This is a genomic window from Neobacillus sp. Soil_C_43, from assembly GCF_057656715.1.
Genome location: NZ_JBDGJV010000013.1, coordinates 88,508 through 146,178 on the forward strand (window position 1 = coordinate 88,508; position 57,671 = coordinate 146,178).

Here is a 57,671-nt window from a genome sequence, read left to right on the forward strand (position 1 = left end):
ATGTTTTTTTTAAAAGACTTTAATTCAGTTGTCCCAAAAGTCAAAAGGAGTTGCATCACTGCAACTCCTTTGTTGTATTAAAGCACCCGTTTGTTGTATTAAAGCACCCGTTTGTTTAAGTGCGTTTCTTCACAATATCACGGAAAAGAGGGTTTGATTATTTTAATTTATTATTAACTAAATTCTCCCAGTCCTCAAATGACAACTTCTCCGTAATATGTTTTAATTCATTTGGAACGTCAACATAGCACATCAATTCTAAACTATTTCCATCTGGGTCATTAAAATATACCGATGCATTTCCTTGATTTGGTCTTATAAATGGTTCTATTGATGTTCTTCTTCCAAATGGTACAGGTTCAACTTGGATGGATTCAAGCCATTTTAAAGACTCTTTTAAATCCTGATATGTGACTCTAAATGCAATATGCCTTAAAGAAGGATGGTATGGAGTTTGGTATTCCTTTCCTTCCCACAATCCCAACCAGCTTTTTCCTTCTTCTATCCAAAAGAATGCACTGTCTTCATTACGCCAGGCTAATTTCAAACCTAATTTTCGGTAAAATTCAATTGAAACTTCTAAATTTTTCACAGGTAAATGTGCTTCATAAAGCCCCTTTATCATTTCTCCCATCCCCTATATATACAAATTATGTACTTTAACATTTTATATTTAAAAAATATCTTCTTCAACAATCCTGCCCTTTAGTTCAATAAAATGGCCACCGTAATGACAGACGGATCTTAAAGGAACGCACCCGTTACTTTAAGTACATTTCTTCACAAAGTTAGCTCAAATAACTGTCGTTTGAATGCGTAATATGGTCGTACTGCGCAGTATAGGGGTTGTTGTGTTTTATCTTTCTTCTTCAACATTAGCACCCGATTATGGAATAGCGTTCATTCTTGTAATTAGATAATAATGTTAAAAAATAATGAAAAGCAATTAGTTGAAATGTAATTAATGAAATTAATCTCACTTCTGTTCTACAAATACCAAGCATCAAATTTATTTTTTACATCTAGGATAGGCTGATCTATTATGCTTGTAATTTGTTTCCTATCAATTAATTGGGAAAAACATGAACGGTATAGAAGTTTCCAATTCACTCTTTTTCTCATACCTAGAATATATGGTTCATTTACTAATTTAACTTGTCTAAACCAGAAACTAAGTTCTTCTAATGTAAGAAAGTTATTTTCCACAAGATTTGTGATGACCCTTGATAATCGCTCGTCTTCTTCATATTGAAAAACATCCTCTGCAATATTCATTACTTTAGTTATTGCTAATAAAATAGAGTTTGTATACTCCCTTGAAAAATTAGGGTGTTTTACTAAAGCATTTAATACATCTGCTACGTGAGCTGCTGCATGTATCCAACCGCTATTTTCGTCATATCCTCTTAAATCTTTTTCCTCTGAACAATAGTCTAAAGTACGTTCTAATAAGTCTTTCCATTCCTGAACAGTTAGAAATCTGTTATCTTTATCTACTAGTAGCAATAGGGTAATACCTAAACTAGAAAAACTTCTCATGTAGACACTTTCGGTATGCTTTTCTCCAATTCTGTAAAACCACATTCTATCCGAATTAATCAACCAAAAGAGTTCTTGTAATTGCTGGTGATTTAAAATTTTTTTCTTATAAACCCATTCTGCTAATAATGTGTACCCTAGGTCATCTCGAAGCACTGGATCAGAACTTCCTAAACATTTACAAACTTCTTTAATAAAATTAAATGCATCAATTTGATTAGGTACTTCAAAATTACTTTTTGATATCTCTTTCAATCGGGTTAATAAGCTTTCTTTTGTCATTTGTTCTATCATTGTCTTCCTCCATTTTTTAATGTAAAAAAGTTGTGTAATCCTATATTTCAGTCAATTTATTTATGAAAGTATAGACGAAGAAATTTAGTATAAGTTTCTTTTTGTATACTAAACTTTATTTTCTTTTACAATTTCCACTGGCTTTGCAATTATTTTATATGAGTTGTGTCTTAAATTAAATTTCATATAATCATTATAAGGTGAAGACTCCTTGCTGCGCAGTATAGGTCTACTACGCAGTAAAGAATAACGAGTTTCTTATTCCACATTACTGCTCCGTTAGTTCAAGAAGAAAAGCCGCCGAAAATGGCAGCCAGTTCTTCCGCAAAAGCACCCCGTTTGGTTAAGTGTAGTTCTTCACTATCTTCTATTTAACAAAACAAAACGGGACTGATGCTGGCACATTTTATTTTAAATAGTGTAACTTATAGAATTTTTTTACCGAAATTTATAGAAAATTGGCTATACTTACATTAGAGGTAAAGAAGTATGAAAAAAAATATCCCTCATGAACAAAGGAGACTAAAAATGAGAAAACTTGTTCTATTTCTGCACGCATCGCTTGACGGTTTTGTAGAAGGTCCGAATGGTGAAATGGACATTGGCTGGGTTTCATACGATGCTGACTTGGAGAAACACGCGAAAGAAATTCTGAGTACTACCGACACCGTCATATGGGGACGTGAGACTTATCAGATGATGCACAGTTACTGGACATCTGTGCCTTCTGACCCCTCAGCTTCGCAACATGAACGGAATCATGCCGAGTGGATCGAAAAGACACCCAAAATCGTTTTTTCCACGACGTTGGAGAAAGTCGAATGGAACAATTCCAGATTGGTGAAAGAAGATGTCGAGGAAGAAATCAAGAACCTCAAACAGCAACCAGGTAAGGATATGGTCATCCTCGGCAGTCCTAGGTTAGCACACTACCTTATGCAGCTTGATTTAATAGATGAGTATAAAATTACAGTTTCTCCCGTCCTGATCGGCAGCGGGTTGCCGTTATTCCAAGGTCTCAAGGAGAAGATCAATCTTAAACTGATCGAAAACAAGACATTTGATTCTGGAGCCATAGCCCTGGTTTACCAGACGGTTAGATGACCTTTTCTCCTAAAGCAGATTACCACGGATACGATAGCTCAATAAGCCGCCTCTTCAACGAGGCGGTTTTCTTATCGTAAGGATTAACATCAGGATTTAATATAGCCTAAAACTATTATGATGACGCAAACATTAAGTAAATCATACCAGCAAAACAATTTGGGTTAAGGATCCCTAAAAAAATGCAAAATCAAGCAATCAAAAGCTAATGAAAAAAAGAGTGAAATGAAAAGTTGGTATGGAATGATTTCTTTAACATAAAAGTTTGAAAAAATACAATCTTGAAGAAAAAAGAGAACAGCAAAAAGGGACAACATTTAGGCCGGAAATTCAGTTTCTTCAAGTAAAGCACCCGTTAGTGGAACAAGCAAATACAAATACCAAAACGGGAAACACTAATTCTTGAGGTGAGCACCATTGATGATATTGAATTCGTGTCTTGTTTTAAGTCTCTTAACAGCATTACAACCTGTCGGGAATCAAAAGGTTGTTCCAGCCCCACCTAGCATAACTAGCATTGATACTGATTACCCAAAAAAGGAACCTGGGTTCAAATACCAAAAGGGACAAAGAAGATAACATTTAATGTGAACGCCGAAAACACTGAAACTGTCTTGTTTTGGTTAATGTCAACTGGTACTCAAACCTGGAATCAAAGAAAACTCATTGGCTATGACATTAAAGAAGATGATAAAGATAATCTATTTACTTTTACTTGGAATATTGACCGTCCATCCCTTCTTCACCACTTACATATACAAGCATTAGGTGACGGAATAGCAAATGATACCATTAACTTAATAATGGAGTAGTTTAGGCTTTCATTCTTAACCTGCTTCGTTAGCGAAGAAGAAAAAGAGTTGCCGCAGCAACTCTTTATTAAACATAAGCCCCCGATAGTTTAAGTACAACATTTCACAATCTTTTTTGTGCAAAAAGAAAAAAAGAGACCCCATTCTTAAAGTATTGCTACGCGTTTGTACAACAAGAAAATGGGATCACCGGCAGCAATCTGCTCAAACTCTCCGGCCTTCGCCTCTATCCGCAGCTCCTTCGTTAATGGACCCGCGTAATGTGTGGCTGGTTATTTCCGTTGTGAAACCATCATCCCATACCGCTTATCTTTACGATATGGCCGTATTCCATTGCGTAGGATTGCAACAATAGAAATTCATTAATTATTTTTTATTATGTCATTTTTAAGTCCTGATAAATCTGCATCTGTAACTATTACGATTTTTGGTAAATCAGGATAATATACAGAATTTAACCTTTGAGTATCTCCATTTATTATATCACTTACATATCTTGGTATATCTTTAGTTTGTTTAATAAAACGATCTAATTCAAAGTCTTTAATATCGAAGCCATTTGGAATATTTTTCTTTGAATACTTTAAAAAATCTTTTAATACATCTAAAACTTTTGAAGAATTTCTGCACGGTAGATCCAATACAGAGTCCATACCGGACACTAGAGGTTCGTATTCAGAGTATTCAATGGTTATTTCTCCAGGGCTAATAACTAATTCAGAGCTATCTGATAATTTTCTTTTAAGAATCTGTTCTTCAATCACTTCTTTAATAATAGTTCCAAAAGAGAATGTCCAATGATATTTATTACCAAAAAGAAAAATAGGTAATTCCTTATCTTTTGTAAGAAAGTTATAAAAAAAATATAAAGGTAACATTCCCTCTTTAACAGATCTATTAATCAGAATATCTACTTGTTTTCCATTCTCTCCTACTATATGATTTAATCCGTGGTAATTTCCATCGTCATACATTCTTTTAGATTGAATTCTTGTTCCAATCCCTTTGTTAAATTTATAATCCCAAAACCACCATTCAATATCTGCCCCTGTTTCCGGCTCATTTTTACTGTGAAATATTAATGAATCGACTGGTTGCGACTCTTGTATCAGATATATTATTTCATCAGTAATAGTGGGTTCTGAATATCTATTTCCTGATTTTATATAGTTCATTCGATTCATCAAGTACGTCTCATTAATTATTTTTAACACTTCACAGGTGGTTTGCGTCTCTCTTTTCATTTCTTGGCTCCCCTTATTTGAGTATTTAATTTTAATCCTAGCATATATTTAAAAATGGTAAAATCAGTATTTTGGAAAAAAGTCTAAATACTATGCAAATAGGGCCACCCCTATAAAGGTATTGCTATATTTGCAAACCTGCCCCGTTAGTGCAATAAAAAAAGGGATCGCCGCAGCCATCTCAATCTTTAACTCAAGCCCCTGTTAGTTCAATAAGACTTCCTTATATTGCTGGCTTAGCGTTCATCACTAACACTGATGGTGGGTTTAGTTCATCATCTGCTTTGATAATATTCGCCTTGGGATTATTATTTTTTATGAATATAAATGAGTAATCACCCAACCCATTTTCTAATCGTTTTACGGTAAATAGTAACTCGTACATTCCTTCTTCAATATCAATCGCTTTTGTTTCCATAACAGAACCAACTTCAATTCCTTTGTTACCGATATAAAAAGGGACAGCTATTGCCCTAATAACATTGGTATCTACTTCTATCTTATCCGTAACTCTTACAGTAATTTTACATTCTACATCATCGGAAAGAGTACCAAAAGATACAGAACCTTCTCTCCAAGCAAAGCCTTGGTTTATATGAATGTCATTCCAATCGTTAAATGGATTTTCTAAACCATACTGAAATACTGCTAATTGGGAAAAGAATATATCACTTTCAAAGGTTATCTCGTTCATTTTCTTCAATCCTTTTATTAAATCTAAGACCCTTATACCTTAAATAACTAGACAACTCTTCTTTAACTAAACTGCTCCAATAGTTCAATAACAAAAAGGGGATCGCCGCAGCAACCCCATCTTTCACTCTTGCCCACGGTAGCTGAGGAGGCTTACGACAGATTGTAGGAATTTAAATCTTTCCAACCTTGAAAAGAGTTTCGGAAATTTTTAGAGAAGGTATTATCTTTGCTAAGAAGTAGAATCGATGAGGAGTCCCAAAAAACTAATTCAACAACTGCCTTTGGATGTTGGATTTGTGGGTTTTTAACCCAAAAATTTGGATTTCCATCAGCATACGGTTTCCCTTTAATCTCATCTAAATCAATTATTTCGTCCTTTTCAAAAGCTGAAAATACACCCCAAATAAAATAAACATCTTTATTATTAGCAAGTTGCATTAGCTTATCGCCTGTAATCAAGTAATTATTATGACCATTACTATCTTCGAATTCTCGAAAATCTTGAAAATAATCAAGGTAATTTTCAGGATAAGACCAATCCAGGTCAGTTAGTAGCCAATTATAATTTTGTTCCAGTCCATTAAATGAGTTTAATATCTCTTTTAGTTCTAAAAAATCATCTAAAATGGTGTTCATTTCTTCCCACCTTTCAAGCTAACTATTACCCTTATTTTAACATCTTTTATTAAACTAACCTGCCCCGTTAGTCGAAGAAGACTTTAAAAGAAAAACACTATCAATATTGTGATTAATAATGATTGTGCAAATGTGATTATTCCATTATTTTTCCAGTGTGCTTTTGAATAGGGACTAAAAGCTCTCGCAATGAGGAAACTACATATCCATATGCTTAAGAACGTAAAAACAACTCCCATTTTTCTCCCCCTAATGAGACAGTTTTATTTATCTATATTTTAGCATTTTATTGAACTATCCTGCCCCGTTACTTTAAGTGTAATGTTTCACAATCATTCTTTTAAAAAAGAAAATCGGACTATTTCTATAAGGTTGAAACATAAAAATTATTTACTGCAACTAAAATTATTAATACCGATAGTATAAAGAAAGAAATTGACCATCCTTTCTTTTTTAAAATAAATTGTTCTATTCCCATTAAAAACATTGATATGGCAAGAATAATTCCTACAAATCCAGAGTAGAAAAAATTTACGGGATATGTCGTAAAAGATAAAAATATAAAAACTATCATTGGGATAATCAATATAAATTGAGTAATTACAATGGGCTTTACCCTGTTCTTAAAAATACGGTCTTTATATGTCATTAAACATCCTCCCCCTCACTGTCAATAAACATTTTTTTAAATAATTCTCTAATGTATGGCTTTATTCCTTCTCAACTATCCTGTCCCGTTACTTGAATAAGAAAAAACGATCCTTCTTACTGAAGAATCGCACCCGTTTCAACAAAATATGAATAATTACAACCCGTTTATTTCTCCCAAAGCTCGACCAGTCGACCTTCAGGATCTTCAATCCAAATAAATTTTCCAAATTCACTAATCTCTTTTTTCTTTGCAAGAGGTACACCAATATGTTCAAGATGCTTAATAGTCTCGTTTAGATCATGTACTTGGAAATTTAACATCACTTGCTGTTCTGTTGGAAAATAACTGTCATCTTCAGCAAAGAAAGAAAAGATAGTCTCATTTCCTAATTGGGGTTTAATCACAGTCCCATTCCAATTTTCAATTTCTTCAATCTTCAACACTTCACTGTACCATTTTTTTATAACTTCAAGATTCTTAGTTCTCCAAAATACTCCTCCGAAACCTTTTATCATCTTATCTAACTCCTGTCTGTCATCAAATTTTTAGCTATTTCCTTTTTCAACAATACTGTTTCGTTCGTTTAATAACTTCAACAAAAAGGTGCGTAATCCTTCTTGGATCAACGCACCAGATAGTTTAAGTAAGTTACTTAACAATATCATCTCTGTATATTACACTCCCGGGATTACATATAACATTGGGAAAACCAAACTGTTCCAAATAATAATTCAATCTATCTTAAGTCCCTGTCATACGCTATTGGCGGGGATTCTACCCAACCTCTATCAATTAAGATATTCATACCGTCGTCAACAAATAAGCCAATGTTCTTAAGCGTTCTTCCATACAAGAAATTTATATCTCTTCTTGCCGTTACCGCCAGAGAGTTTCCAAATGATCTTATCTTCATTGCGAACATGTCCACTTTATGGAACAACATTATTTTATCGGAGAAAGGTGAATATGTAGTTGTTGTAACCAAATGGTCTAGGAAAGCTGGTGATTGAAGGTGTTCTAAATGCAGTTTTTCTTTATACTGCTTCACCGCTTTATCAGTCATGTCTAACCCTCGTTTAAACAAAGCCTTTATCTTTTGATCTTGAACCGTCTGATGAAATCCCAATAATAATGCCATACTTGTTACGTTATTCTCAATGTTATCCCAAAGATGTATGAGTTCTAATGCATGTAATGGTCGGACATCTCCAAAAAAACCATTTAAGAAACTTTGTTTATCAATCTTTTCAATTCCATCAGGTGTTGGAATAATCGGAGGTGCAGCAATGTATTTTTTTTCCATTAAAACATCATTGATTTGTCCTAAAAAGACCATAGTACATTGATTACAATAAATAAAATACTCCCTTATATCCTCCCGCATGACCAATGGAACGGCTACTGCGTAAAGACTCATACCTGCCTTAGCAGCATATTTTAAATAGTGAACGTAAAATTCATCTTCGTATAAGCGGGGCGCACCAAAATTTACATCATCTTTCGTAAATCCAATTGGGATAGGAAAATTTTCATTTTTAAAAAATCCTTCTATCCTCTGCGTGAAATCCTTTGATAACGCTAAACCATTTTCCAATAGCATCCTAACATGCTCATTTTCGCAATGATGAAGAAAATAACTTAAGAGTTGTATAGACATACTATTTCCCATATAGGTAGCCCAAAGTTTACCCATTTCAAACGCCGTTAAAGGTTGGGTCTCATCTAATATTCTTGGATTTATGTTTAGTGGTTTCATCACATTCATTGGATTTAAATTTTTATCGGTGGTCATACCTAATCTCCTTTTCCCGCACTTTCGCTTAGGATAACCATTGTAAAAAGATTCAATTCAAACGCGCCAAATAATGGCGGTTAATATCTATATATCAAACTGACGCTTAAATTCAAAAATCTCTTCAACAGCTCGGTGATACCCACCCGATTTTTGCATGGATGCCCTTATATTTGAAACAGCTTTATGGAATGACGTGCCGTTTAACACATGATCTGCGGCTTCACGTAGTTGATTGGCAGTCAAGCTTTGCATATCTAATTTCATACCGGCTCCAATTTTGGCAACTTGCTCGGCAATAATCGGCTGATCCTCACTTTGTGGGAGAACAATGAGCGGTACCCCGTAGTAGAGACCCTCATTGGTACTATTCATTCCACCATGTGTGATAAATAATTTAGCGTATTTTAGCACTTCCGTTTGTGGAACATAATTTTTCACTATGAAGTTTCGGGGGATCTCTCCTAAAACGTTTTGTTGGGTTTGGTTCCCAATCGACATGACCACCGTGTGATCGCAATTTCCAAACGCTTCAAAACAAAGCTTATAAAAATCATTGGCTTGGTTAAAGACAGTACCCAATGAGATGTAAATTAGGCTATTCCCCTTGAGGGGTGTAAGGTCAAAATTTTTTTGAATTCCGCGTGAAGCTATAGATGGACCAATAAATTTGAAAGTTTGGTCGAATGCTTCACCAGTAGGTTGAAACTCCTTAGTTGTATAAACGATGGTAAGTGGCGCAGGATTACAAAACACTTCATAAGGTGAATGGATCTCGACATTATATTTTTCCTTCACCCTTGCGGTCAGGCTTTGATATTCATCGTTTATTTGATTAGCCACTTCTGTAGGAATATTTTTAGAAAGCTGTTCCAACATGTTATCGAATGATTCCTTTGTTTGTGCAAAAGATGTACAAGAATTGATGGCAGGCAGCTTAAGGATTTGGGCAAGTAACCGTCCACAACCAAACATGGAATCATGGATGATGTAATCAAAACGTTCGCCTTCAATCTGTACAAGCACGCTAGGGATAACAATATCTGCCGTATGTAATAGACCGTTAATTCTTTCAAGTAAATGATTTCTTCCACCAGAGATAAAGGCTTTAATAATTTTTTGACCGTCCAAGGTTCGTACAATAGCTCCCGTCCTCTCCAGTCGATCTTGAAAAGCTTCTATTGTAAAGTACACTACCTCTTCGCCGCGCGAAATTAGCTCTTGCACAACTCCAATAGTTGGATTGATATGTCCTTCCGATCCGGGATTAATAAATAAAACACGTGCCATTTTTTCCACTCCTTCGGTAAATAAAAAAGAGATCCTTCGTTATTGAAGAACCGTAAAGGTTTTACCAATTTTTGAACTAGATGGCCCTTCCTTTGATGCCCAAAAAGCCAAAATTCGCTACCAAACCCTATGTGCTATACTACTTAAACGTTTGATTAAAAATGCTAGGAACTGCTTAATTTCTGTATTCCCACAGAACTATGCGCAGAAGTTTGTCGCAGGAACTAGCAGATATCCCTCGAAAATTCTCCAAAATAAGTGAGATTTCTCGGGAAATGACTTTTTTCGTTGTCATTTTCCATTATTTGATACTAATCGGACGTTTGGTTAGTATCGGGCTGAACTAGAGTAAATAAAGATTTCTTGCCGTTTACGTATTAGAAAAATGTCGAAGATTTGTTCTTAAAAAGAGAGATTTTAATATGTTGGTATGCCTATTCGGCGCAATTCGACCGACTGTTCAGCATTAGTATGAAGAAGTAAATCATGCGGATTAACAAAGTAGTAAATGATTTCCTTAAAGTTGTAAATGTCTTTTCAGTTTAGCTAATTCTCTTTCATTTTTAGCTGCCTTTTCCCAGATATGATCCTGGTCTGCTCGCATATCGGTAAGGATACGATTTGTTACTTCCTGTTCTTTTTTTACTTCTTCTACATCTTTTTTAACGTCTTTTAGTTCTTGCTTCATCACTTGAAAATCATTGCTCAAGGTACCTACAATTTTGATAAGATTTGTTAGCATGTCCTCCATACGATCAAGTTGCTTCTGCTCCATTCGTTCACACCTCCTTTTTATATAATTATACTACTCATTTTCTCCAATATCTATCAAATCTCGACTAATATCCTTATTTTTCCACCTTTATAGGGACAGTCCCCCGGCGCTTTAAAGCAGCGGGGGACTGTCCCCAAATAACAACTGAGCGGAAAAAATAACGGTTGTTACTGTCAGTATGCTGAATACCGTAGACAACAAAACGGCTTGGGCTGCGTATTCAGGATGATTTCCATATTCGAGTGCAAACAGGGAACTATTTCTTGAGGTGGGAAAAGAGCTCGCAATGAGCAATGACTGAGCTATAGTTCCGTCCAGTCTTAATGTGAAAATAATGAGGATTGCAATACAGGGTGAGAGAATGAGCCGTCCAATCAGGCTTAGAACGAGCGGAAGCGAAAACCGACTTATTTTTAGGAACGCACATTGTGCACCCAGTGTAACAAGCGCGATCGCTAAAAATGCGTTTGACGTATTTTTAATAGGGGTCCATAGGTAGGCTGGAATTCTTACTGAAACTACCTGAAAAAACCCCCCTAATAAAAACGCGTAGATAACAGGATTTTTAAAAAATTCTCTTAACGCTTGGATTTTGGCTTTATCAACAGACACAGAATTAAACAATCCATATGTATACGTGATGAGATTTTGAAAAATCAAGACGACAATTTGTATCGATAAACCAAGTGGATGGTGCTGAAAAACAAACTGACTGACAGGTAATCCATAGTTTCCCGAATTAAATAGGACCACACTGTTTTTAAAGGTAGCAGACAGACTGCTATCAAATTTCGCCATTTTCGATACTCCCGTGCTTACGATCATTAAACAAAGGCTTTGTATGACAAGGAAACTAAGAATCTGCAGGAGCGTATCTCCACTTATTTTACTCTGATAGACATTGGTAAAACATACAGCAGGCATGAGTAAATAGGTATTTAATTTAGATAAGGTGTTCATGTCTAATTGAAATTGCCGGTGAAGAAAGGCTCCAACTCCAATAAGAGCAAATATGGGTAGTATCACATTCAAGGTAATATGAAATAAAACGCTCATTCACGACTCCTCTCCTTTTTAAATGATTATGTTAGCAGGTTGATCCTTCCAATTAGGTTCAAAGATTTGTATAAAGATACGATAGTCATTGTTATATTTTATCGTTAAGGCTACATCATACGGCCCGCAGGTGTGGTTGAAGATTTGTTGGATGCCGCTATTCGGTAAGCAAAAGTATTTTCCGGTTTTCGGTTCGCTAACGGTTATTCTTCCTGCTTGAATATGAATGTTTGCCCTTTTAATGTAGCTCATGAAACGAAACCCAACGGTTCCTTCGATTTCATCCTTGATGATGGCATCGAAATCTTTCCCTTCGTGCTCCATTAAAAAGGTTTCCAGTTTCTTTGAATTGGCCTCCATTGACGGTCCCTCCTCTACCATTTCATTTTAAAAGCATTATTCAAACAGTGGAAATACGAATAAATTATCGACCGTCATTCAAAAAAGGAATGACAACATTTCCCGATTGGCAAAATAAAAGAATTCCCATAGAAGGATAGTTTCTAACATGTTCTCTAATTTGTGGACAATTTTTAAAATACCACCCATTTCGGTACCGTTCGATACTTTTTGCTATCCGTTAAGAGACAAGAATAATATTCCAATCATTTCTGTACATACTATGAAAAAATAAAGGAGTATTGAGTAAAAATGGAGCATAACCCGAAACTTGTTTCATCAGAGGTTGCCGCATTGTGGAGTGCATATATGCAGAATTCAATGGTTTATTGCATAATTCAACATTTTGGAAGTGTAAATGAAGATGCAGATGCTACAGATATTATTCAGACCGCATTAACTAATTGTTTATATGTTGTAAATGAAGTCAAACAAATCTTTGAAAAAGAACATCATGCAATACCTATTGGATTTACACAAGAAGATGTAAATATAAAGGCGGGTCGATTATATTCCGACTTGTTTACCTTGAGATACATAAAATACATGGCAGCTGCTGGAACAGCAGCATCCGCAGCTTTACTCGAAGTATTGGCACGTAACGATATAAGAGAACTTTTTTCAAAAACATCCGAAATGTTCATGAAACTTTACAACGATGCTTGTGACTTGCTACTCAAGAAGGGTGCTTTTGTTCGTTCGCCTACCATCGCTCCGATGGAAAAAGCGGAATACCTTCAAAGTGAATCTTTTTTATCAGGTTTAATGGGTAAGCACCGTCCTTTGACTGCCATTGAACTTGCCCATATTTCGAAAAATACAGAAACAAACTCCATTGGCAGAACTTTTGTAGCTGGCTTTTCCCAAACGGCTAAATCACCTGAAGTAAGAAAATTTATGGAGAGAGGGACGGAGATAGCATCAAAGCATGAAACTGTGTTTAGACAAATTTTAATTGAAGATGGGGTGCCGATGCCAAGCACTTGGGATTCGACGATTTCACAATCCATTGATGCCCCATTTTCAGATAAATTAATGATGTTTCAAACCAGTAGCCTCACCGCCATCAGTGTAGCGGGTTATGGAGCAGCGATTGGGGCAAGCCTTAGAAAGGATTTAGGAGGACATTACACAAGACTAGTGACTGAAATACTCCAATATGCAAATGATGGCATTAAATTGATGATTGAAAACAGATGGATGGAACAACCACCACAAAATGTTGATAGGGAAGCATTAAGAAATAGAAAGGTGTAATAATCAGCGATAAGAACGAAAACAGCGATTTGCATTGGCAGGTCGCTCTTAATTTTGTTTTACACCAAAATTGCAGATTATGAATACCTTTCACTTAAACGAACGTGTGCTTAATTAAGCAAGCAATTGAGCGTTGGTCCCTACGATTATTGTCCCATTTTTACAAGAATTCGAAGTACCTCCGAGGTTAGAATAATGATGATGGGATATTTAAGAATTAACTCTAAATGGAGGCATATGTATGAATGACAAATTACAGAAAGTGAGTTTCAAGAGATGCTCCGTAGAAGAAGTACCGGCGAGATAAGCTTCCCTCAATTCTTAGAAGAATTGTCCCAAAGTGGCATAAATGAATACGAAATAGATGTTGCTGCGGGTCGAGCTACATATAAAGGAATCCATTCGGAGTTTAAAACTGATCCCCAAGTAAGCTTGGTTATCTCAGATAACTTTAATAGAAGTAAGGTACTTGAGGCAATTGCTGACATCTCTCTCCCATTTTTAGACTTCTTAAAAGAGATTGCTGAGGCTGGAATAGTAACCTATCGTGTGTACATATCTGAGAAAAAGGTTACTTATATTGGTATCGGAGAAAAAGAAATTGAAGAACAGCTTAACGTTTAAAATAATTCCAAACCTAGTAAGTAAACTAGCTTTGTGTTAGCGTAAGATTAGTAATAAAAATCTCATAGGTTAATTCATGTCAATAACCATTATAAATGGAAGAAAAAGAGCTTTTTTGTGTACAAAAGCTGATATTTCAAAAGAAATGACCTATTCACTTATGCGAATAGGTCTATGTTTTCATATGCGATTTTATACTTTTGTCCACCAAGAGAAAACCAGCTGAACCTTTGCCCAGGCTTCTTAAATCGTAGATGTAAAATCCAAATTTTTCACAAACTCTACAAATTCTTTAACTACTCTGGTTTCAAGAGATTTTTCACGATACATCATCCAGGTTCTTCTTACAATTGGCTCCCCATTTTTATCGTTTAGAATGAGGCGATGAAGATTGGGATGTTCCTGAACAAGCACGCTCGGAAGGATTCCGTATCCCAAACCGTTCAATACCATTTCTGTGCATGTATCAGCTTTATCCACTTCCATGCCTATCAAAGGCGGCTGCGCAAATTCCCCACTCCACCAATGATCGATCATCGTCTTTAGTAACGCATCTGTTTCGTATTCAATCCGCGGAAGGTAAGGCAAGTCTTGAAGCTGCATTTTTTCTACTGATACGACACAGAGATTTTCTTCAAAGAGAAGTAATTTCGAATCGGACCACTGATAGTCCCCACGGACCATTCCAATATGAACATCCCCGTTATATACAAGATGAAACGCATCCCTACTCCATCCCGTTGTCACTTTATAATTTACATTTGGGAACTGTTCACGAAAAAGCTTTAAAAGAGCTGGCAGCTTGTGCCTAGTTATGTAATTTGAAACCCCTATTCGTAAGGTCCCGCTACCCCTTCACTCATATTCGCTACGGTATCTTTAATCTGTTGAAGGCGATTCAGCATTTCATCCGCACATTGAGCTAAATATTCGCCTTCGGGCGTAAATTGAACCCCTTTCGTCCCACGTTTAACAATTTCTACTTGGTATTCTTTCTCAATTTGTTGGATTTTTTTCGTTAGGGATGGTTGGGAGATATATAAGCTTTCGGCTGTTTTCGTGATATTCTTTTTTTCGTAAAGCACCTTTAGGATAATCCATTCCTGTTCATCCATTTCTTTGCACCCCTCCTCTAGTTGAAGAAGGTATCGTTCTTCTCCTATACTATTCGTTCTTTCTAGTGAAATTCCTTTTGCTAATTTAGCTCTTAGGTCTTTTCGTTCGATCGGAATTCAGTTTCCAGTTTCTGTATAATTCCTCTATCAATATATAGAATGAACGACTACATCTTGATAAAAATAATAAAATTCCACGGAAAAGGTTAATTTAAATTAAAAAACCGGCCTTTTTAATATAAAAGGTCAGTTTCAAGTTTATAAAATGAATAGTGAACATAGGAATTTCCGTCTGACATTAAGAATTTCTAATGTTTCTCTGTTCCTTTTTTACCTTTATAGAATGCTAACGTTAAACCAATAAGGAGACAAATAAGTCCTCCAAACCCAGTCGTAATAATTGACAGTTCTTCTTTGAAAAATATCCCACTGATACTCAACAAGAGAATAATGACCCAACCTAAGACGTTTATTTTGTTAAGTTTCATTTCTCAACCTCCATTAGCTCTGGAAAGAGGCCTTGGTGAGAAAGAGTCACATCAGGTCTCTCAAAATGATTGATTTTATCCTTGAATACCAGTTCATTTATACATTCAATTGCTGACCTATTCATACCTGACTCCTCCCCCTTTCCCCAACCCTTTTAAAACCAAATATGTATATTTCCTCCTTTGAGTATATACGTATCAAACTCCAAAATGTTCCATTTTTTAGACCTACTTTCAATTTGTAAAAAAATAAAGGTGCCGCAGCACCTGTAGATGTTTTGTTATTTCTAGTTTTAAGTAGGTTTTTCATTCTTCTTTTTCGTTCTTCTTTTACCCAATTCGATACATGAAGTATTGCCCTAATCTGCAACTATTTAATTTATACACTATAATAAAAACAGGAATTTAATTACAACAAGAGGTGGATGGTAATATGGGCAATGTACAAAATACTTTTGGATTAAATAAATTCAAAACGATGAAGGAAACATCAAAAGCTGTGGAATTTAGAAATATTGAAACCGATGAAGTAATTTACTTACTTCCAAATAAAGAGATTACGATTGTTTTAGATCCAAAAACAGTTGAAAAAAATATAGAACTAGAAGAAAAATCTACAGGGTTCAATCACAATACTGCTTTTCTAGAATTCCCCAAGAGAGAACACACTGGCAATGGACCCATTCGCTATGGATATGCTTATAAATTTCAAACAGATGATGAATTAGACATTTTTTTACGTGCGGTAAATAATTTATAAATAGTTAGGGACAGTCCCCTGGCGCTTTAAAGCGGCGGGGGACTGTCCCCTCACCTATTTCCTAGCAGATTTTCAAGGATTCTTTGTATTTCCGCCCCTTCACGAAAGGAGACAATAGAGGCGTCTTCATTATTTAGCTTTTTAACTATCTCATCAATAAAGATTTTTAGATGATTACTTTCCGATAATTGAATGGTTTCAGGTGATGATGTACTAGTTTTTATAGATAATGAACGCCAGTTTTCAAGGGCCATCACACCCTTATCCCCCATTATGGTAAAGGCGATCTCTTCCTTTTGACCGATTCCAGCTATTCCATTAAATAAGACAGGTATTTGACCATTAATCTGTCCATTAGCTATGAAACTCGTCTCGCATTTTTCCGTATCCTCCGGGAATGTTATCGATGAGTATTGAATGTCCATCTCACCAAACAGCATTTGAACCATTTGGATATAGTGGGGGAACACTTCCCGTATAAATCCACCTTGCTCCCTTGAACTGATCCAGTTATTCTGTTGCCACGGTCTTGGCCATTCTGGAAAGTAACATTGAATTTCGACCCTTTGCACATCCCCAATATACCCATTGGATAGATATTCTCTTAATGTGGAGAAGCATTGTCTGTAGATGGTTGGAAAATTCATCACATGAATAATATTTCTCTCTTTCGCTAATAAAAAAAGCTCCTCCGCTTCTTCCAAGGAATTGGCCAATGGTTTCTCACAAATAACATGTTTATTTCTTTTGATTACCTCTACGGCTATGGAGTGGTGATACTTCGGCGGGACGGCGATATAGACAAAATTGATTCTTTCATCTTCAATAAGATCAATATAATGCTCAAACATAGGAACATTATATTTCTCACTTATTTCATTCAATCTGGATGGGGTTGTATCATAAAAACCGATCACATCAGTTCTCGGATGATGTAAAAACTCCCTTAGAAGAATTTCCCCTACTCCGCCTACACCTATGACTCCTACTCGAATATCTTTTTGCATTTCTACTTCCCCTCACATTCTAGAAACTTTGTTTAATCACATTCTCACATATTTGATTCGTGATAAAAATCGAAAAGTCCATTAATTAATTTCAAGTTTTCTTTTTTAAAAGGATGGTGGTCCACGACGTTACTCAGAATATCTTATTGTTTTTTACATAACATAAGGACATTTAGGAGGTGAATAAATTGTCTAACCAAGAAAGAAATAACAAAAATGTTTCAGAGAACATTAAAAATGGAGCAGGAGCCGTGTTTCATTCGATCCATAAAGGACTAGAAGCCACGGAGAATGCTGCAATGAATGCTGTTGACGCAACTGCAAACGCAGTTGTCAACTTAACAGACAACGATAGATAGTACCGCAAACCATAAGACGCCAGTATTTGGCGTTTTTATTTTTCTACAATCTCACCCACCCACATTTTGATTATACGTTTTACTCGTCTATCTTAGTTCGAGTGTTTTAGTCATGATAAAGTCCGTTTGTTCTTCATCACCCATATAAAAAGAATGGGCTCCAGTTTGAACGAACCCCATCTTTTTGTAAAAATGAATCGCGTTCTCGTTCTTTTCCCAAACACCCAGCCACATTTTCTCTTTATTCTGTTCTAGCGCTATCTCTATAGCTCTATTTAGCAGATATCTACCAAGTCCGTGTTTTTGAATTTGGCTCTTTATGTAAATCCTCTCGATTTCAAGTGATTCATCACCCATTTCTTCAGACTGCGCATCATTGGTATTGACCTTTAAATATCCAGCAACTTCATTATTAAAATAAACAAAAAAGAAGTGCGAAGAATGATTGGATAATTCTTTTTCTAATTGTTTTAAGTTAAATGCCTTCTCCAAGTAGACTTTCATATTTTCGGGTGAATTTTGATGCTTAAATGTGTCATTAAATGTTTCATAACTAATTTTTTGAAGTGTGTGTAAATCTTCAAGCGTGCAACTTTTTATAGTTATTGTCATTTTATATGCCGCTCCTTTAGTAATTTCTTTTGTTTCCTTTTTTCACATATTCCCAGTCAATTTCAATATTTTTTCTAACTCGTTGAAGAAGATTGAAAATGGTTTCTACTTCTCTTTCGGAAAATCCCTCTAATGCAACGGTATTGGAATAGTCATTTTCTCTTTTTATAAAAGGATAAACATTTTTCCCTTTCTCTGTTGGAAAAAGTCTTTTAATTTTTTTGTTATGTTGATCTTCTTTCTTTTCAATAAAGCCATTCATTTCAAGTTTTTTTATCGCACGCGCTGCTGTTGTTCGATCTACTTTTATCATTTCAGCTAACTTTTCCTGTATGATTCCTGGGTTTTCACATATTCGCACAAGGTACAAATACTGCCCTTTTGTAAGGTCATATTCTTTAAATTCAATATTACTTATAGAATCTAATGCCCTTGCGATCATTCCAATTTCGCGAAGAATTTCTTTCATAAGTAACTCCTAAGTGTATATTTTGTTGCAAATGCAATAAAAACTTCATAGATTAAATTTAACTTAACTTTGTTGCATTTGCAACAAAAATAACGGATAAAAACAGGGTCAGTCCCCCACTGCTTTACAGCAGCGGGCAACTGACCCAATTAAAATAGTGACATTATGGATAGGTATATACATAGAACCGAGAAAGCATAAAAAAGGATAGCTGTTTTTAAATTCCTTCTAAATTTGATACCGTACGCACAAAAGAAGATAGCCGCTGCTAATTTGGAGACACTTTGATAAAAAGGCATATCTGCAAAAAATGAACTGCTTAAAATGATTGAGATAAGTAATGTTGTGGCAATAAGTATTTTAAACCACAAAGGCTCATATAGAAATTGTTTAAAAAAGAATTTCATTCGCTGCACGACTGTATAACTCCCTTCATGAAACGTGTATTCCTTCTAAACATATGGTGTAAGCCTCAAACTATTAACTTATTTTACCATAAATAATAAACGATTTATGAAAATAACAGCTGAGCAGCAAAATAACGGTTATTCTTCTTTCTAATGCAGTCAGTTGGTTTGGAAGTTAGTTTCCATTTTTTGTAGAATTCCCTCACGAATTTGTAGAATAAATTGAAATTTTGTAGAATTAGTCCTTAACTTTGTAGAATAACTTTGGCATTCTATCTTTTTGAGGTGAAGTTGGAAATTAATTTCCAAACTTTGTAGAATCTATCCCCGATTTTGTAGAATTAATTAAAATTTTGTAGAATTCCTCTTCTTTTTAGTAGAATTTCTCTTTCCATATATAGAATCCCTACAAAACCTTACTCAAAAATATAAAATTCCACGAATCCGGCTACTTTCAATTAAAAAAATCGACCTTTCTTATATAAAAGGCCGATTTCAAGCTTAAAAATGCTTTTCAACTGTCTGAAGGTGTGTTTAAAAGTAACTTCTGTAATGATAAATCGTCGCTGCCAATGTAATCACGGTATCATCCTGCCTGTTCTTTCCCACCCATACGTTCAGAAATGGGTGAACCAATCCATCACTTTTTAACTTTTATTTTCCTGGGTATAGTCGTCCAGTACTTTGGGTCTTCTAACCCGAGCCGCCAAATCCCGATTCCCCGTAAGTTATATTTTTCTACAAGGTCTAGCTTAAAGCGCAGACTATAGCTATTCTCAAACCAGGCCTGGTGGTTATGATTTTTTTCATCAACATAACTGAAATGAGGTGTTTGCGAACGGGAGTCCCATCTAACTTTCGCTTTATATTTTGTTTTCTGATCCATTAACTGTGGATAGGAGCTATACGAGGCTTTGTTTGTTGTTGTATCCCAGTCCCATCCATAACCAGCGATACCGAGTAAAATTTTTGCTGATGGTACGCCATGTTTCAACGCATAACGAATCGTTGCTTCTGTCCAATTGACTGATGCCGATGCCCCTGGTTTTGTTCTTGGGTTGTGCTCATCATATGTCATGATCATTAACCCATCAGAATATTGACCAAGCTTTTTATAATCAAACCACGGTGACCAGGGATTAGCCCGGGAATCACCTGTGTTTGCCGGGACTGAAACCGTCACTACTTTTCCATCACGATGAAGTGCATCAGACAAGTTTTTTATCATCAGACTAAAGGAATCCCGGTCAGTCAAATGTAAGTTTTCCATGTCAATATTAATACCGTCATATTTAAACTGATTCATTTCATTTCGTAGGTTCTGAATGAAAGCATTGCGGTTTGCATCGTTATCAAGGACATTACTCGCTACCTGCTTGCCCTTCTCCACGGTTTCATAAAAGAGATTATGTACAACCATATATACCTTCAAGTGTTTTTTATGAGCACTCTGAATAACCTGCCTCTTATGATCAGCTGTAACGGAAGCTACAAGACTGCCCGGACGTTTATCATCAAGCTTATACCAAAAGGGTGCAATAATGCTCAAATTGGCGAATTGCGAGTTCACTGTAGGTTGCGACCCTGGATACGTTCCTTCCTGTTCTGTGTAAAAACCTAAAACTTCACGGGGCATTTTTTTCTTATGATGTTCCTCTTCTCTTTGCACCTGATTACAGGATGACAGTAGTAATAATGCCATGCTTAAAGAAAGGATGGTGAATGACCGATAACATTTTTTCGCCATAGTACACCTACTTCTAATATGTATAGTTCTTAAGTTGGTAAGAAAAGGTGTAACTTATTCACGAAATGAAAGGGTTCAAAAAACGGGGACAGTCCCCCGCTGCTGTAAAGCTGTAAAGTGACAGGGGACTGTCCCCAAACCCACAAAGTTGCGAGGATATATGTAAATATTGTTAAATAGAAATAGTTACTTTTAATAGACTGTGAATTTTATAATTATTGGAGTGAAGAGTATGCACAGAAGTGGGAAGCTACACTCATTTTTATTAAGCAAAGCCCGACAATTGACAGAGGATTGGTATAACTCTTTAGATAAAAGTGATCCAAAGGGTGTATATTCCTCAAATGATCCAAAGGTGATTGAGAACTTAAAAAAACAAAACTATGAGTTCCATTTACATGCATGTGAAATTTTTATCCTGAAGGAATGTGAATTCTTTACCAAATTCCAAACGTGGATAGAGGAAGTGGCACGTGATACCGAACATCAAAGAACGCCAATTCATTTTATTATTAGAGAATTTATGAGAACACGTGAACAGTATCTGGATTTCTTAGATGAATATGTTTCACTACACAAAGAAGAAGTAACACCACAAGAAGTAAAATTGTGGAATAGATTGATCACCAAGACGTTTGATACAGTGATGCTGCGCTTTGCAGAAGAAACACACAATGCCTCCACTTTCCAGCTTGTCGCACAACAAGAACTGATTAATGAATTAAGCTCACCGGTGATTACCTTATCAAAAGACTCTGCCTTACTTCCATTAGTTGGGGACATCGATACAGCTAGAGCGAAACGAATACTTGAGTATACACTTGAACAATGCGCAGAAAAAAATGTGAACCAACTATTTATCGATTTATCTGGAGTCATCATGATTGATACCATGGTCGCTCATCAAATCTTTTTATTAATCGATGCCCTAAACCTAATTGGCGTGGAAACAACACTCTCAGGATTGCGCCCTGAAATTGCACAAACAGCCGTACAACTTGGACTCAACTTTAACAAAGTCACCATCAAATCAAATCTATCAAAAGCACTTTCGCTGGATTAAAAAATGGGGACAGTCCCCCACCGCTGTAAAGCAGCGGGGGACTGTCCCCGTTTTTTGTTCTGAATTTAAAGATTTCTGTCTAACAAGATCCCTACTTGTTCTGCCACGACTTGTGTCTGTTCGGATAATCCATTGGTGATCCACGATTCTACTATTTCTACGACGGCAGCTCCAAAAAATTTAAGAAGTAACTCCTTATTTAGACCCTTATTGATTCCTTTGGTTACATCTACATCCCCCTCTAACTCCTCGATTACAAATTCAAGGAAGTGACTTCGAAAAGCAGGGGCTCCTTTACTTGCTAACATAGTTGAAAGGAAGGAAGAATTACGCTCAAAGTATTCAAACCAAATCAGATTCCCCTCAACAAAACTCAAATCAGCTACCGATTCGCACAATTTCCTTAGTTCGTTAATATGTTCTTCGATGAGCTTATCCAATAGATCATATTTATACAAATAATGATCATAAATGGTTCGTCGACCGACATTTGCCCTGTCGGATATATCTTGTATGGTAATTTGATCTAAATTTTTTTCATTTACAACTTCGATTTCGCTACCTTTTATTAAAATGTAATAAGTATCGACCGCTGGATACAGATATGTTCTTTCAAACCCTTGTTGAATCCCCGCCTGTCACTTATTTTACTAATTCCGATTGCGCTTTGTGACAGGCGACCTTGTACTTTCGTATAATGAACATGGATGGAATTCGATCATAAATAAGATGGTGAAGCTGGTATGAGAATAGAATTATCAAAGAAACAAATTGAGGAAATACAACGAATAATTCAAAAAAAATTTATGATAAAAGGAATAGAACCAACAGATGAATATCTATTTATCCACTGTTTTTCTAAATTACAAAAAGAAACCGTCTATTATCATTTGTTAAGAGAAAATGATACGTTGATAATCCGCTGCTATGCACGCGTGTTTGACAACCTAAGTCTAAGCGTGATGGTCAGAAGCGCAGCAAAAAATGTATTTGAATATCTGGTAACCCAAACTGGATTACAAAACACAATCTATATAGAAAACGGGAAAGAGATTTAAGTTTCATCGGCTTTAAAGTTGGAAGTTTATTTCCAACTTTTGTAGAATTCCCTCTCGAATTTGTAGAATAAATTGAAACTCTGTAGAATTAGTCTTTAACTTTGAAGAATAACTCTGGCAATCTATTCTTTTGAGGTAATATTGGAAGTTAACTTCCAATATTTGTAGAATCCATTCCTGATTTTGTAGAATTAATTAAAATTTTGTAGAATTCCTCTTCTTTTTTGTAGAATTCCTCCATCAATATATAGAATTTTCCACGAAATCTTACTCAAAATTATAAAACTCCATGAAACTAGCTAATCAATCCCTTCTTTTATTAATAGAGGGGTATAAAAATCGAGTGTATATACGAATCAAATCCCAAAACGTTCCATTTTGAAACTGACTTCTTATTCAACTTACTTGCTCCTTCTCCGACCAAACTTCCTATTAATAGAATAAACAAAACTCGCCACTATTCCCTATGTGCTATACTATTCAAACGATTGGTTAAAAATGCTAGAAACCTCTATATTACAGCTTTCCATCCCGAATCATTCTCCAAAATTTGTCGTAGGATCTAGCTGGTTCCCCCTACTATTCTACAAAATATGTGAAATTTCTTGGGAAATGACATGTTCCATAGTTCTTTCCCTTGATTCGATACTAATCAGACGTTTAATTAGTATCTCGCTAAACCATGGCAATTAAAGGATTTTAGCCGTAAGATGCCAAAAAGATTGTCGAAGAATGAAAAAGTTCAAAAAAACGGTGACAGTCCCCCACTTAATGAATTTGACATTTTCTTCTTGTACAAATTGGCGTAAAACTTAAAAAACGTTTACATAAAATTCATCAGAGCTTAAAAAATTGCTTTTATAATGTAGTTAGTAAGCCATAACTTATCCTAATCAAAAGAAGGAGACATTTTTTTGCAGTGGTTAGATAGTATTTTACTTATGTGGGTAAATAGAATTTTACTTATTGGTACCGTTATTTCGTTTGTCTTATCGGTCGTTATATTTAAAAAGTCATCTGACCGTGATTTACCTTTTATTTCTTTTCTTATAGGTATAGGCTGTATCAGCTCTTTTTTTATAGTTAATTACATAACAAGATGAATAAAGCATTAGAATACTTCGTGATTGCGTGTGAATAAGGAAAACTCGCCAACCTCCAAGTCATTGGCGGTTTTTTTGCGTTTCAATCACTACATTGAAGAATTTCAGACGTCTCTTTATCGAAAATTCATTTATTACAAGGAATCTATACACTTCCAAATAGTAGTGATTATAGACATTTTCAATCTTTTCCTCCAATTTTTCATGATCAAACAAATCGTTCCCCCCTCTTTTTGGTTTTCATATATAAATCGTTTGAGTCTATGAAAAGGTTACAAGTTTCTGAATTTCCACCTATATAAATAGACCATCAATGAGACGGTCTAAAAGATTCCATAGTACAAGTTCTTGAATGAAAGTCATTTTACCTCTAATTTTTTTCTAGTCATCTCATAGCTGCAGCGACGCCATGGGATATCCTAAGTGTTTTTTGTAAATAGTAAGATAGTAAAACAATCACGTAAGGAGGGATTGTATGCAACAAAATCAACAACCTAAAGAGAATGTGGGTTCAATTATGCAACCGGCATTTGCCGGAACGGATGCACAAAAGGTAAAAGGAGAAATTCAGCAAGATGTTAGCCAAGGTCAAGGGGCAATGACTTCCCGAGAGGCAGGATCCATGCGCGATTAAAAAACCACTCTGAGTGGTTTTTTTTTAAAACAAGTTTTCTTGTATCCGAAAAAGCGATCCTTCGTTAATTGAAGCATCGCACCGTTAATGTTTTAGGATTTAGCTTTGATATGGCTTTTACTTGGTGCAAACCAACCAATTAGAGCGACAGCAACTAATACTCCATAAAATATTAGTGTCCAAGTGGTACCGTGGGGGAAATGATGATCTAAGACACCAATATCCTCATGGGCAAGTGTAATTACTGCAAGTTTGACACCAACCCAGGCTACAATGGCATATGCTGTTGTTTCCAAAGCTGGGCGTTTTTCTAGAAGTTGCACAAACCAGGTTGCTGCAAACTTAATCAAGACAAGGCCAGCAATCCCTCCAAGAAGAACAACAATGAACTGTCCTCCATCCATACCCCCGAAATTGCCAAGCGGTGAATCTGTAAGTCCAAGGGCCAGAGCAACCGCAGCTAGAATCGAATCAATTGCAAAAGCGAGGTCAGCTAATGCAATCTTCCCTACTGTGGGCCAAAAACCTTTACCTACTGATTCCTTTTCATCGTCCTTATGAATATTCTCATTTTCTTTTCCGAACTGCGCCTTAATGACATGCTTTAATCCTAGGTATAGAAGATAAGCTGCTCCTATCGCCTGGATTTGCCAGACGTTTGCAATAAAAGAAATGAGAAAAAGTGCAGCAAATCGGAAACCAAATGCCATAACGATTCCATAATTTATAGCTCTTTTTTTCTGATCTGCGGGTAAATGTTTGGCTATCACAGCTAGTACAAGAGCGTTGTCAGCCGATAACAATCCTTCTAATCCGATTAGAATTAACAAGGTCCATGCATATTCAAGCCATAGTGAATCCATCCACTTCTCACCTTTCAAAAACAAAAATGTCATGCAAAAATTTTGTTAACAATAGAATTCCCCATTGGGCTACAGGTAAACCTACTGATTATAGGCTATTTACTTGTTAAGATTAACTTTCGTGTTTTGACATCATATATTTTATAACTGATTTCAACCATATGGTCTTTTGTAACTGTCACCTTACAATAATAAGGAATTGCCTTTCCATAAGCATCAAGTTCAGGAATATCTCTGAAGCTAAATATTTCATCTGTATCAAGCATTTCAAAGTCCGCTTCAGAGGAACGACTTGATGAATCTATTTCGATAACACATTTTCCACTGACGACATCATATTCCTTTAGCACAACATATTTAAGGCTTGGGAGAGTAACCGCTAAAAGTAAAACACCAACTAAAAAGCTTCCAAGACTTTTACTTACATTTAAAAATGAATAGTCTCTATCACTATACATAACAATAAAGGCAAATACGGCCCCTATTACAAAAAAGGCCCCAAGTAAGAGCATTAAATAATAAAACAACATATTTTCACTTCCTATAATGATATAACTAGTCTCGAATAAGCCTTTCAAATATGATTTCATAGGACATAGGTTTCCCGTGTCCATTATATTCCAATGGCAAGACCTGTACTAATTTCCAACCCTCTGATGCATAAGCATTAATGGTTTCTCTATGTTTTGGAGAAGAAAAAATGCCCCCCAGAGAAGTTTCTACAAACTTATATTCATACATACACTTCCACCTCCAAGTCACATATCTTTAATACGTTTTACCCTAAGAAATGTTTCAACTTCATATAATACTAAACTGCATGTTAGCTTATTAAAAAAAGCCCCCCAAATGGCAGCCCGATCTTCAACACAAGCATCCGCTATCTTAGATACAATAGTTCACAATCTGGGTTCATGGTTATAAAAGTTTTTTTGAGTACCTATTCTAAATATGTAAAAAAGCTTACTCAAAGAGTAAGCTTAACCCCTATAAACACTATCACAAGTTCCAGGTTTTGGTTCATAATAACAATGATTTTTGAATTGACCAGATTGAGGTTGACCATACCATGTTGGCGGGCATGGAGCATATGGATTAAAGTACCACAGCGCATATTTCCCTGGGTGTTGTCTCCAATAGTCCAAATTCTGTTTGGCTAATCTTCTTTCAGCAGTTCTCGCTCTTTGATAAAATACATTCCCTTTTTGAACTGCTTCAAAGGAAAAATTTCCACCTTGTACTTGAAAAATAACTTGTTTAATTGATCTTAAACCTTTAAAGTCTATACAATTTGCTACAAGTCGATTCACGATTACATTTCCAACATATAACATTCCCTGTTTCCCTTCACCTTCGGCCTCTGCTCTCATCATCCTTGCCATTAAGTCAACGTCTGTACTTCGGTAATTTACTCTTGGCATTTTTCCACCCCCAAATATAGTATGAAAAAAAGCCAATATTCATGTCATTGTATTTTAGGGGACAGTCCACCTCCGCTTTAAAGCGCTGGGGGACTGTCCCCATTATTGGTTCCAATAACAACTGTACCGTCCCGCTCTGCGTCTCTAACTACTCTAGTGACCAATCCAGAATGAGCAAAAATCTCAAACGTTTGTGGTGCCTGCATTTCGCTCGTCTCGATCAGTAGATGTCCTCCTGGAGCGAGCCAATCAGGGGCTTCTTTTACCACTCTTCTTAAAATGTTAAGGCCATCCTCTCCGCCGTCCAGAGCCAAATTTGGTTCATAAAGACGAGCCTCCGTGGGAAGTAGCTCTATTGCTTTAGTGGGAACATAAGGTACGTTAGCAACCAGTATATTTATACGACCTTTCATCCATCGTGGTAAAGCCTTATATAAGTCACCTTCAAAAATATGACCACCGAATTTAGCTACGTTTTTTCTTGCACATCGAATGGCGATAGGGTCGACATCAGAACCATACAACATAATGTCTCCCATACCCATAGCAGCTGCCAGTGCGGCACCTATCGCCCCTGAACCACAACAAAGGTCAACAACGAGATCACCAGAACAAGCTAGGTCTTCAGCCTGTCGAACAAGAAATTCTGTACGTTGCCGAGGAACAAAAACTCCTCGTTCCACTTCAATCCGTAGACCACAGAACGGTGCCCATCCAATTACGTATTCAAGTGGTAAACCATCGACCCGCATTTCGACCTTTTTTAGGAGATCATCTAAAGATTGTGCCTCTGAAACAAGTAACTGAGTCTCATCTTCTGCATATACACACCCTGCACTACGGAGCTTGTTGACAATCGATGTTACCGTATGGTGGTCGACTAAAGTACTTATACCAATCACCCTTTTTTATTTTGGATTTGCATAAATAATTTTTAAAGACGTTATGAAATTAGCGTTCTATCTTTTTGTTTAATAATTGAATGGACAATATGGACGGAGTCCCATTCTCCCGAGGAAAAAGACATAATAGGGTATTTTTTTGGAAACAATGTATGATTAATCTCGTCTGGGTTCTTTCCTTCATCATAAAGTTTTAAAATCGTACCTTGCAGATCCAACAGATATTCCAGCTTTCTCTTTAGCGCTGTACGCCCATTGCTAAGATATCCTGCGTGATTGCAAAACACATCATCAAACTCATAGGTTAATACTTTTTTTAATGATTCGATAAGCACAGGCACATTTTCCTCACGAAGAACAACCTTCGTCTTTTCCCGACAATAGAGGTCTCCAGTAAAAAGTTGACCTGTGTCTTCATTTAAAAATGCAAGATGATCAATTGAATGCCCTGGTGTTTTGATTACCCGCCATGTTGCCTGTTGTGAATGAAAGGTTTCACCAATTGGTTTTGCGTGAAAGGGCCGACGCCTTCCCCAAAAAAGTTGACGATATAATGGATAATCAGCCTTCTTCATGCAGGGTTCAAGCATGAGGTTATCCATGAAAAGCGGAAGCTGAAGATCTTTCTGCAAGAATGAGGCACAGCCAGTATGATCTTCATGAAAGTGGGTGATCACTACTTGATCAATATCAAGCTGCTTAAAAAAGGCCTTGAAAAACCTTTCCAGTGACTTTGCTCCAGTATCAATTAAAACACCATCAACGAAAAAGCAATGAACATTTAATTTCACATTTTGGAACGATAGGGTTCCATTACCCATCTGCACCCCATTCACGTTTCTTTGCTCAAAATTCTTCCTCATGAACATGAACTCTTCTCCCAACCTATTACAAAGTTATTAAAATATATATTCATAATATTCAAATTATATCAGTCGTAAAAGTAGAAGTACACTTGTTCATAAAAAGGGGACAGTCCCCCGTTGCGCTAAAGCGCCGGGGGACTGTCCCCAAACTCTGTATGTATACTTCTTTCCTAATACCATAAAATAATCACAATATAGTAAATAAAAGATAATGGTACATAAATTGGAGGTTTTCCTTTTGGGGATTTTTAATAAAAAAACAAAGACCGATTCCTTAACGGTCTCTGAGGTATCTGCTCTTTGGCTCCAATATATGGGCGATAGCATGGCCATCTGTATGTACAAATATTTCCTTATAATTGTTGAAAATAAAGACATAAAGGAAATTGTAAAAATCTCCTTACAATTATCTGAGACCCACATCACGAAAATCAAGGAATTCCTGAAAGCTGCTCATTTCCAGGTTCCGATAGGATTTACAGAGGCGGACGTCAATCTGAATGCCCCGCGTCTGTTTTCTGATCAATTTATCCTTTTTTACTCTTATATAATGAGCGTACACGGGTTACCTGCGTATAGCTTAGCGATTACGACCCTAGAGCGACAAGACCTTCAAAATTACTTTTTTGAATGTACGAGACAAACGAACGAGTTGTTCCAAAAAATCTAGCAACTGGCCAAAGATCAACCGAAATTTTCAAGCGTACCCTCCATTCCTTCGCCACATGGACCGGAGTTTATTGAATCAACAGGAATCATTGATAATTTAATCGGGGACAAAAGACCACTGAATAGTTCCGAAATCAGCACCCTTTTCTTTAATTCAAAGAAAACTGGATTCATCCGGTCGTTAAGTATTGCTTTTAGTCAGGTTGCAAAATCGGAAGACGTTCGAAACTTTATGATAAAAAACGTGAAATTAGCGGGGAAAGATGCGGATAGCTTTGACGCTATCTTAAAACAAGATCATCTACCTATACCCGAAAAGTGGGATGTAGAGATTACAGATTCAACGATAAGTCCATTTTCGGATAAGTTGATGATGTTTCACGCAGCGTTTTTAGTCAATGCAGCTCTCTCCTATTATGGAGCAGCATTGGGTTCCAGCTTACGGTCAGATATCATGTTAAACTACTACAAAGTATTCACTCATGCCATGGAGGCCGGCACCTTCTGTTACACCATCCTCGTGAAACACGGCTGGTTAGAAAAACAACCCGAAACCATAGATAGAAAATCCCTGGCGAAGAAATCATAATGGGGACAGTCCCCCGCTGCTTTAAAGCGGTGAGGGACTGTCCCCCAATTTATAGGATTACCCCCGAAAACTCCCCTTTTAAAACGTCTTTTTCATTCTGATTTTTACATAAAAAAGACGCAATAATAGCTGTTCTATTATTCTCTTGCCGTTCGTATTTTTCAATTTTCACTTCACAAGTGATGGTATCCCCCGTAAACACAGGCCTCAAAAACTCAAAATTCATATTGCGGGCCAGTACGTTATGATCTCCACCAACTTTTGTCGGTAATGTCGCAGTCAACAATCCTTGCACGACAAGCCTTCCCTGTTCATCTGGAGTTATATGATGAATCCCTTCATCACCTGATACCTCCGTAAACAACTCCACATCCCTTACCTTAAACGTCCGCTCAAACGTAATGATATCTCCTACTTTTAATGGCACATACATCTCTCCCTGATGGTATGGTGATAAAGATTAACCCAAAGATCAGTCTTTAAAAGATAATCCTATTTTCTTCAAAGCAGCCCTAAGTTTGGGCAACGAAGCTGGTCCCATACCATGAAACTGCAAAATTTCCTTTTCACTATAGGTTGATAGCTTCTCTAAAGTAGTCACCTCATTGTTTTCCAAGGCCCGTCTAGCCGGTGCTGATAGCAATGCAAGAAACCCACTTTCAGGTTTACGCTCCTTCTCACAAATCGGACAGGTTGGACAATCACTACTCTTATAATAGGTATGTCCTTTGCTGCAAACCTTTTGATTCTTATTCGGATTGGTCATAGTAAGATGGCTCCTTAACTTTGACATTTGCTAATTGATAACTCTAGCACTGGGCTAACCAAAGTTGAACCCTAACCTTATTTAGGATTCAACTTTAGATTTACATTTCCTTCTAAAAATTATTACGTTTTACCACTTATTCAAACTAACTTATCCTTTATTCTCTACACATACTAGACAAAATCCCTAACCATTCCCTATGTGCTATACTATTCAAACGGTTAATTAAAAACGCTAGAAACCCATATATTACCGCTTTCCTCCCGGAACATAGCTAAAAACTTTGTCGTTTAATCTAGCAAACCACCCCTACAACTCTCCAAAATAAGTTAAATTTCTTGGGAAATGACATTATTCGATCTCCTTCCCCCATTTCCGATCCTAATCAAACGATTAATTAATAAAGGTCTAAACATGAATATAGTAAGCATTTCTCCTGTTAAACCACAAAAAGAGTGTCGAAAATTACCTAATTAAAAGGGACAGTCCCCCGTTGCTGTAAAGCAGCGGGGGACTGTCCCCAACCCCAACCTTATTATTTGACCCAAACCCCTTTAGTGTTGAAGTAATATCTTTTACCAGCGATGGTTACCCATCCGGTTTTCATGACACCACCACTGTCGAGGTAGTACCAAGCACTACCATCTTTCAACCAGCCAGTCTTCATGGCTCCATTTCTATCAAGATAGTACCAAGAGTATCCACTTTTCAACCAGCCTGTTCTCATGACACCACTGTTGCCATCTAGGTAATACCACTTAGACCCGCTTTTTAGCCAACCGGTTTTCATAACACCACTTCCATCGAGATAGTACCATCTATTTTTGTCCAGCAACCAACCGGTCTTCATAAGGCCATTTTCCCCTAAGTAATACCACTTCTTTGAATACAAAAGCCAACCTGTTACAGGTAAACCTGTTTTTAAATCATAATAATACCAGTATATCCCCTTTTTAACCCAACCTTTCTTCGAAGAGACAACAATATACTTCGTCTCTTCGCTTTCGTTGCCGGATTCATCCTTAGCAGACACAGTAAATTCCGTTCCTAGTGAACCAGGGACAGGAATTTCAACAGCAAATCCCCCATCCTTTCCAGCTGTACCCGTACCTAATACGGAGCCATGGTATTTGACTGAAATCAAAGAACCAGGTTCAGCAGTCCCTTTAATAACGAACTCTTCATCCGTGACTTGGTTTACCACTGGAGCTTTTGGAGCAATCCTATCCTTCACAACCATTTTCGTTGCCAGACTTTTGTTTCCTTGACTGTCGGTGGCCGTAACCTCTAACTCCGTTCCCGCAGCTTGGACCATAATCGTAACTACAAACTTGCCGTCCGCCCCGGCCGTTGCTGTACCGAGCACACCTCCATTAGAGAGCACCTCAATCTTCGCCCCTGCCTCAGCCTCACCTGAAACCACACTATCTTTATTTGATACTTCGCTTACAATCGGTTTTTCCGGTGAAGTTACATCCCTCACCACTACCGATAGCGCTTCACCGACATTTCCGGCAAGATCTGTAGACCTAATAAATAGCTCCGTCCCTGCTTTTTGCACGGGAATAGACACTATAAATTCTCTACTGTCGTCTGCATGTCCAGTACCAACCACACTGCCATTTACCAATATTTCCACCTTAGATCCCGCTTCCGCTTGACCTGTTACAGACGTATCTTTATCCGTGACTTCATTCACCTTTGGCTTCCCAGGTGGTGTTGCATCTTTAACCGTCACCTTTGAAGCAGGACTTTCGTGTCCAGCCCGATCAATTGCCGTTATGATTAGCTCAGTTCCCGCTTTTTGTACAGGGATCACGACAGTGAACTCCCCACCAGCTGATGCTTGCGTAGTTCCAATCACAGAATCACTTACTCTTACTTCAACCTTCGCCCCAGCTTCCGCTTGACCTGATACAGACAGCTCTTTGTCCGTTACTTCATTGACAACTGGTTTTGCAGGCACAGTCACGTCCTTCACAACAATCGTAGCCGGACCACTTTCATTTCCCGCCGCATCGATAGCAGTTATCGTTAATTGTGTATCCGCCTTTTGGGCCCCAGAAAGCTTAACCGCGAACTTACCGTCACTTCCTACGCTCCCTTCGCCAATCACCGTACCATTCACTTTAACCTGAACCTTGGCACCAGCTTCTGCTTCACCAAAAACAGTAGTATCCACATCCGTCACTTCGCCAACCCACGGGTTCAAAGGTGCTGTTATATCCTTCACCACTACTTCAGCTTCTTCACTTACATTCCCAGCCTCATCCACGCAGGTGATAATAAGCTTCGTACCCGCTTCTAAAAGAGCAAACACCAGTCGGAACTTGCCGTCCTCTCCTACCACGTCTCGACCAATGATCGTACCGTTCACTTTTACTACAATTTGCGCTCCGACCTCAGCTTCACCCGTTACAGCCGCATGTTTATCATCCACTTCATTGACCCTTGGCTTCGAAGGTGGTGTGCCATCCTTAACCACAACCGTGGTCACATCACTAACATTCCCTGCTTGGTCAATCGCAGTAACCTCTAATTTCGTACCTACCTTTTGGACTGGAACCCCGACAGAGAACCTGCCGTCCTCTCCAACAGATCCTTCACCAATCAATTCACCATTTGCTTTCACTACAATAGAAGCCCCTGCTTCTGCCGCCCCAAGAACAGCCGTATCCTGATCCGTCACTTCCTCCACCGTCGGCTTTTCTGATGACACATCAACAACCACAACTGTCGCTTTTTCCGATACGTTCCCAGCAACATCCATCACCGTAACCACTAATTGAGTCCCTGCTTTTTGCACAGGAATGGAAACTAGGAATTTACCATTTCCATCAGCAGTTGCCGTCCAATTAACAGTTCCAGCATTTATTTGGACCATTACCCAAGGTTCTGTTTGCCCCGTAACGGATGTGTCACGATCGGTTACTTCCTTCACTACTGGTTTTGCAGGCGGAGTCACATCTTGGACACTGGTCATCGCTACATAACTACTGTTTCCAGACGCATCTGTCGCACTGACTTCAATCGTCACTGTACTATGCTGTTTTGGAATACTAACGGTAAAGGTCCCATCTACATTTGTTGTCGTAGTTCCGATCTCCATACCATTGGCCAGCACCCGAATAAAAGAACCTGGTTCAGCTGTTCCTTTTACTTCAGTGGATTGATCCGTCACTTCATAAACAATAGGAGCTGCGGGTGCAGTCAGATCCTTTGTTTTCACGACCTTTGCCAAACCGGTATTACTCCAGTTACCAGCTAAATCCCCAGCTTCCACCGTAAATTCATATTCGGTATTATCAGTTAACCCACTAACCCAATAGTTGGTAGTCATGGCATCAATAAATCCAATAATCGTACCATTCTGTTTGATTCTATAATTGGTGACGCCCACATTGTCTTCAGCCGCCTGCCAAGATAAGTGCACGTCCGTTTCCGTAATCTGATCTGCTGCTAATACATCAACAACACTCCACATAGGTGCCTTTGTATCCTTAATTAGCAGTGATTGCTGTAACCCTCCTTCACTCCAATTTCCAGAGGTGTCTTGTGCTTCTACTGTAAAATAATAATCTGTATTAATTGATAATCCGGTAACAAGATAACTGGTGACGTCAGCACCCATCGTTTGAATCACTTGTCCATTCTGCTTAATCCGGTAGTGAGTAATCCCACCACGGTCCTTCGCTGCTGGCCAAGATAACTTCACACTTGTATCAGAGATATCCGAAAGAATTAGAGTACTTCCAGTATCCCAATATGGCGCAGAATAATCAGGCGTTTTCCACGTTAGACTTAATGGTTGAGATACATTACCGCCTGTGCGATCTTTTGCTTTAACGGAAAAAGTATATTCCGTATTTGACGATAGACCTGAAACATCATAGGAACTTTCTACTGAACTCGTCACATATTCACCATTCATATAGATTTCATAATGATCAACCACTTCTTCATCAGAAGCATCAGGCCAATCTAGATGAACACTTGTCTCTGTCTGATTAGATGCCGTAACGACTGCATCATCAGGCCATTTAGGCGGATTATGGTCATCAAGCTTCACACTCACACTCGGATCATCAACGGATCCGCCACCATATGCCATGTTCCAAAGTTCATCACTAGCATGAACTTGGATAAAATAAGTCTCCCAAGGCTTTAAGTTCGTTATGGTATATGATGTTTGATCTCCAGGTATAATATGGTTCGAATTCTTATTTACTGTAAGGATATATTCCTGTACCTTGACATTATCAATAGCCGGTGTCCACTCAAGTGTTACACTCGTTGCATCTTTTTTTACAACATGAATTTCACTTCCTGCAGGCCAAACAGGGTCTTCTATATCAGGAATGGTGATAGTGGCTGAAGGACCATTAGACGAGATGTTTCCTTCGAAATCAACTGCTTCAACCTTGAATGAATAATCACCTGGCGGATACTTTGCAAACTCAAAATCATATAGTCCTGAACTCCAGGTTCCTGGTGCCGTTCCCACTAGCGTGCCATCCACATATACATTGTAATTCTTCACTGCCATATCATCAGTTGCTGTACCACCCCAATAGGTTCTGATCTTTTTGGACCCATTTTCCTCGATAAAGCTAGAATTTGCATATGTAGTCCCATCAGTCCATACAGGAGCTTTCTGGTCCACAAGGGTTACGGTCTCTGTTAAAAACGGCTTGTATGTTACCAACCCGTTGTTTACATTGTCATAGCCATCGTAAATCTTTTCTTTGATAACCGCTTCGTCTGTTGTTCCCCAATAATTTTGACTAAGATCTTTGGTAAACTTCGTATGATTTTTTACATTCCACATTTGATTGTTCAACGTATTGGATTTAATGGTCTCAGAAGATGTACCGAAAAGATCAATACCCGTCTGATTATGAATGAATTCATTGCTCGATACAGTGAATGAACCCGTCATTTCCAATCCAATTTGATTATCTTCTATTCTATTAAATCTCAAGTTACCATTTGATAAACTTAGAGCGGTACCATTGCCAGTAAATGTACTTTTATAGACATTGGCCATACCCGTAATCCCGTAGTGATTATTTGTAAAATCACTATGATAAACGTATCCATCTAAGTTTATAGAGGCACCGTATTCATTATCGACAAACGAGGAATCAACAATCTTATGAAAGCTTCCATTCACTCCAGTTGTGTTATTCTTAAACGTTGAATGGTTTATGGAGATCACTGGATAGCTACTTGTAATACCCGTTTGATTTCCTTCAAAAGTAGAAGAGTCAACTGTCACTGATATTGCTTGATTCGTATAATCAGGTATAACAGAAACACCGTTGTGCGCATGGGATATGTTTGTTTGGGTAAACGATGCTGTCCCGCCAAGCTGTGAATCAACCTGGATTCCATCCCAATATATACTTTGATTTTCTGAGGTAAACGTGATTTTTTCACTTTCAGTTCCTTCAGACTTGAGCTTCCCGCGAATCGCCATTCCCGTATCTGACATAAATTTCACTGTTACTCCAGGTTCAATCGTCAAAGTAGTATCTGGAAAAACAACGACATCGCCCGTAACCAGATAAGGGCTTTTATCTTTTGTCCATGTAGTATCTTCATAGATTCCACCGCTAAATTTGGTTGAAAACTCTTCCGTTTGGAACGAAAACTCAAAGGCCTCTTTGTTCTCATTACCCGCAGAATCTTTGATACCGCCGGCAGGTATCTTGACGGTATAAGTGGTGCTATAGTTTAGCTTTGCTAAAGGCTTGATTTCTAAATTTTTTCCAGAAATCACTTTCTCAACCTCTACACTTTCCCCAGTAGACTTTAAGACTTCTATTTTATTAAAATTAGCTCCAGCTTGTATGTCTTCATTAAAGTTCATACGAATCGAGGTATCTATAGGCGCTTTCACTGCCTGATCAGCTGGTGAAAAGGACTGTATCGTTGGACCTGTTTTATCCTGAACGATCACTTGCGTAGGTTCACTCACATTTCCTGCTTCGTCAGTGGCAGTAACAGAAAGGATCTCACCAATAGCCTGCTTACCAATTTCAACTGAAAATCTACCATCAATGCCAACCTTTGTTTCTCCCACCGTTCCAACTGCATTCTTTACTGTAATGGTGGCCCCACTCTCTCCGCTTCCTGTCATTACCGATAGAGTATCATTGAATGGATCGACGGTAGGTGCTACAGGAGCTTCCTCATCATTTACATAGGTAACTAGTAAATCTTCCACATGATGTACCCTAGTAAAAGTATCCGTGATAACCACTGGCAACGAATTCTCTCCAAGTACAAGGTCTACCTCTAACGAAAAAGTCCCATCCTGATTAGCCGTTGTTTGTTGACCATTTATTTCGACTTTAAATCCTGGAACTGTTCTACCCTCAACTTGAAGAGAAGATTTAGAAACAGTTAAGAGATTCATAGGTGACGTAATCTCTACTGGTGGGACCGGATAGGGATAACTATCCTTATATGGTGTACATAAACACCCTACATCAGTTGTACTTCCATAAGGATCAAATATTCCATTGTTAGGAAAATTCGTATCCCCCCACATTTTGATGCCGCCCATATTAACATAATTGGCAATGACATCATGTTTATTCATATAAATTCTTCCATTGTTCTGGACCTTACCATAAATAATCAGGTTTCCCTGAAATTGAATATCTACTCCATACCCAATGGTTAGCGTAGCATTAGGCGCAACGATTACATTCTGTGAAACCGTTTTAGACTGCCCCCATGTTTCCGAAGATGAAATGATTAAATAATTATCAATCATATTTTGTGACGACGTCACCTCGGTAGTAGTTCCAGCAGCATAAACCAGCTGCTGGATCGACAAAAATACCACTAAAACCAAACTTATAATCTTTCTAAACCCCATACTCCCCCAACTTTCTACATAAATCCCCAATATAGTATAATTATATATTCCTATTTACTATTTTCACAGTGAAATTACAATTTTTGGGGTCAGTCCCCCGCTGCTTTAAAGCAGCGGGGGACTGGCACCAGATTGTTCATAAAACGGACATTACATTTACTATATCTTTACTTTTAAAATAGTACTTAGGACTTTCTTACCAAATAAGTCATTCAAGAGCATGTGAAGGGGGTACGCGAATGAGCATTTACCATAAAGGAATGGATATTTTTCTACTTACAGCGTTATTGTTAGCCATAACACTTTTTATTAAAAACAAATGGATCAATCTTAGGACCTCAAACTCAAAAATAAAAATGTTCAATCCAATGGTCCTTACTAACGTGCATAGGAAGGAACTAGAAAGAAATTATCTCAACACCCTTAAAGACCTTCAGGATTTAAAATTCGCCTTAGACGAATCCAACCTTGTTCAAATCGTGGATAAATCAGCCAATATCTTATATGCGAATGAGAAATTCTGCCGCCTTTCCGAATACTCCTTTGAAGAACTAAAAGGAAAAAACATGCGAGTATTAAATAGTAGCTATCATTCCAAAATTTTTTTTAGAGACCTATGGACTACTGTTACTCAAGGAAAGGTGTGGAGCGGCGAAATTCGAAATAAAACAAAAAGTGGTACATACTATTGGACTTCTACAACGATTGTTCCGTTCCTAGACAAAAATAATAAACCCTTTCAATATATTGTCATTCGAAATGACATTACAAAAAGCAAGGAGCTGGAGAAGAAGCTGGAATACCTATCAAATGTGGATGGATTAACCTCCTTATTTAATCGAAGGTATTTTGATAAGATGCTAGATTATTATTGGCAGTCTCTCTATAAAAGCCAAAACTCTCTTTCAGTTATTTTGTTCGATGTCGATTATTTTAAATGCTACAACGACCATTATGGTCATTTATTGGGGGATCAGTGTTTAATTGATATATCCAACCGGGTCAAGGATGTAATGAATTCATATGAGGCGATATGTGCAAGGTATGGCGGCGAGGAATTTGCTATTATCCTGCCAAAAAAGGATGCACATGAAGCTCGTTTCATAGCAGAAAGAATTCGACAAGAAATTGAGCAATTGAACATCCCTCATGAATGGTCTAAGCTCAATAGATCGATAACAATGAGCTTTGGCGTGGCTTCCCTTATACCCAAACAAGATAAGCATCCCCTGGAATTACTAGAATTAGCCGATAAAGCCTTATATCAGGCGAAAGATAATGGGAGAAATACAGTAGCTTAATAGGCTACTACACAAAAAGGGGACAGTCCCCCGCCGCTGTAAAGCTGTAAAGCGGCGGGGGACTGTCCCCAAATTTTGCACTTCCCTACATGTTCACCCAAAACATGGATAGTGCCGGGAAGTAGGTGATGATTAGTAGGTCAACGACCATGACGACAATGAATGGTACAATCGATCGGACCAGCTTATCATAGGAAATGTCGGCGATCCCTTTTACGACAAAGAGGTCTAATCCTACTGGCGGTGTGATAAGCCCGATGGACAAGTTGACGACCATAATGAGTCCAAAGAAGACCGGATCAATTCCTGCTGCTAGAGCAATTGGCAGCAATAATGGTGTTAAAATAGTGATAGCAGCAGATGCGTTCAAGAAGCAGCCTGCGATAAAGAAGATGACCGTGAACATTAGCAGGACGAGATAACGATTATCAGCGAAGCCCGCTACTAGGTTAACAAGCAGCTGCGGGATTTGTTCAGCGGTTAATAGCCAGCCAAATAGATTAGCAGCCGCAATGATAAAGACAACCATCCCCGTCATTTTTCCTGCTTTAATAAAAGCCTCCGGCACATCCTTCCAATCCATATCCTTATAGACAAATTTATTGATAATAAAAGCATAGGCGGCAGCGATCGCACCAGCCTCCGTTGGCGTAAAGATACCTCCCCGTATTCCAAAGATGATAATTAGCGGAAGAATCAAAGCCAATATTCCTTCAAAAAAGGTCTTTTTGAAAGAAGAGAATTCAAACTTCATGTTCTCTTGAGAATAGTTATTCTTTTTTGTCAGCCAATAGTTTAGCATCATAATCGACAAACCAATTAAGATTCCAGGGACAATCCCAGCTGTGAACAAATCCCCAATCGAAACGCCTGCCGTTACTCCGTATACAATCATTGGAATCGATGGCGGAATAACGACTGCGATGGTTCCTGCACTCGCTACCGTCGCAGCGGCAAATCCTTTATCGTAGCCTTTTTTCTCCATCATCGGGATCATCATTTTACCGACAGCCGCCGTATCTGCTGCACCTGATCCCGAAATTCCTGCGAAGAACATACTTGTTAACGTCGAAACCTGTGCTAAACCGGCACGCAACCAGCCAACCGATGCAAAAGCAAATCCCGCAATCCGTTGTCCCATACTGCCAGACATCATAAATTCACCTGTCAGCATAAAAAACGGAATGGCCAGAAGCGGAAACGAATCTACAGAGGTTAATAATCTTTGAGGAACGACTTCTAATGGAACATAGTAGATGCTAGACAAAAAGCCGGAAATAGATGCCAATATTAACGAAATGGCAATAGGAACACCCAGAAACATCAGTACAAACAGGACTACCAGAACAATAACTGCTACTGTCATTCAACTTCCTCCTTCTCTATCCTATATGGGGATTCTCATTTGCCACCTCTACCTGAACAATCCGAGCCTTTTCCTCTTTTCCAACTACCAAATCAAGTATGTTAACAAAAGAATGAAGAAGACAGATGAGCGAACAGACGAGGACAGAGCCATAAATCAGCGTCATATTCAGTCCCATTGAAGGGGATATTTGTTGACTAGTAAATTTTAAGATGCTAAAGCCATATACGATTAAAAATAGAAAGACAGCGGAGTTGATGACTTCAATGAGGACTTGCAGCTTACCTTTCAATTTTTCAGGCAAATAATGAAGTAAAATTTCCACCTGTGCATGTTCCTTGCTCTTATAGACAATTCCGATTCCCAAAAAAACAATCCAGACAAACATATAACGAATGAGCTCTTCCGCCCAGCTTAAATTAAATACGGAAAAATCAACCATTGGAAGCGTCTTTTGCACGATGGAACTCTGTAAAACGAACCGGGAAAATACTTGATACACCGTAGCCACGAAAGCAATAACGAAAAAGGCGATTAAGAGAAATTTGCTCGCTTTATTCACCTTTAGACTCAGTTCCGTCATAAACCCTTTCATTGAATGCACCTCCACATAATTATTTTAAGCTTTCTATTTTTTCCAGAAGATCTTTTCCAATAGAGCCTTCAAACTCTTTGTATACTGGTTTAACCGCTTCCCTAAAGGAGTCTAAGTCAGGGTTTTCCTCGATTTGAATATCTGTTTTTCTCAGGTCCTCAAGCAGTTGTTTCTCATCCTCTAAGGCTACCTTTCTCTCATATTGAATTGCCTCTTTGGACGCTTTTGTGATCACCTTTTGCAAATCCTTTGGCAGGGTGTCATAGGTGGTTTTACTCATAATAAAAACAGCAGCATCATAATTATGAGCGGTTAACGTCAGATACTTTTGAACTTCATTAAATTTGTTCAAGTAGATCTGCGCAAGCGGGTTTTCCTGGCCATCTACAACGTGTTGCTCGAGCGCGGTGTAAAGTTCCCCAAATGGTACCGGAACAGGAGTCGATTTCAGTGCCTTCACAAACGAAATATAGGGTGGCGATTCCTGAACCCTGATTTTCATACTTGCTGCATCTTTAGCCGTTTTAATAGGCTTTACATTATTGGTCATATGTCTCCAGCCGTTTTCCATAAACCCTAGATTCATTAGCCCCCGATTTTCCAAATCGGCTCCGAGTTCCTTTCCAATTTCCCCATCAAGAACCCGAAATGCATGCTCACGGCTTTCAAATAAATAAGGAAGATTGAGTACATTAAACTTCGGGGCAAAATTCGTCACCGGTGCAACAGAACCAATGTGAAAGTGAATTGATCCGATTTGGGCTCCCTCAATCTGGTCCCTCCCATTTCCTAACTGGCTGCTTGGAAAAATATCAATTCTAATTCTTCCTTTTGATTCTTTTTCAACAAGCTCTTTAAACTTTAAAGCTCCCTTATGATAAGGATGAGTTTCTGTCTGCAAATGTCCGAGCCTTAAAACATACTCTGCATCTGTGCCTTTACTTGTTGCCGTACTAGTACTGGAACAGCCGGTAATCATGAATAAACAGGTTAACACTATGAGAACGAAGACAGAAGCTTTTTTCATTTCCTAACCTCCCTACCAATTTGTAAGCCCTTTCAAATTTTTAAAAAATCCACCTGGTTAGCTAGTAATAGTATGTACTCCTCCCCTCTAATATGGTTCAGTCACCCAACCACTAAATTAATTATATTTCAATTTTCTAAAAAATCAAATATTAATTTTACTATTAAAAATATTTATTGCTTAGTAATAGTAAAAATGGTTTAATGAAAGTACACCGGTACTGGTTGGGTCACCTAACCAATAAAACCCAAAAATTGATGGAGACCATTTACAAGTGATTTACTCAGTGCTTAAATAAAATTAACAGCAATTAGTATAAATGTACTAGATTTTTAAACACATACGATGCGCTTCGATTTAACGGAGGGAGCAGTGATAAAGTGGAATTTAATAGAAAAGGAATTTCTGAACAAGTAGCAGACAGTATTAAGAGAAAAATTCAAGCGGGCGAATACCAAGTGGGGGAACGAATACCAGGAGAAAGAGAGATGGGGATCGAACTTTCCGTAAGCAGAAATACGGTAAGGGAAGCCTATAAAATTCTCGAAGCCTATGGATACCTACAAGTGAAGCATGGAACGGGCGTATTTGTTGCCTCACCCGAACATCAAATTCAAAAGGTGACGGAAGCTCTTTTTGTCTCAACTGAACAGATCAAGGACTTTTTCTCTGTCCGCAAAATACTCGAAGAATGGACAGTCAAGTGGGCAATTGAAAACTCGACTAACGACCAATTTACCGAGTTAGAGCAAATTGTGAATGAATCAATTGAAATCGTCAAAGGAAAAATTGATTATAACAGGTTGGCTGAATTGGACCATAAATTTCATATCACCATAGCCAACAACTCAAATAATATGGTCTTAACCGGGATTATGAATTATTTAATTGATTTATTGTCTGAATCACGAAATAAAACCGTTCAAATTCCCGGCCGAGCTTTGCAATCCGTTCAAGAACATACAAAAATTTTACAAGCACTCAAACAAAAAAATTCAGAATTAGCGCAGCAATGTATGAAGGAACACCTAGAAAGCGTGGAACGTTCGATTACGGAAAATGTGGTAACTGAGGCATAAAGAAGAATGCGTAAAGGGTTCCGTTTTCGGGTGCATTCTGAATAGATGACACTAGAAATGACGTATGAATTAGCATACGTCATTTTTTTATTGCTGCTTTTGCTATAAGTGAGGCATAAATCTGAGAGCCTTTTATATTTGGATGTACGCCATCTTGGTAGAAGTATGAATTTTCCCCCATACTCACATCATGCCAATTAACCAAAGCAATTCTATAAGACGATACAGAAACTTCGCTTATGATAGAATTCACCTTACTTTCCCATGGACGGGGTACCCGTGAGTTCACTAAAATAATTTTCTTTCTATTACCCAGAGAGTCTATTAAAGAAACAAGCTGATTTTTATCAAATGGTCCATTGGTTCCTAATTCTATAATCACTATATCTCCTAATTTCCCTGCTGTTTCTAAACGTTGTACGACAGAGGAAGCATCTTTCATTTGACGACCAACTTTTGCATCTATCACGATATTTGGAAATTCCTTTTTTAAATACGGAGCCACCATGAGCATAACAGAATCACCAATTGCGGTCATGCTTGTTTCATCTACTCCTGACTCAGGACCCGACTTTTTTTCCTCCATTTGACCATTATTCGCTTCCTTACTATGAGAACTATTGTCCTTTTGCTCGTTGTCATTATCCTGCCCTTTTTTTCGTTCGGTTGTTACTGACTGAATATCATTTGTTCTGTGATTCTTGCTTTCGGAAGCAAACGACGACATTCCCCAAAAGGAAATTCCTATGGTTAAAAAGGCTACAACCAATACAAGCTTTTGAAGAAGAGAAACCTGTTTAAACAATGGTTTTGTCAGTTCACGATTGTTTAGAAATTTACCAATAGCTCCACGTCTTATCGGATTTTCTATATAACGCCATGACAGTGCAGATAGTAAAAAAATTCCGATAACCTGTAATGTCATACGAAGAACATTTAATTCTTCATTATTAGCTACAGGACTGCTTAAGACAATAACGGGATAGTGCCAAAGATACATAGAATAGGAACGAACACCAATCCATCGAAGCGGCTTAAATCCAAGTAGTTTACTAAGATGACTTCCTGGGTGCGCCAATGTAGCAATCAAGATGAATGCCGCTAATGAAGTTAGGACCATTCCGCCTCTATATAGAAACGCTTCAAACTGGTTGGTTTTCCAAATCATTACTATTAATATGACAAAACTTAAACTTCCTGCTACATCTAAAGTAATGATGGCAAATCTCGGCGCACGTTTGGAGAGCTTTCGACTAGGCCAAATCAATGCAAGAAATGCACCAAATAGAAGCGAAAAAAGCCTTGTATCTGTTCCATAATAAATTCTACTTGGGTCTGTCCCAACTTTATAATTGAATCCCATAAGAAATATAGAGATAATCGCGATGATCAGTGTGACCCACAGTATCGATGTTCTTCGTCTAAAAACCTTTAAGCCCAAAATTAATAGCAATGGCCAAAGGATATAAAATTGTTCTTCCACTGCTAAAGACCATAAATGTGTAAAGGGAGATGGCGTTCCGAAACTATCAAAATAAGAGATTTTATGAAAAATAAACCACCAATTGCTTATATAAAAAAGAGAAGCTAGTAGATCACCTCTTATATTTGGGATGATGGCACAATTGAATAGAGTAATCCACGCCATGACTACAATCACCATCACCATTAGTGCAGGAAATAACCTTCGTATTCTTCTATGCCAGAATTTTTTTAGATTAATAGAACCATTTTCCTCCCACTCCATAACGATAAGATCCGTAATTAAATAACCTGATAATACAAAGAAAATCACCACTCCTAATAACCCACCTGGAGCCCAACTTACATTTAGATGATAGGCTATGACGGTAAGGACTGCTAAAGCCCTTAATCCATCAATCCCAGCAATGTACCGCTTGCTTTCTTTTATAGGAATAGGCAAAATAAACTCCTCCTTAATAAAATCTCATTCCATCGAAGGGATCGATTCATCCCATTAGAAAAAACGAGCAGTCCTTACAAATAGTTACAATATTTTCTAAAAAACATCATTTTTCTACTTGAGCGATATTATTTTGCTCCCTCTTCAAAAAAAGAAAAAGCCACCAACGAATGGTAGCTTTTGTTCATGTCTTGAGTTTTTGTATGAATGTCACTCAGTATGGACAATCTCAGCAGATTGAACAATTTGTAAAATAGTTGTCTCATCAACCAAATTAGCATCAAAGTGCAAATCGTACACTGCCTTTTTTGGTTCAATGAACATGTATATATGGGTCTCCGATTTTGTCTTCGACTTCACCGCGTCACTGCTGGTAGTTACTTGATACGCATCAAATGGTAGCTGTGTTAGTTTCTGTTTGTTAGTTACAATGGATTGATTGGGTAATACTGCCTCTAATGAGTCAGCATAGGCCAGCCCCTCAATGATACCTACCGATTTACCTTTGATTGAAAAAGCTGCAGAGTCTATCCCTTTATTGACACCCCATTGGTTGTTTACCTTTATTTTTAAATGATCCAGAAGAACCTCCTGTGTTTCTTTTCTTTCATTTGTGTGATTCATGATCTGCTCGTTTTCGTTGACAGTATTTTTTTCTAGACTAACTTTCTTATTAGACGAGGATCCGTCGCCACAACCTGAGATTACTGTCATTATGAGTAACAGCGAACTAATCATAATTCCAATCTTCATTGTTTTTCCTGCCTTTTTGGGATTATTCATATTTTAAATCTATTTTCATTAAGGTAAAGTGATTGCCTTTTTCTTCATTGGTATCTCTAACAAATACGATGCTCTTCCCGTCTTTTGACCAGCTTGGCTGCCAGTCGCTATATTGGCCGCTCATGACAAAATTGACTGGCAAATTGTTTGGATCTGATTTGGAAGAGGAAATGAGACTTTTTAACTCTCGTTCATTTAATTTTGACTTTGTTAATTGTGATTCTCTTTTGCTTTCCACATGTAAAGCAAAGATCTCACGATACGTAACAACAATTTGAGTTTTTTCCGTACCCACTTTTTCATTAGTGGTTGTATTCCTAGCAAAAGTGAGAAATTGACCATTGGGTGACCACTTTGGCTCCATTCCATCGGTTAATTTTTTCGGATCGGAACCATCCGTCTTGATTATCCACACTTCTTTTTGAACCGATTCTCCTTTTATTCGGGTCTTAGTGTAAGCGATATTCTTGCCATCTGGTGACCAGCTAGGTTCAGAACCATCAGTGATTTTTCTTAACTTGCCAGCCCCGATATCCATTAGCCAAATTTCCTCGCTTGTTTGAGTAACACCATCTGAATCATTCAATTGATAGCTTTGTTTAGCAAAGGCTAGTTTGTTCCCATCCGGTGACCAGGTTGGATGGTCATAAAAATCATCAGGGGAATCCGGTGCTGCTAGTTGACGTACGTGCGATCCATCCTGTTCCATTAGCCAAATCCCGGCATTTTTGGTTTGATAACCGGAAAATGCTATGGTCTTCTCGTCCGGTGACCATACTGGATTTCTCATATATTGAAAAGTATTCAAAGGAAATTGTGTAAACGATTGATTGCTTTGGTTCCAAATAAAAATTTTTTCATCTTTTTCAAAGCCAATCGATTTTCCGTCCGACAGCATAGTAGGGAAATTGGCCTTTGAAACGCCCAATGAAACTAACTGTTGCTCTTTTACCACACGAATCTGTTCTGCCTTTGCTTTTTGATTAGGAAAAAGGGTCGGAAGACAAACGGATAAAGCAACTAAAGATGCAGCAACTACTGGCAAAAAATGTTTTTTCCATATTCGTTTTTTGAGGGTCTTTATCTCAACCACTTTTTGCTTTGTTTTTTCAACCTCCTTTTTAATGATCTGGATTCCTTTTTCTTCAAAATCAGGTGTCGGCATGTCTATCATGTTGGAAATTTTCATCAGATTAACGGTATCGAGCAATTCAATCCACTCTTCATCTTCTGATGGGTCTATGTTTATTCTTCCGGTTTGATTCAATCTATCAATATATTCTGAAAGTCTATCTTGCTCTTTTGATAAACTCATCGCAAAGCCTCCTCCAAAAATTCCTTTTTCATAAGATCCTGCACCTTTTTTATCGCGCGAAATTGTATGACTTTCACGAAGGCTTCCGTCTTCCCCAGCAGTTCCGCTGTTTCTTTTATCGATCTCCCCTGCAAAAGCCGTAATACAATTACATTTCTCTGATCCTCATTTAATAAGTAAAGGGCATGATCTACTTGTTCCTTTTGTTCGATGATTTTTTCTAAATCACTTCCCATATCGGTTAAAAACAGTTCGGGCTCAAGACTTAAGGGTTCTTGCGTTTTTTGCCTTTTTCTCCATTTGTCAATTATCAAGTTTCTAGCAATGGTTTTTAAAAGGGCTGAAATATTTACACTCTCTTCTATATACCTATCCTGTGCCCGGATAGCTTTGATAAAAGTTTCCTGCGTGATATCTTCTGCTTCCTGCTTATGACGAACCCGCAAAAATACAAATACATATACTTCTTTCCAATGATCAATCCATATTTTCTCCCAATCCACTTTTTAAGCTCCTTTTTCCTACAAGACGTCTATACTAATCAAAACGTTATAAACCATAAGAAGTTACATAAGCGGAAATATTTTCTATGTATCTGGTTTCTTGAAAATAAAACAAAAAAATGGTCAACCAGAAAAATCTGGCTGACCATAAAATAGAACGGTAGCTTGAGTTTAAGATGAAGTTAGCTGTAGCGGTCTTTATTACTCTTTAACTAAAGCTACTCTTAAGATGATTCTTTGATATTATTTTTTAGTCTTTCAATTAAATGATTACACCAATTTATATAGAGTTTTTCATATTCAATTCCGAATTCCACGACGGATATACTGGACAGAATAGGATCCCTAGGATTTGATGGATTTAGCATTTCGTTAAGTTCATTTACCTTGTCAAGATATATTGTCAACTTCTCCTCATGTTCCTTCTTTTTCTCTTCCAAACGGGGTATCATTTGTTCAGATTCAACAAGCCAAGAATTATAAGCCTTCAAAAGGAATTCATCCCGAATTATTTCTGGTTCAGTAGGCTCGGTTGTCCAACGAATTAGTTCTTGCTGCCCACTTTCTGTAATTCTATATACTTTTCGAGCAGGACGGTAATCATTTTGCTCTACTTCATGGAGTACTACTAGTCCTTCTTCATCCATTTTTGCCAATTCAGGATATATTTGATTACTTCCTGCTTTCCAGAACGGCCCCATTCGACTATTCATCTGTTGCTTAATATCGTATCCGCTAAGCGGCTCCCGCGCCAATAATGTAAGCATGGCATAACGAAAGGAACTCATCTAACCACTCCTTTATCATAGTTGTTTTTATAGGTTCATTTTAATATATATTCGCATGTAGTTTTTATCAAGTAAACCGAAAAATTATAGGTTAAATTTAACATATATTTTAGTTGATTTATAAAAACTAATATGTTAATTTTGAAATAGGTTAATTTTAACATATAAATTAAAAGGAGGAGAGAATGATATGGCAAAAGGTTCGTTACTCGTTGGTTGGGGTGAAATCATACCGGGGCGTGAAAAGGCGGCAAAGGCCACGCTCAATAATGCAATGGAATACTGTATTCGATTGCAACATGACGGAAAAATCGATCGCTTCGAGGTAGTTGTTCTTGAGCCTCATGGTAGTGATCTCAATGGCTTCGTCCTTATCACCGGAGACAAGGAAACCGTTGCCCACCTGCGAGCAGAAGATGAATTTGTCTCGGTTATGGTTGGAGTGCAGTTGGTCCATAGGAATGTGAGGGTGGTTGGCGCTTACACAGGATCCGAGATACAATCTTTGTTTGCGATGTGGGATGAACAAGAAGAGCAACTACTCGGTGATTGAGCAGCTGTAAAGAAGTTAATGGGGTTCTTTTAAACATTATAATGGGAAGCGTTAGTACACTAACAGAAATCGTGGTTGTTGTAGTAAACGAAGTCACTTTTTGTAAAAAAAGGATAGATGTTAATCGGATTCTACCGGTTCATCTATCCTTTTTATTCTATATTTTTTCCAATGATAGAGGCTCTGGAAACGGGACATAATACTGTTCCGCAAGCTTAATAAGCTCCTCTTCCACACTGGCCGGTAAGTCAATCCCTGCTAACTGGCGCAACTCTCTGTCCCTCTTTCTTCTTTCCCCTGGGTATCTGATTTCATTCGTTCCAGGCGCTTTCGGAACTTCCTTCATCTCTGTTAACAGATGTTCGAGTGACTCAAAAAAGGTAGATAAGTGCATAAACTTTTCGATATCCAACAAGAAGAAGAAATGCCCGACATTGGCGTGTTTCGTTTCCGCTTCATTATATATATTTTTCACATAAGGGCCAAAAGCAGCCCCGGTCAGAATCCCTGTTAAGATCTCTACCGCTAAAGCTAAAGCGGATCCCTTCGCTCCGCCTAATGGCAAGACGGAACCCCTTAATGCCGCTTCCGCATCATTGGTAGGGAGACCGTCTTCATCCATCGCCCAACCATCAGGAATGGAATTTCCCTGCTTGGCAGCTAGTATAATTTTTCCCCTGGCGACAATGCTCGTCGATAGGTCGATAATCACGGGCTGGTCATTCCCTGTTGGAAACCCAAAGGCAATGGGATTGGTTCCAAAAAAGGCATTCTTCCCTCCCCACGGTGCGATGCCTGGCGGCGAGTTGGTGAAGCCGATACAGGCAAGGTTTTGCTCACAGGCCAGCTGACAAAAATAAGAAGCGGTACCAAAATGATTGCTATTTTTTATCGCAATGGCAGTGATTCCGCTTTGTTTCGCCATTTCTCTTCCTTTTTGGATCGCCTGGTAACTAACCACATGGCCAAGGCCATTATCTCCATCTACCAGTAAAACCGATGGGGTCTGTTCCGTTAGTTTAATTTCGGGATTCACATTAATCCGTTGATCCTTGAACCGTTTGACGTAGATGGGAAGCCGGCTGATGCCGTGACTGTCCACACCTTCCAGGTTCGCTTTCACTAATGAGTCTGCCGCCACAGAGGCATTCTCTTGATTCATTCCCACGCTTACTAGCAGGTCTTCACAAAAACGCTTAAGATTAACTTCACTGTAGGTTCCCATTCGTAAACTCCTCAACTTAATTTCTTATAAGAAAAGCGGAAGCGCCTTGATCAGCCCCGACAGGCCAATGTTCTTCTGCAAGAAAAGTCGCTCTTTGACTTTATTGTTGAAGGTTATTTGACCCGAGGGGCTAGGCGCTGGAGCTGGACAATTCTCGAAGTCAAATTTTATACTTTCTTTTAACGTAAAAAAGGAACTCCCTACGCATAACTATGTGTAGGGAGAAGAGTTTTAAGCACTGCGATATAGTTTTGTCATGACAAATTCACGATGGCCTAATGCCTCTGCACAAGTAAGACGGCCATTGACTGTACGGCAAATCATTTCCATTAATTGATCCCCTGCTTGTTCCAAAGAGATGTTACGGGAAAGCAAGCCTTGCACGTCCACGTCAACGTGTTCACTCATTGTAGCAGCTGTGATAGGGTTAGCGGTAATCTTCACAACCGGTTCAATTGGGTTACCAATAATATTACCTTGGCCAGTTGGGAATAGGTGAAGAACAGCTCCGCCTGCAGCCATCAAAGTGATACATTCTGCTGCTGCAGAAGAAGTATCCATGAAGTAAAGACCAGGTCCATTTTCTGGTTTGTCCGCAGGGTCTAGTACACCTACAACTTCCTTCGTACCTGTTTTTGCGATATTCCCCAAGGCTTTCTCTTCAATAGTTGATAAGCCGCCGGCGATATTACCTTGAGTTGGCTGTGAGCCTAGTAAATCTACACCTTTAGATCCAATTTCACCTACATAATCATCATAGATGGCCATGAATCTTTCTTGCAGTTCCAGTGTAGCCATCCGCTCGCGGATTAAATGCTCACCGCCGGTTAGTTCAGAGGTTTCCCCAAAGAACACTGTCGCACCAGCATCAACCAAACGATCCACTGCCTGAGAAACAGTTGGACAAGAGCCCATGCCAGTTGTTGTATCGGATTCACCACATTTAATGCTGATCGTTAAATCTTTTAATTCAATTGGTTCTCTTTGAAGTTCAGTCGCCCATTGGACATATTCCTTCGCCTTCCAGGAAGCTGCGCGGATGGTTTCAAAATCACCATTTCCTTCGATAGAAAAATAGGATACTGGTTTACCAGTTTCGGCAATACCATCAGCGATTTTCTTCGCCCAGTTTTGTTCAATTCCGATGACGATAACGGCTGCAACGTTCGGGTTGGAACCCGTTCCGATCATCGTTCTGAAATGCAAATCCAAGTCTGGACCATACTGTAGTCGGCCGTACGCATGCGGAAGGGCTAACGTACCTTGAACTTGTCTTGCAACAGCTTCACAAGCTGCGTTAGAAATATCATCTACCGGTAAAATAATCACGTGATTCCGAATGCCAACCTTACCATTTTCTCTGCGATATCCAAAAAGCTGTTGACCCATCTTCTACCACCTCGCCGTTTTAATATTGTGGGTATGAACGTAATCGCCAATTTCCCACTTTTCTGTTGTTAACCCAACTTGCACTCCATACTTTAAAACTGGTTCTCCTGCTTCTAAATTAACTAAGGAGATTTTGTGGCCTAATGGAATGTCCCCTTTAGCCAGTACCACTACATCGGAATTATCATCCATATAAATCCCGATTACCTTTTCTCCTTTTTGAATTGGAGTAGTAGCCACTCCAACATGATCGCCACGATGATGGATTAAAAATTTGTGAGTGCTTACATTTCCAGCCGTCTCTGGCTGTTGTTCCGTGAGAGTATTTGCTTGACTGTTGATACTCATTTGAAAGCCTCCTTTTTGGTTGTGCTTGTAGCTGTAGTTGTGGTTGTGGTTGAGTGACCCAACCAATTCCTATAACCTTATTTAAACACCTAATAACTGGATAGTCAACAATAATATTTTAATTTTCTAAATATTTTGTTTAGACAGTGCATAAGGAGCGTTCCCCATTGACTACTTTTATTACTTCCTTTGCAACTAATAATGAGGTTCTGATCTGAGATTCATCGGTGAGTCCTGCAATATGTGGTGTGATTGTCGCAGTTTCGCAGGATAAAAGTTGATTAGATGGTGAGATTGGTTCTACTTCAAGGACATCTAAAAAGGCCCCGGCAATTGTTTGGCTATGTAATGCAGTCGCCAGTGCCGGTTCATTAATGATGCCTCCTCTAGAGGTATTGATGATATACGCTGTTGGTTTCATCTTTCTCAATTCGAATTCGGAGATTAAATAGTGCGTCTGAGGTGTTAACGGAACATGTAAGGAGATGAAATCGGACATGGTTAATACGTCATCTAAGGAGTCTTTAAGCAGGATTCCGGTTTCGGAAACAATGTGGTCGTACTCGGTGACAAATGGATCATAACCAATGACCTTCATGCCAAAAGCAAGTGCCCGCTTCGCTACACGATGCGAGATTTCACCTAATCCAATTAATCCAAGTGTTTTGTTGGCGATTTCACCGCCCGTAAACCTCTTGCGGTTCCAATTGCCTGACCTGATATCGGCATCTGCTTGATAAAGCGGCCGGTTCGCACTTAACATGGCCGACAGCACATACTCGGCAACAGAAGTAGCATTGGCATGGCGCCCATATACCACTTGAATCCCTCTTGCTTTCGCAGCTGGGATATCAATGTTATCCATTCCCACTCCCAGGCGGCCGACTACCTTCAAGCGGGTTCCGGCATGTAATAGTTCTTGATCCACTTTTGTTTGATTCCGAACAATAATTGCGTCGTACTCTTTGAATATCTGGAGTAGCTGTGCGCGATTGTTCCATAGACTCTCATCATAGTGCACTTCAAACCCCTGGCGAACTAGTTCCTCAATCCCTTCATTCCAAATTAGTTCTGTTATCAAGGCTTTCATAAATTGATTCCCCTCTCTTGTTTATGGCTCAGTGACCCAACCACTATGATTATATTAAATCACCCGCGGCTAGTTTGGTCAATAGATGATCGGGGCAGGGGGTGGGTTCATTTCTTTTATTTTGGCTGTTTTCGCAAAAGAGTCTTGATATATTTTCTTGCGAAGGCTCTCATCTTCGGACAGGAATACTCCGGTTTGGACCAACTCTGTCCGAAGTTGTCTCAGGTTCTGACAGTCTTTCTCTAGTTTGACTCAACTCTGTCAGAAGTTACCTCTGGTTCTGACAGTCTTTCTCTAGTTTGACTCAGCTCTGTCCGAAGTTACCTCTGGTTCTGACAGTCTTGCTCTAGTTTGACTCAACTCTGTCCGAAGTTGCCTCAGGTTCTTACAGTCTTGCTCTAGTTTGACTCAACTCTGTCCGAAGTTGCCTCAGGTTCTGACAGTCTTGCTCTGGTTTGACTCAACTCTGTCTGAAGTTGACTCAGGTTCTTACAGTCTTGCTCTGGTTTGACTCAACTCTGTCCGAAGTTGTCTCAGGTTCTGACAGTCTTTCTCTAGTTTGACTCAACTCTGTCAGAAGTTACCTCTGGTTCTGACAGTCTTGCTCTAGTTTGACTCAACTCTGTCCGAAGTTGTCTCAGGTTCTGACAGTCTTGCTCTGGTATGACTCAACTCTGTCCGAAGTTAGCTCAGGTTCTGACAGTCTTTCTCTAGTTTGACTCAACTCTGTCCGAAGTTGTCTCAGGTTCTGACAGTCTTGCTCTAGTTTGACTCAACTCTGTCCGAAGTTGTCTCAGGTTCTGACAGTCTTGCTCTAGTTTGACTCAACTCTGTCCGAAGTTGTCTCAGGTTCTGACAGTCTTTCTCTAGTTTGACTCAACTCTGTCAGAAGTTACCTCTGGTTCTGACAGTCTTGCTCTGGTTTGACTCAACTCTGTCCGAAGTTGTCTCAGGTTCTGACAGTCTTTCTCTGGTTTGACTCAACTCTGTCCGAAGTTGTCTCAGGTTCTGACAGTCTTGCTCTGGTTTGACTCAACTCTGTCCGAAGTTACCTCAGGTTCTGACAGTCTTGCTCTAGTTTGACTCAACTCTGTCCGAAGTTGTCTCAGGTTCTGACAGTCTTTCTCTGGTTTGACTCAACTCGGTCCGAAGTTGTCTCCGCTTCTGACTATCTTACTCTCATTTGAACCATCTCTGTCCGAAGTTTTACGAATAGAGCTTTTATTTTAGAGGCGGAGCATAAAGCTACCTTCACCGCAGTAAAGCGGCGGGGGACTGTCCCCAAACCTTCAATCCCCCAAGTACTCCCGCAATGTCTCAATAAATTGCTGCAAAGCCTTCGTTTGATAAGGCGAATGCGTTAGGATGGAGAAATTCCGTTTAAACGGCAATCCTTCCACGTCAACAATATCCAAATAGCCATACATCAGTTCTTTTTTAATGGCCCATTGGGAAAGTAAGCTGATCCCTAGACCGGCCTCAACCGATTCCTTGATGACCTGTGTACTTCCAAATTCCATCACTTTCTTAGGAGTAAAATTCAAACTTTCAAAGAGGTGTTCGGCGGCTTCCCTTGTGCCTGAACCCTTTTCTCGTAAAATCCATGTCTCTTCCCCCAGCTCCGCTATTTTCCTCCTATGACCCTCTTTTAGCAAAGGATGTTGCGATGAAGCGACAATGACCATTCTATCTTCAGAAACGATTTCTACATTGGGTACTTTTTCATTAATATGCCCTTCCACGATACCGATATCTAATTGATGAGTTTGAACAAGATCGATGATTTCTTTAGTATTGTGAATCTGGATCGTCGGTGTAATAAGCGGGTACTTTGCCTGCAGCCTGGCGATAATGTGCGGCAAAATGTATTCGCCAAAGGTATAGCTCGCACCAATCGCGATGGGTCCGCTCGCTTTGTTAGTGAGGTCATCGATTAAATACTGCATATTGGAGTAGAGGGCTAGAATCTCTTTTGCATGATGAAAGACAATTTCGCCAGCCTTATTCAGACGGACAAATTTATTACTCCGTTCCAAGAGCCTGGCTCCAACCGATTCCTCCAGAACTTTAATGTATTGGCTGACCGCCGGCTGGGTCATGTGAAGATCTTCTGCAGCCTTTGAAAAGTTCCCTTTTTCCACGACCTTTACAAACACCTCTAAATAGTGATCCATGGTAACCCCCAATTAATGTATATCAATTTACTTATGATAACTATTATATATCATTATTTTCCTTATCTACAAAACGGGAGTAGGATGAAAGTACAAAATAAGTTGTGGGGTGATTGAATGAGTAGTCAATCAGCAAGAGCCTTATCTTCACACGAAATAGCTGGTCAGCAACAGCAGCAAAAAAAGCCAGAGCCAAAATCCAAAGCCGGTTTGTGGATAGGCGGAATCGCTTTTACCATTGTCATTGCGGCTGCTGGATTTGCGCTTTCGGCCATACCGGGCTTTAACCGAGTCGGACCGATGGCCTGTGCGATTATACTGGCCATCATTTACAGGCAATTTTTTGGATATCCTGAAAAAATAAGAGCAGGAATCCAATTTTCAGCGAGATATTTCTTACGGTTTGCGATTATCTTATATGGATTAAAATTAAATGTCGATGTGATTCTGAACCAAGGTTTGGGATTGGTGGTCCGTGATGCCTGCGTCATCGTTTTTGCGATTCTCGCTACGGTTTGGCTAGGTAAAAAACTGAAAGCGGATTCATCCTTGTCGCTCCTTCTAGGGGTTGGAACCGGTGTATGTGGGGCAGCAGCGATTGCAGCGGTAGCACCCATCATCAAAGCAAAAGAAGAGGATACGGCGATTGGGGTCGGAATCATCGCTCTAGTGGGCACCATTTTTTCCATCGTCTATACGATTATCCGCCCGCTTCTTCCCTTGTCAGCAATTGATTACGGGATCTGGAGCGGAAGCAGCCTGCATGAAATCGCCCATGTAGCTTTAGCTGGTGCTCCTGCGGGTCCCGATGGATTGGCCATGGCACTGCTGGCCAAGCTAGGTCGCGTTCTGCTACTTGTTCCATTATGTTTTATTTTGATGTATTGGATGAAACGAAAAAGTGCAGATGCTGCAGGAGAAACAAAAGTTGATTTTCCGTGGTTTTTGGTGGGGTTCATACTCATGAGCTTGTTTGGCAGTTATGCTGTAGGCACGTGGGTCCCTGTACCAGCAGCCGTTCTAGACGGCATCTCAACAGCAACCACCTTTATCCTCACATCAGCCATGGTCGGACTGGGCCTAAACGTAAGCCTTCGTGACCTCCGAACAAAAGCCCTAAGACCACTAATAGCCATGCTGATCACATCGATCTTTCTGTCGGTTATTACCTTCTTTATTTTATAAGTATAAAAATGGTGCTCAGTGAGTCGATTCATCGATGCTTGAGCACCATTTTCTTTTTTGGGTATCATTTTTGATGAAAACCCTATTGAAATACATCAAATGGAGAACAGTGAGAGTTATTTGGGTTACAAAACCTAATAGACATACATAGAAAAAGGAGGAATCTCTTCTTACTCGTCAGTTTGCTCCATTTACTCGTCTAAATTGGATTATACTCGTCTAATTAACCAATTACTCGTCACTTTCCCCATATTACTCGCCAAGCCTCGGCTCAGAGGGGTAACCATTTATAAAGGATCAGTCCCCTGTCGCTGTAAAGCGGCGGGGGACTGTCCCCAAACTTTTTCTACTAACATCTTACATACTTGCGTTTAAAACCAAGTCTCCCTTGATCGATTCCCTTTTGAATAATTTCGGAAGCATTCAGGATGCTGCTTTTCTTATTGTTCCGCTTAATTTCAACAAGGCCTACTGCCTTTGCGGTTTCAACCGCCTTCTCATGGAGCGGCACATAGGAAATCCCGACGGTGTAGATAAAATTATTCATAGCGGATTTCGTTCGTTCAGGAGCATCATGAATCGTGTTTTCCACTTGATCGAGCATATTCGCAAGCTTACTTGTACTAAACTCCTCGTCCTTACGATTACCCAAAAGCCAGCAGTAACAGCTCCAGCCTGCCGACATTCGAAGCTCTTCCCCGCTTGCGATCCATTTATCGGCAACAGCTTGTGCCAAATCGCTTTCTGCTAAAGTGACAGCAACTACATAATCAGACAGCATATAAAAGTACGCACCATCGATCCAACGATCAAAATCCGCCTCAGTCATTGCCTTGGGGTCCGCAATGACGCCGGCAAAATACATGGCATCGTAGTTCCCGGTCGCGTAAAGCTGCTCGGCCAACGGCTGATTTTTCTTGATTTTCTTTGCCATCGGCTTCATTGCGCCTGTAGCCACACCAAAAACTGGCTCGTGTGCCCCATTGCTTATGTACATCTTTTTACTTCGTTCCTTACCGAGAGCTTCCAGTTCCTGCATAACCGTTTCAAAATCCATCGCTTTGCACTC

Annotated in this window: 61 protein-coding genes (1 of these 61 cut by a window edge); 16 read left to right on the forward strand and 45 right to left on the reverse strand. The window is 38.6% G+C overall.

Going from position 1 to position 57,671, the window contains the following annotated elements:
• Window positions 1-23, forward strand: the 3' portion of a protein-coding gene (locus tag AC3A54_RS17090) for a GNAT family N-acetyltransferase (protein ID WP_487655382.1). The gene continues 421 nt to the left of window position 1, outside the view; only the last 23 of its 444 coding nucleotides appear in the window; the start codon falls outside the window, past its left edge; its stop codon occupies window positions 21-23.
• A 134-nt stretch (window positions 24-157) separates the two neighbouring features.
• Here AC3A54_RS17090 and AC3A54_RS17095 read toward each other — a convergent pair whose 3' ends face one another.
• Window positions 158-625, reverse strand: a complete 468-nt coding sequence (locus AC3A54_RS17095; RefSeq protein WP_487655383.1) for a VOC family protein — start codon at window positions 623-625, stop codon at window positions 158-160.
• Window positions 626-987: 362 nt separating this feature from the next.
• Window positions 988-1,833 (reverse strand): DUF2785 domain-containing protein, encoded by an 846-nt coding sequence (locus AC3A54_RS17100; RefSeq protein ID WP_487655384.1) that lies wholly within the window; start codon window positions 1,831-1,833, stop codon window positions 988-990.
• A 528-nt stretch (window positions 1,834-2,361) separates the two neighbouring features.
• Between AC3A54_RS17100 and AC3A54_RS17105 the strand changes: the two genes are divergently transcribed.
• Window positions 2,362-2,937 (forward strand): dihydrofolate reductase family protein, encoded by a 576-nt coding sequence (locus AC3A54_RS17105; RefSeq protein WP_487655385.1) that lies wholly within the window; start codon window positions 2,362-2,364, stop codon window positions 2,935-2,937.
• A 587-nt stretch (window positions 2,938-3,524) separates the two neighbouring features.
• Window positions 3,525-3,749: a hypothetical protein gene (locus AC3A54_RS17110; RefSeq protein ID WP_487655386.1), complete on the forward strand. Its 225-nt coding sequence runs from the start codon at window positions 3,525-3,527 to the stop codon at window positions 3,747-3,749.
• Between the two features lie 362 nt (window positions 3,750-4,111).
• Here the strand turns inward: AC3A54_RS17110 and AC3A54_RS17115 are convergent, their stop codons facing one another.
• From AC3A54_RS17115 to AC3A54_RS17160, 10 genes are all read right to left on the reverse strand, one after another.
• Window positions 4,112-4,993 (reverse strand): DUF6615 family protein, encoded by an 882-nt coding sequence (locus AC3A54_RS17115; RefSeq protein ID WP_487655387.1) that lies wholly within the window; start codon window positions 4,991-4,993, stop codon window positions 4,112-4,114.
• 223 nt (window positions 4,994-5,216) lie between these two features.
• Window positions 5,217-5,687: a competence protein ComJ gene (comJ, locus tag AC3A54_RS17120; RefSeq protein WP_487655388.1), complete on the reverse strand. Its 471-nt coding sequence runs from the start codon at window positions 5,685-5,687 to the stop codon at window positions 5,217-5,219.
• 152 nt (window positions 5,688-5,839) lie between these two features.
• On the reverse strand, window positions 5,840-6,325 hold the full coding sequence (locus AC3A54_RS17125) for a hypothetical protein (protein WP_487655389.1): 486 nt from the start codon (window positions 6,323-6,325) through the stop codon (window positions 5,840-5,842).
• Between the two features lie 364 nt (window positions 6,326-6,689).
• Window positions 6,690-6,974 carry a hypothetical protein gene (locus AC3A54_RS17130; protein ID WP_487655390.1) on the reverse strand — a complete coding sequence of 95 codons (285 nt, stop codon included), beginning with the start codon at window positions 6,972-6,974 and terminating at the stop codon, window positions 6,690-6,692.
• A 167-nt stretch (window positions 6,975-7,141) separates the two neighbouring features.
• Window positions 7,142-7,492, reverse strand: a complete 351-nt coding sequence (locus AC3A54_RS17135; RefSeq protein ID WP_335548947.1) for a VOC family protein — start codon at window positions 7,490-7,492, stop codon at window positions 7,142-7,144.
• 221 nt (window positions 7,493-7,713) lie between these two features.
• Window positions 7,714-8,769, reverse strand: a complete 1,056-nt coding sequence (locus AC3A54_RS17140) for a DUF3231 family protein (RefSeq protein WP_487655391.1) — start codon at window positions 8,767-8,769, stop codon at window positions 7,714-7,716.
• A gap of 87 nt (window positions 8,770-8,856) precedes the next feature.
• Window positions 8,857-10,059: a macrolide family glycosyltransferase gene (locus AC3A54_RS17145; protein ID WP_487655392.1), complete on the reverse strand. Its 1,203-nt coding sequence runs from the start codon at window positions 10,057-10,059 to the stop codon at window positions 8,857-8,859.
• Window positions 10,060-10,576: 517 nt separating this feature from the next.
• Window positions 10,577-10,834 (reverse strand): hypothetical protein, encoded by a 258-nt coding sequence (locus AC3A54_RS17150; protein WP_335534395.1) that lies wholly within the window; start codon window positions 10,832-10,834, stop codon window positions 10,577-10,579.
• Window positions 10,835-10,945: 111 nt separating this feature from the next.
• Complete coding sequence (locus AC3A54_RS17155) at window positions 10,946-11,890, reverse strand: AEC family transporter (RefSeq protein ID WP_487655393.1); 945 nt, start codon at window positions 11,888-11,890, stop codon at window positions 10,946-10,948.
• Window positions 11,891-11,908: 18 nt separating this feature from the next.
• Window positions 11,909-12,250: a hypothetical protein gene (locus tag AC3A54_RS17160; RefSeq protein ID WP_487655394.1), complete on the reverse strand. Its 342-nt coding sequence runs from the start codon at window positions 12,248-12,250 to the stop codon at window positions 11,909-11,911.
• Between the two features lie 291 nt (window positions 12,251-12,541).
• Here AC3A54_RS17160 and AC3A54_RS17165 point away from each other — a divergent pair, with 291 nt between their 5' ends.
• Complete coding sequence (locus tag AC3A54_RS17165) at window positions 12,542-13,546, forward strand: DUF3231 family protein (RefSeq protein WP_487655395.1); 1,005 nt, start codon at window positions 12,542-12,544, stop codon at window positions 13,544-13,546.
• 276 nt (window positions 13,547-13,822) lie between these two features.
• A complete protein-coding gene (locus AC3A54_RS17170) occupies window positions 13,823-14,170 on the forward strand; it encodes a DUF1398 family protein (protein WP_487655396.1) in 348 nt (115 codons plus the stop codon).
• A 243-nt stretch (window positions 14,171-14,413) separates the two neighbouring features.
• On the opposite strand, the gene AC3A54_RS17175 is transcribed toward AC3A54_RS17170, so the two are convergent.
• From AC3A54_RS17175 to AC3A54_RS17190, 4 genes are all read right to left on the reverse strand, one after another.
• Window positions 14,414-15,004: a substrate-binding domain-containing protein gene (locus AC3A54_RS17175; RefSeq protein WP_487655453.1), complete on the reverse strand. Its 591-nt coding sequence runs from the start codon at window positions 15,002-15,004 to the stop codon at window positions 14,414-14,416.
• Window positions 15,001-15,285, reverse strand: coding sequence for a LysR family transcriptional regulator (locus AC3A54_RS17180; RefSeq protein ID WP_487655397.1), 285 nt, complete (start codon window positions 15,283-15,285; stop codon window positions 15,001-15,003). The genes AC3A54_RS17175 and AC3A54_RS17180 overlap by 4 nt, the downstream gene beginning before the upstream one ends.
• 308 nt (window positions 15,286-15,593) lie before the next feature.
• Window positions 15,594-15,773, reverse strand: coding sequence for a hypothetical protein (locus AC3A54_RS17185; protein ID WP_335548956.1), 180 nt, complete (start codon window positions 15,771-15,773; stop codon window positions 15,594-15,596).
• A complete protein-coding gene (locus tag AC3A54_RS17190) occupies window positions 15,770-15,898 on the reverse strand; it encodes a hypothetical protein (protein ID WP_335548957.1) in 129 nt (42 codons plus the stop codon). The genes AC3A54_RS17185 and AC3A54_RS17190 overlap by 4 nt, the downstream gene beginning before the upstream one ends.
• A gap of 308 nt (window positions 15,899-16,206) precedes the next feature.
• Between AC3A54_RS17190 and AC3A54_RS17195 the strand changes: the two genes are divergently transcribed.
• On the forward strand, window positions 16,207-16,533 hold the full coding sequence (locus AC3A54_RS17195; protein WP_487655398.1) for a hypothetical protein: 327 nt from the start codon (window positions 16,207-16,209) through the stop codon (window positions 16,531-16,533).
• A gap of 50 nt (window positions 16,534-16,583) precedes the next feature.
• Here AC3A54_RS17195 and AC3A54_RS17200 read toward each other — a convergent pair whose 3' ends face one another.
• Window positions 16,584-17,540 (reverse strand): Gfo/Idh/MocA family protein, encoded by a 957-nt coding sequence (locus AC3A54_RS17200; RefSeq protein WP_487655399.1) that lies wholly within the window; start codon window positions 17,538-17,540, stop codon window positions 16,584-16,586.
• Between the two features lie 179 nt (window positions 17,541-17,719).
• Between AC3A54_RS17200 and AC3A54_RS17205 the strand changes: the two genes are divergently transcribed.
• On the forward strand, window positions 17,720-17,899 hold the full coding sequence (locus AC3A54_RS17205; RefSeq protein ID WP_487655400.1) for a hypothetical protein: 180 nt from the start codon (window positions 17,720-17,722) through the stop codon (window positions 17,897-17,899).
• A gap of 87 nt (window positions 17,900-17,986) precedes the next feature.
• Here AC3A54_RS17205 and paiA read toward each other — a convergent pair whose 3' ends face one another.
• The 3 genes from paiA to AC3A54_RS17220 form a co-directional block, all read right to left on the reverse strand.
• Window positions 17,987-18,511, reverse strand: a complete 525-nt coding sequence (gene paiA / locus AC3A54_RS17210; protein ID WP_487655401.1) for a spermidine/spermine N(1)-acetyltransferase — start codon at window positions 18,509-18,511, stop codon at window positions 17,987-17,989.
• Between the two features lie 16 nt (window positions 18,512-18,527).
• Window positions 18,528-18,980 (reverse strand): MarR family winged helix-turn-helix transcriptional regulator, encoded by a 453-nt coding sequence (locus AC3A54_RS17215; protein WP_487655402.1) that lies wholly within the window; start codon window positions 18,978-18,980, stop codon window positions 18,528-18,530.
• 1,047 nt (window positions 18,981-20,027) lie between these two features.
• Window positions 20,028-21,134 (reverse strand): glycosyl hydrolase family 18 protein, encoded by a 1,107-nt coding sequence (locus AC3A54_RS17220; RefSeq protein WP_487655403.1) that lies wholly within the window; start codon window positions 21,132-21,134, stop codon window positions 20,028-20,030.
• A 232-nt stretch (window positions 21,135-21,366) separates the two neighbouring features.
• Between AC3A54_RS17220 and AC3A54_RS17225 the strand changes: the two genes are divergently transcribed.
• Window positions 21,367-22,197: an STAS domain-containing protein gene (locus AC3A54_RS17225; protein ID WP_487655404.1), complete on the forward strand. Its 831-nt coding sequence runs from the start codon at window positions 21,367-21,369 to the stop codon at window positions 22,195-22,197.
• 65 nt (window positions 22,198-22,262) lie between these two features.
• Here AC3A54_RS17225 and AC3A54_RS17230 read toward each other — a convergent pair whose 3' ends face one another.
• A complete protein-coding gene (locus tag AC3A54_RS17230) occupies window positions 22,263-22,826 on the reverse strand; it encodes a TetR/AcrR family transcriptional regulator (RefSeq protein ID WP_487655454.1) in 564 nt (187 codons plus the stop codon).
• 114 nt (window positions 22,827-22,940) lie between these two features.
• Between AC3A54_RS17230 and AC3A54_RS17235 the strand changes: the two genes are divergently transcribed.
• Window positions 22,941-23,255 carry a hypothetical protein gene (locus AC3A54_RS17235; protein WP_487655405.1) on the forward strand — a complete coding sequence of 105 codons (315 nt, stop codon included), beginning with the start codon at window positions 22,941-22,943 and terminating at the stop codon, window positions 23,253-23,255.
• A gap of 1,163 nt (window positions 23,256-24,418) precedes the next feature.
• On the opposite strand, the gene AC3A54_RS17240 is transcribed toward AC3A54_RS17235, so the two are convergent.
• Window positions 24,419-24,574 (reverse strand): hypothetical protein, encoded by a 156-nt coding sequence (locus tag AC3A54_RS17240; protein WP_487655406.1) that lies wholly within the window; start codon window positions 24,572-24,574, stop codon window positions 24,419-24,421.
• Between the two features lie 259 nt (window positions 24,575-24,833).
• Between AC3A54_RS17240 and AC3A54_RS17245 the strand changes: the two genes are divergently transcribed.
• Window positions 24,834-24,992 carry a hypothetical protein gene (locus AC3A54_RS17245; RefSeq protein WP_487655407.1) on the forward strand — a complete coding sequence of 53 codons (159 nt, stop codon included), beginning with the start codon at window positions 24,834-24,836 and terminating at the stop codon, window positions 24,990-24,992.
• Window positions 24,993-25,084: 92 nt separating this feature from the next.
• Here AC3A54_RS17245 and AC3A54_RS17250 read toward each other — a convergent pair whose 3' ends face one another.
• The 6 genes from AC3A54_RS17250 to AC3A54_RS17275 form a co-directional block, all read right to left on the reverse strand.
• Complete coding sequence (locus AC3A54_RS17250; protein WP_487655408.1) at window positions 25,085-25,855, reverse strand: TerC family protein; 771 nt, start codon at window positions 25,853-25,855, stop codon at window positions 25,085-25,087.
• A 95-nt stretch (window positions 25,856-25,950) separates the two neighbouring features.
• A complete protein-coding gene (locus tag AC3A54_RS17255) occupies window positions 25,951-26,385 on the reverse strand; it encodes a hypothetical protein (RefSeq protein WP_487655409.1) in 435 nt (144 codons plus the stop codon).
• A gap of 25 nt (window positions 26,386-26,410) precedes the next feature.
• Window positions 26,411-26,596, reverse strand: a complete 186-nt coding sequence (locus tag AC3A54_RS17260; protein ID WP_487655410.1) for a DUF4177 domain-containing protein — start codon at window positions 26,594-26,596, stop codon at window positions 26,411-26,413.
• A gap of 239 nt (window positions 26,597-26,835) precedes the next feature.
• On the reverse strand, window positions 26,836-27,276 hold the full coding sequence (locus tag AC3A54_RS17265) for a cell wall hydrolase (RefSeq protein ID WP_335548549.1): 441 nt from the start codon (window positions 27,274-27,276) through the stop codon (window positions 26,836-26,838).
• 77 nt (window positions 27,277-27,353) lie between these two features.
• The gene (locus AC3A54_RS17270; protein WP_487655455.1) at window positions 27,354-28,169 is read right to left on the reverse strand and encodes a putative protein N(5)-glutamine methyltransferase; all 816 of its coding nucleotides are present in this window, start codon (window positions 28,167-28,169) and stop codon (window positions 27,354-27,356) included.
• Between the two features lie 50 nt (window positions 28,170-28,219).
• A complete protein-coding gene (locus AC3A54_RS17275; RefSeq protein WP_487655411.1) occupies window positions 28,220-29,047 on the reverse strand; it encodes an MBL fold metallo-hydrolase in 828 nt (275 codons plus the stop codon).
• Between the two features lie 235 nt (window positions 29,048-29,282).
• On the opposite strand from AC3A54_RS17275, the gene AC3A54_RS17280 reads away from it, so the two are divergent.
• Together AC3A54_RS17280 and AC3A54_RS17285 are read left to right on the forward strand one after the other, a co-directional pair.
• Window positions 29,283-29,714 (forward strand): DUF3231 family protein, encoded by a 432-nt coding sequence (locus AC3A54_RS17280; protein ID WP_487655412.1) that lies wholly within the window; start codon window positions 29,283-29,285, stop codon window positions 29,712-29,714.
• Window positions 29,715-29,813: 99 nt separating this feature from the next.
• Window positions 29,814-30,302 (forward strand): DUF3231 family protein, encoded by a 489-nt coding sequence (locus AC3A54_RS17285; RefSeq protein WP_487655456.1) that lies wholly within the window; start codon window positions 29,814-29,816, stop codon window positions 30,300-30,302.
• 49 nt (window positions 30,303-30,351) lie between these two features.
• On the opposite strand, the gene AC3A54_RS17290 is transcribed toward AC3A54_RS17285, so the two are convergent.
• The 3 genes from AC3A54_RS17290 to AC3A54_RS17300 all read right to left on the reverse strand — a co-directional run bounded on the left by AC3A54_RS17290 (window position 30,352) and on the right by AC3A54_RS17300 (window position 37,957).
• Complete coding sequence (locus AC3A54_RS17290; protein WP_487655413.1) at window positions 30,352-30,729, reverse strand: hotdog domain-containing protein; 378 nt, start codon at window positions 30,727-30,729, stop codon at window positions 30,352-30,354.
• A gap of 45 nt (window positions 30,730-30,774) precedes the next feature.
• Complete coding sequence (locus AC3A54_RS17295; protein ID WP_487655414.1) at window positions 30,775-31,068, reverse strand: RNA polymerase alpha subunit C-terminal domain-containing protein; 294 nt, start codon at window positions 31,066-31,068, stop codon at window positions 30,775-30,777.
• Window positions 31,069-31,603: 535 nt separating this feature from the next.
• Window positions 31,604-37,957: an Ig-like domain-containing protein gene (locus AC3A54_RS17300; RefSeq protein WP_487655415.1), complete on the reverse strand. Its 6,354-nt coding sequence runs from the start codon at window positions 37,955-37,957 to the stop codon at window positions 31,604-31,606.
• A gap of 239 nt (window positions 37,958-38,196) precedes the next feature.
• Here AC3A54_RS17300 and AC3A54_RS17305 point away from each other — a divergent pair, with 239 nt between their 5' ends.
• Entirely contained in the window at window positions 38,197-39,258 is a 1,062-nt protein-coding gene (locus AC3A54_RS17305) for a sensor domain-containing diguanylate cyclase (protein ID WP_487655416.1), read from the forward strand.
• An 85-nt stretch (window positions 39,259-39,343) separates the two neighbouring features.
• Here the strand turns inward: AC3A54_RS17305 and AC3A54_RS17310 are convergent, their stop codons facing one another.
• From AC3A54_RS17310 to AC3A54_RS17320, 3 genes are read right to left on the reverse strand one after another with little or no spacing between them, the layout of a single operon-like run.
• On the reverse strand, window positions 39,344-40,624 hold the full coding sequence (locus tag AC3A54_RS17310; RefSeq protein ID WP_335545749.1) for a TRAP transporter large permease: 1,281 nt from the start codon (window positions 40,622-40,624) through the stop codon (window positions 39,344-39,346).
• Between the two features lie 16 nt (window positions 40,625-40,640).
• A complete protein-coding gene (locus tag AC3A54_RS17315) occupies window positions 40,641-41,219 on the reverse strand; it encodes a TRAP transporter small permease (RefSeq protein WP_487655417.1) in 579 nt (192 codons plus the stop codon).
• Window positions 41,220-41,238: 19 nt separating this feature from the next.
• Window positions 41,239-42,246 carry a TRAP transporter substrate-binding protein gene (locus AC3A54_RS17320; protein ID WP_487655418.1) on the reverse strand — a complete coding sequence of 336 codons (1,008 nt, stop codon included), beginning with the start codon at window positions 42,244-42,246 and terminating at the stop codon, window positions 41,239-41,241.
• Between the two features lie 380 nt (window positions 42,247-42,626).
• Between AC3A54_RS17320 and AC3A54_RS17325 the strand changes: the two genes are divergently transcribed.
• A complete protein-coding gene (locus AC3A54_RS17325) occupies window positions 42,627-43,325 on the forward strand; it encodes a FadR/GntR family transcriptional regulator (protein WP_487655419.1) in 699 nt (232 codons plus the stop codon).
• A 79-nt stretch (window positions 43,326-43,404) separates the two neighbouring features.
• On the opposite strand, the gene AC3A54_RS17330 is transcribed toward AC3A54_RS17325, so the two are convergent.
• The 5 genes from AC3A54_RS17330 to AC3A54_RS17350 form a co-directional block, all read right to left on the reverse strand.
• Window positions 43,405-45,249, reverse strand: a complete 1,845-nt coding sequence (locus AC3A54_RS17330; RefSeq protein ID WP_487655420.1) for an acyltransferase family protein — start codon at window positions 45,247-45,249, stop codon at window positions 43,405-43,407.
• Between the two features lie 210 nt (window positions 45,250-45,459).
• Entirely contained in the window at window positions 45,460-46,002 is a 543-nt protein-coding gene (locus AC3A54_RS17335) for a hypothetical protein (RefSeq protein WP_487655421.1), read from the reverse strand.
• A gap of 22 nt (window positions 46,003-46,024) precedes the next feature.
• The gene (locus AC3A54_RS17340; RefSeq protein WP_487655422.1) at window positions 46,025-47,347 is read right to left on the reverse strand and encodes a hypothetical protein; all 1,323 of its coding nucleotides are present in this window, start codon (window positions 47,345-47,347) and stop codon (window positions 46,025-46,027) included.
• Window positions 47,344-47,850: an RNA polymerase sigma factor gene (locus AC3A54_RS17345; RefSeq protein WP_487655423.1), complete on the reverse strand. Its 507-nt coding sequence runs from the start codon at window positions 47,848-47,850 to the stop codon at window positions 47,344-47,346. The genes AC3A54_RS17340 and AC3A54_RS17345 overlap by 4 nt, the downstream gene beginning before the upstream one ends.
• A gap of 224 nt (window positions 47,851-48,074) precedes the next feature.
• Window positions 48,075-48,638 carry a PadR family transcriptional regulator gene (locus tag AC3A54_RS17350; RefSeq protein WP_487655424.1) on the reverse strand — a complete coding sequence of 188 codons (564 nt, stop codon included), beginning with the start codon at window positions 48,636-48,638 and terminating at the stop codon, window positions 48,075-48,077.
• Between the two features lie 190 nt (window positions 48,639-48,828).
• On the opposite strand from AC3A54_RS17350, the gene AC3A54_RS17355 reads away from it, so the two are divergent.
• Window positions 48,829-49,191 carry a hypothetical protein gene (locus AC3A54_RS17355; protein WP_487655425.1) on the forward strand — a complete coding sequence of 121 codons (363 nt, stop codon included), beginning with the start codon at window positions 48,829-48,831 and terminating at the stop codon, window positions 49,189-49,191.
• 157 nt (window positions 49,192-49,348) lie between these two features.
• Here AC3A54_RS17355 and AC3A54_RS17360 read toward each other — a convergent pair whose 3' ends face one another.
• The 5 genes from AC3A54_RS17360 to AC3A54_RS17380 all read right to left on the reverse strand — a co-directional run bounded on the left by AC3A54_RS17360 (window position 49,349) and on the right by AC3A54_RS17380 (window position 55,417).
• On the reverse strand, window positions 49,349-50,416 hold the full coding sequence (locus AC3A54_RS17360) for an Ldh family oxidoreductase (RefSeq protein ID WP_487655426.1): 1,068 nt from the start codon (window positions 50,414-50,416) through the stop codon (window positions 49,349-49,351).
• Window positions 50,417-50,647: 231 nt separating this feature from the next.
• Entirely contained in the window at window positions 50,648-51,805 is a 1,158-nt protein-coding gene (locus tag AC3A54_RS17365; RefSeq protein WP_487655427.1) for a UxaA family hydrolase, read from the reverse strand.
• A 3-nt stretch (window positions 51,806-51,808) separates the two neighbouring features.
• Window positions 51,809-52,153, reverse strand: coding sequence for a UxaA family hydrolase (locus AC3A54_RS17370; protein WP_335545737.1), 345 nt, complete (start codon window positions 52,151-52,153; stop codon window positions 51,809-51,811).
• A 139-nt stretch (window positions 52,154-52,292) separates the two neighbouring features.
• A complete protein-coding gene (locus AC3A54_RS17375) occupies window positions 52,293-53,243 on the reverse strand; it encodes a hydroxyacid dehydrogenase (protein WP_487655428.1) in 951 nt (316 codons plus the stop codon).
• A gap of 1,289 nt (window positions 53,244-54,532) precedes the next feature.
• A complete protein-coding gene (locus AC3A54_RS17380) occupies window positions 54,533-55,417 on the reverse strand; it encodes a LysR family transcriptional regulator (protein ID WP_335545733.1) in 885 nt (294 codons plus the stop codon).
• A gap of 117 nt (window positions 55,418-55,534) precedes the next feature.
• On the opposite strand from AC3A54_RS17380, the gene AC3A54_RS17385 reads away from it, so the two are divergent.
• Window positions 55,535-56,602 (forward strand): YeiH family protein, encoded by a 1,068-nt coding sequence (locus AC3A54_RS17385; RefSeq protein WP_487655429.1) that lies wholly within the window; start codon window positions 55,535-55,537, stop codon window positions 56,600-56,602.
• 349 nt (window positions 56,603-56,951) lie between these two features.
• On the opposite strand, the gene AC3A54_RS17390 is transcribed toward AC3A54_RS17385, so the two are convergent.
• A complete protein-coding gene (locus AC3A54_RS17390; protein WP_487655430.1) occupies window positions 56,952-57,659 on the reverse strand; it encodes a DNA alkylation repair protein in 708 nt (235 codons plus the stop codon).
• Between the last annotated feature and the right edge of the window lie 12 nt (window positions 57,660-57,671).

What these genes read in the sequence shown, in the direction of transcription:
- AC3A54_RS17095 (WP_487655383.1), bottom strand. Translation starts at nt 625, where the DNA reads ATGATAAAGGGGCTTTATGAAGCACATTTACCTGTGAAAAATTTAGAA.
- AC3A54_RS17100 (WP_487655384.1), bottom strand. Translation starts at nt 1,833, where the DNA reads ATGATAGAACAAATGACAAAAGAAAGCTTATTAACCCGATTGAAAGAG.
- AC3A54_RS17105 (WP_487655385.1), top strand. Translation starts at nt 2,362, where the DNA reads ATGAGAAAACTTGTTCTATTTCTGCACGCATCGCTTGACGGTTTTGTA.
- AC3A54_RS17115 (WP_487655387.1), bottom strand. Translation starts at nt 4,993, where the DNA reads ATGAAAAGAGAGACGCAAACCACCTGTGAAGTGTTAAAAATAATTAAT.
- comJ (WP_487655388.1), bottom strand. Translation starts at nt 5,687, where the DNA reads ATGAACGAGATAACCTTTGAAAGTGATATATTCTTTTCCCAATTAGCA.
- AC3A54_RS17125 (WP_487655389.1), bottom strand. Translation starts at nt 6,325, where the DNA reads ATGAACACCATTTTAGATGATTTTTTAGAACTAAAAGAGATATTAAAC.
- AC3A54_RS17130 (WP_487655390.1), bottom strand. Translation starts at nt 6,974, where the DNA reads ATGACATATAAAGACCGTATTTTTAAGAACAGGGTAAAGCCCATTGTA.
- AC3A54_RS17135 (WP_335548947.1), bottom strand. Translation starts at nt 7,492, where the DNA reads ATGATAAAAGGTTTCGGAGGAGTATTTTGGAGAACTAAGAATCTTGAA.
- AC3A54_RS17140 (WP_487655391.1), bottom strand. Translation starts at nt 8,769, where the DNA reads ATGACCACCGATAAAAATTTAAATCCAATGAATGTGATGAAACCACTA.
- AC3A54_RS17145 (WP_487655392.1), bottom strand. Translation starts at nt 10,059, where the DNA reads ATGGCACGTGTTTTATTTATTAATCCCGGATCGGAAGGACATATCAAT.
- AC3A54_RS17150 (WP_335534395.1), bottom strand. Translation starts at nt 10,834, where the DNA reads ATGGAGCAGAAGCAACTTGATCGTATGGAGGACATGCTAACAAATCTT.
- AC3A54_RS17155 (WP_487655393.1), bottom strand. Translation starts at nt 11,890, where the DNA reads ATGAGCGTTTTATTTCATATTACCTTGAATGTGATACTACCCATATTT.
- AC3A54_RS17160 (WP_487655394.1), bottom strand. Translation starts at nt 12,250, where the DNA reads ATGGAGGCCAATTCAAAGAAACTGGAAACCTTTTTAATGGAGCACGAA.
- AC3A54_RS17165 (WP_487655395.1), top strand. Translation starts at nt 12,542, where the DNA reads ATGGAGCATAACCCGAAACTTGTTTCATCAGAGGTTGCCGCATTGTGG.
- AC3A54_RS17170 (WP_487655396.1), top strand. Translation starts at nt 13,823, where the DNA reads ATGCTCCGTAGAAGAAGTACCGGCGAGATAAGCTTCCCTCAATTCTTA.
- AC3A54_RS17180 (WP_487655397.1), bottom strand. Translation starts at nt 15,285, where the DNA reads ATGGATGAACAGGAATGGATTATCCTAAAGGTGCTTTACGAAAAAAAG.
- AC3A54_RS17185 (WP_335548956.1), bottom strand. Translation starts at nt 15,773, where the DNA reads ATGAAACTTAACAAAATAAACGTCTTAGGTTGGGTCATTATTCTCTTG.
- AC3A54_RS17190 (WP_335548957.1), bottom strand. Translation starts at nt 15,898, where the DNA reads ATGAATAGGTCAGCAATTGAATGTATAAATGAACTGGTATTCAAGGAT.
- AC3A54_RS17195 (WP_487655398.1), top strand. Translation starts at nt 16,207, where the DNA reads ATGGGCAATGTACAAAATACTTTTGGATTAAATAAATTCAAAACGATG.
- AC3A54_RS17200 (WP_487655399.1), bottom strand. Translation starts at nt 17,540, where the DNA reads ATGCAAAAAGATATTCGAGTAGGAGTCATAGGTGTAGGCGGAGTAGGG.
- paiA (WP_487655401.1), bottom strand. Translation starts at nt 18,511, where the DNA reads ATGACAATAACTATAAAAAGTTGCACGCTTGAAGATTTACACACACTT.
- AC3A54_RS17215 (WP_487655402.1), bottom strand. Translation starts at nt 18,980, where the DNA reads ATGAAAGAAATTCTTCGCGAAATTGGAATGATCGCAAGGGCATTAGAT.
- AC3A54_RS17220 (WP_487655403.1), bottom strand. Translation starts at nt 21,134, where the DNA reads ATGGCGAAAAAATGTTATCGGTCATTCACCATCCTTTCTTTAAGCATG.
- AC3A54_RS17225 (WP_487655404.1), top strand. Translation starts at nt 21,367, where the DNA reads ATGCACAGAAGTGGGAAGCTACACTCATTTTTATTAAGCAAAGCCCGA.
- AC3A54_RS17235 (WP_487655405.1), top strand. Translation starts at nt 22,941, where the DNA reads ATGAGAATAGAATTATCAAAGAAACAAATTGAGGAAATACAACGAATA.
- AC3A54_RS17245 (WP_487655407.1), top strand. Translation starts at nt 24,834, where the DNA reads ATGCAACAAAATCAACAACCTAAAGAGAATGTGGGTTCAATTATGCAA.
- AC3A54_RS17250 (WP_487655408.1), bottom strand. Translation starts at nt 25,855, where the DNA reads ATGGATTCACTATGGCTTGAATATGCATGGACCTTGTTAATTCTAATC.
- AC3A54_RS17255 (WP_487655409.1), bottom strand. Translation starts at nt 26,385, where the DNA reads ATGTTGTTTTATTATTTAATGCTCTTACTTGGGGCCTTTTTTGTAATA.
- AC3A54_RS17260 (WP_487655410.1), bottom strand. Translation starts at nt 26,596, where the DNA reads ATGTATGAATATAAGTTTGTAGAAACTTCTCTGGGGGGCATTTTTTCT.
- AC3A54_RS17265 (WP_335548549.1), bottom strand. Translation starts at nt 27,276, where the DNA reads ATGCCAAGAGTAAATTACCGAAGTACAGACGTTGACTTAATGGCAAGG.
- AC3A54_RS17275 (WP_487655411.1), bottom strand. Translation starts at nt 29,047, where the DNA reads ATGTTCATGAGGAAGAATTTTGAGCAAAGAAACGTGAATGGGGTGCAG.
- AC3A54_RS17295 (WP_487655414.1), bottom strand. Translation starts at nt 31,068, where the DNA reads ATGACCAATCCGAATAAGAATCAAAAGGTTTGCAGCAAAGGACATACC.
- AC3A54_RS17300 (WP_487655415.1), bottom strand. Translation starts at nt 37,957, where the DNA reads ATGGGGTTTAGAAAGATTATAAGTTTGGTTTTAGTGGTATTTTTGTCG.
- AC3A54_RS17305 (WP_487655416.1), top strand. Translation starts at nt 38,197, where the DNA reads ATGAGCATTTACCATAAAGGAATGGATATTTTTCTACTTACAGCGTTA.
- AC3A54_RS17310 (WP_335545749.1), bottom strand. Translation starts at nt 40,624, where the DNA reads ATGACAGTAGCAGTTATTGTTCTGGTAGTCCTGTTTGTACTGATGTTT.
- AC3A54_RS17315 (WP_487655417.1), bottom strand. Translation starts at nt 41,219, where the DNA reads ATGAAAGGGTTTATGACGGAACTGAGTCTAAAGGTGAATAAAGCGAGC.
- AC3A54_RS17320 (WP_487655418.1), bottom strand. Translation starts at nt 42,246, where the DNA reads ATGAAAAAAGCTTCTGTCTTCGTTCTCATAGTGTTAACCTGTTTATTC.
- AC3A54_RS17335 (WP_487655421.1), bottom strand. Translation starts at nt 46,002, where the DNA reads ATGAAGATTGGAATTATGATTAGTTCGCTGTTACTCATAATGACAGTA.
- AC3A54_RS17340 (WP_487655422.1), bottom strand. Translation starts at nt 47,347, where the DNA reads ATGAGTTTATCAAAAGAGCAAGATAGACTTTCAGAATATATTGATAGA.
- AC3A54_RS17350 (WP_487655424.1), bottom strand. Translation starts at nt 48,638, where the DNA reads ATGAGTTCCTTTCGTTATGCCATGCTTACATTATTGGCGCGGGAGCCG.
- AC3A54_RS17355 (WP_487655425.1), top strand. Translation starts at nt 48,829, where the DNA reads ATGGCAAAAGGTTCGTTACTCGTTGGTTGGGGTGAAATCATACCGGGG.
- AC3A54_RS17360 (WP_487655426.1), bottom strand. Translation starts at nt 50,416, where the DNA reads ATGGGAACCTACAGTGAAGTTAATCTTAAGCGTTTTTGTGAAGACCTG.
- AC3A54_RS17365 (WP_487655427.1), bottom strand. Translation starts at nt 51,805, where the DNA reads ATGGGTCAACAGCTTTTTGGATATCGCAGAGAAAATGGTAAGGTTGGC.
- AC3A54_RS17370 (WP_335545737.1), bottom strand. Translation starts at nt 52,153, where the DNA reads ATGAGTATCAACAGTCAAGCAAATACTCTCACGGAACAACAGCCAGAG.
- AC3A54_RS17375 (WP_487655428.1), bottom strand. Translation starts at nt 53,243, where the DNA reads ATGAAAGCCTTGATAACAGAACTAATTTGGAATGAAGGGATTGAGGAA.
- AC3A54_RS17380 (WP_335545733.1), bottom strand. Translation starts at nt 55,417, where the DNA reads ATGGATCACTATTTAGAGGTGTTTGTAAAGGTCGTGGAAAAAGGGAAC.
- AC3A54_RS17385 (WP_487655429.1), top strand. Translation starts at nt 55,535, where the DNA reads ATGAGTAGTCAATCAGCAAGAGCCTTATCTTCACACGAAATAGCTGGT.
- AC3A54_RS17390 (WP_487655430.1), bottom strand. Translation starts at nt 57,659, where the DNA reads ATGGATTTTGAAACGGTTATGCAGGAACTGGAAGCTCTCGGTAAGGAA.